Annotated in this window: 51 protein-coding genes and 1 tRNA gene (2 of these 52 cut by a window edge); 20 read left to right on the forward strand and 32 right to left on the reverse strand. The window is 70.7% G+C overall.

Annotated elements, in window-relative coordinates:
- From def to IG08_RS0100335, 8 genes are all read right to left on the reverse strand, one after another.
- Positions 1–250, reverse strand: partial view of a peptide deformylase gene (gene def / locus IG08_RS0100300; RefSeq protein ID WP_030594445.1) — the 5' end (the start) only. It extends 401 nt beyond the left edge of the window; the window shows 250 of its 651 coding nt (coding positions 1–250); it begins with the start codon at positions 248–250; the stop codon falls past the left edge of the window.
- 152 nt (positions 251–402) lie between these two features.
- Positions 403–1,383 carry a tetratricopeptide repeat protein gene (locus IG08_RS0100305; RefSeq protein ID WP_030594447.1) on the reverse strand — a complete coding sequence of 327 codons (981 nt, stop codon included), beginning with the start codon at positions 1,381–1,383 and terminating at the stop codon, positions 403–405.
- Positions 1,384–1,487: 104 nt separating this feature from the next.
- Positions 1,488–2,738 (reverse strand): HD-GYP domain-containing protein, encoded by a 1,251-nt coding sequence (locus IG08_RS0100310; RefSeq protein WP_030594449.1) that lies wholly within the window; start codon positions 2,736–2,738, stop codon positions 1,488–1,490.
- Positions 2,735–4,042, reverse strand: a complete 1,308-nt coding sequence (locus IG08_RS0100315; RefSeq protein WP_030594451.1) for an HD-GYP domain-containing protein — start codon at positions 4,040–4,042, stop codon at positions 2,735–2,737. Before IG08_RS0100315 ends, IG08_RS0100310 begins: the two co-directional genes overlap by 4 nt.
- Before the next feature lie 125 nt (positions 4,043–4,167).
- Positions 4,168–4,479: a mycothiol system anti-sigma-R factor gene (rsrA, locus tag IG08_RS0100320; protein WP_030594454.1), complete on the reverse strand. Its 312-nt coding sequence runs from the start codon at positions 4,477–4,479 to the stop codon at positions 4,168–4,170.
- Positions 4,476–5,171 carry an RNA polymerase sigma factor SigR gene (sigR, locus tag IG08_RS0100325; RefSeq protein ID WP_030594457.1) on the reverse strand — a complete coding sequence of 232 codons (696 nt, stop codon included), beginning with the start codon at positions 5,169–5,171 and terminating at the stop codon, positions 4,476–4,478. Before sigR ends, rsrA begins: the two co-directional genes overlap by 4 nt.
- A gap of 311 nt (positions 5,172–5,482) precedes the next feature.
- Positions 5,483–6,121, reverse strand: coding sequence for an alpha/beta hydrolase family protein (locus tag IG08_RS0100330; RefSeq protein WP_030594460.1), 639 nt, complete (start codon positions 6,119–6,121; stop codon positions 5,483–5,485).
- A gap of 1 nt (position 6,122) precedes the next feature.
- Positions 6,123–6,938 carry an SOS response-associated peptidase gene (locus tag IG08_RS0100335; RefSeq protein ID WP_078655366.1) on the reverse strand — a complete coding sequence of 272 codons (816 nt, stop codon included), beginning with the start codon at positions 6,936–6,938 and terminating at the stop codon, positions 6,123–6,125.
- Between the two features lie 50 nt (positions 6,939–6,988).
- Here IG08_RS0100335 and IG08_RS0100340 point away from each other — a divergent pair, with 50 nt between their 5' ends.
- From IG08_RS0100340 to IG08_RS0100360, 5 genes are all read left to right on the forward strand, one after another.
- Positions 6,989–7,711, forward strand: coding sequence for a M50 family metallopeptidase (locus IG08_RS0100340; protein WP_030594465.1), 723 nt, complete (start codon positions 6,989–6,991; stop codon positions 7,709–7,711).
- 124 nt (positions 7,712–7,835) lie between these two features.
- Positions 7,836–9,152 carry a 3-phosphoshikimate 1-carboxyvinyltransferase gene (gene aroA / locus IG08_RS0100345; protein WP_030594468.1) on the forward strand — a complete coding sequence of 439 codons (1,317 nt, stop codon included), beginning with the start codon at positions 7,836–7,838 and terminating at the stop codon, positions 9,150–9,152.
- A gap of 13 nt (positions 9,153–9,165) precedes the next feature.
- Complete coding sequence (gene rsgA, locus IG08_RS0100350; protein ID WP_030594470.1) at positions 9,166–10,176, forward strand: ribosome small subunit-dependent GTPase A; 1,011 nt, start codon at positions 9,166–9,168, stop codon at positions 10,174–10,176.
- A gap of 76 nt (positions 10,177–10,252) precedes the next feature.
- Positions 10,253–10,576, forward strand: a complete 324-nt coding sequence (locus tag IG08_RS0100355; protein WP_030594474.1) for a DMT family transporter — start codon at positions 10,253–10,255, stop codon at positions 10,574–10,576.
- 42 nt (positions 10,577–10,618) lie between these two features.
- The gene (locus IG08_RS0100360) at positions 10,619–11,215 is read left to right on the forward strand and encodes a periplasmic substrate-binding domain-containing protein (RefSeq protein ID WP_030594476.1); all 597 of its coding nucleotides are present in this window, start codon (positions 10,619–10,621) and stop codon (positions 11,213–11,215) included.
- Here the strand turns inward: IG08_RS0100360 and IG08_RS0100365 are convergent.
- The gene (locus IG08_RS0100365) at positions 11,172–11,780 is read right to left on the reverse strand and encodes a TetR/AcrR family transcriptional regulator (RefSeq protein WP_030594479.1); all 609 of its coding nucleotides are present in this window, start codon (positions 11,778–11,780) and stop codon (positions 11,172–11,174) included. The genes IG08_RS0100360 and IG08_RS0100365 overlap by 44 nt on opposite strands.
- A 178-nt stretch (positions 11,781–11,958) precedes the next feature.
- Here IG08_RS0100365 and hisN point away from each other — a divergent pair, with 178 nt between their 5' ends.
- The 6 genes from hisN to IG08_RS0100395 all read left to right on the forward strand — a co-directional run bounded on the left by hisN (position 11,959) and on the right by IG08_RS0100395 (position 16,853).
- Positions 11,959–12,759, forward strand: coding sequence for a histidinol-phosphatase (gene hisN / locus IG08_RS0100370; protein ID WP_030594482.1), 801 nt, complete (start codon positions 11,959–11,961; stop codon positions 12,757–12,759).
- Between the two features lie 194 nt (positions 12,760–12,953).
- Entirely contained in the window at positions 12,954–13,346 is a 393-nt protein-coding gene (locus IG08_RS0100375) for a CBS domain-containing protein (protein WP_030594485.1), read from the forward strand.
- Between the two features lie 130 nt (positions 13,347–13,476).
- Positions 13,477–13,893, forward strand: a complete 417-nt coding sequence (locus IG08_RS0100380) for a Fur family transcriptional regulator (RefSeq protein ID WP_030594487.1) — start codon at positions 13,477–13,479, stop codon at positions 13,891–13,893.
- 184 nt (positions 13,894–14,077) lie between these two features.
- Complete coding sequence (locus IG08_RS0100385; RefSeq protein ID WP_030594492.1) at positions 14,078–14,857, forward strand: ABC transporter ATP-binding protein; 780 nt, start codon at positions 14,078–14,080, stop codon at positions 14,855–14,857.
- Complete coding sequence (locus IG08_RS0100390) at positions 14,854–15,717, forward strand: ABC transporter permease (RefSeq protein ID WP_030594495.1); 864 nt, start codon at positions 14,854–14,856, stop codon at positions 15,715–15,717. Before IG08_RS0100385 ends, IG08_RS0100390 begins: the two co-directional genes overlap by 4 nt.
- Entirely contained in the window at positions 15,714–16,853 is a 1,140-nt protein-coding gene (locus tag IG08_RS0100395; RefSeq protein WP_030594498.1) for an ABC transporter substrate-binding protein, read from the forward strand. The genes IG08_RS0100390 and IG08_RS0100395 overlap by 4 nt, the downstream gene beginning before the upstream one ends.
- Before the next feature lie 158 nt (positions 16,854–17,011).
- On the opposite strand, the gene IG08_RS0100405 is transcribed toward IG08_RS0100395, so the two are convergent.
- The 3 genes from IG08_RS0100405 to IG08_RS0100415 form a co-directional block, all read right to left on the reverse strand.
- Complete coding sequence (locus IG08_RS0100405; protein ID WP_030594501.1) at positions 17,012–18,859, reverse strand: tetratricopeptide repeat protein; 1,848 nt, start codon at positions 18,857–18,859, stop codon at positions 17,012–17,014.
- A gap of 207 nt (positions 18,860–19,066) precedes the next feature.
- Positions 19,067–19,140, reverse strand: a tRNA-Met gene (locus tag IG08_RS0100410).
- Positions 19,141–19,200: 60 nt separating this feature from the next.
- On the reverse strand, positions 19,201–22,149 hold the full coding sequence (locus IG08_RS0100415) for a UPF0182 family membrane protein (protein WP_043452802.1): 2,949 nt from the start codon (positions 22,147–22,149) through the stop codon (positions 19,201–19,203).
- 163 nt (positions 22,150–22,312) lie between these two features.
- On the opposite strand from IG08_RS0100415, the gene IG08_RS0100420 reads away from it, so the two are divergent.
- The gene (locus IG08_RS0100420) at positions 22,313–22,855 is read left to right on the forward strand and encodes a PPA1309 family protein (RefSeq protein ID WP_030594508.1); all 543 of its coding nucleotides are present in this window, start codon (positions 22,313–22,315) and stop codon (positions 22,853–22,855) included.
- Between the two features lie 93 nt (positions 22,856–22,948).
- Here IG08_RS0100420 and IG08_RS0100425 read toward each other — a convergent pair whose 3' ends face one another.
- From IG08_RS0100425 to IG08_RS0100440, 4 genes are all read right to left on the reverse strand, one after another.
- Positions 22,949–24,046: a YlbL family protein gene (locus tag IG08_RS0100425; protein WP_030594511.1), complete on the reverse strand. Its 1,098-nt coding sequence runs from the start codon at positions 24,044–24,046 to the stop codon at positions 22,949–22,951.
- A 59-nt stretch (positions 24,047–24,105) separates the two neighbouring features.
- The gene (locus tag IG08_RS60540; protein WP_199820787.1) at positions 24,106–24,270 is read right to left on the reverse strand and encodes a hypothetical protein; all 165 of its coding nucleotides are present in this window, start codon (positions 24,268–24,270) and stop codon (positions 24,106–24,108) included.
- Positions 24,271–24,405: 135 nt separating this feature from the next.
- Entirely contained in the window at positions 24,406–24,867 is a 462-nt protein-coding gene (locus tag IG08_RS0100435) for a molybdenum cofactor biosynthesis protein MoaE (RefSeq protein WP_030594513.1), read from the reverse strand.
- Positions 24,868–25,181: 314 nt separating this feature from the next.
- Positions 25,182–26,294, reverse strand: a complete 1,113-nt coding sequence (locus IG08_RS0100440) for an SDR family oxidoreductase (RefSeq protein WP_030594515.1) — start codon at positions 26,292–26,294, stop codon at positions 25,182–25,184.
- Between the two features lie 191 nt (positions 26,295–26,485).
- Here IG08_RS0100440 and IG08_RS0100445 point away from each other — a divergent pair, with 191 nt between their 5' ends.
- Positions 26,486–27,904 carry a zinc-dependent metalloprotease gene (locus IG08_RS0100445; RefSeq protein WP_030594517.1) on the forward strand — a complete coding sequence of 473 codons (1,419 nt, stop codon included), beginning with the start codon at positions 26,486–26,488 and terminating at the stop codon, positions 27,902–27,904.
- Positions 27,901–28,416: an NUDIX hydrolase gene (locus IG08_RS0100450; protein ID WP_030594518.1), complete on the forward strand. Its 516-nt coding sequence runs from the start codon at positions 27,901–27,903 to the stop codon at positions 28,414–28,416. Before IG08_RS0100445 ends, IG08_RS0100450 begins: the two co-directional genes overlap by 4 nt.
- A 61-nt stretch (positions 28,417–28,477) precedes the next feature.
- Here IG08_RS0100450 and IG08_RS0100455 read toward each other — a convergent pair whose 3' ends face one another.
- The 4 genes from IG08_RS0100455 to IG08_RS0100470 form a co-directional block, all read right to left on the reverse strand.
- Positions 28,478–29,215, reverse strand: coding sequence for an AIM24 family protein (locus tag IG08_RS0100455; protein ID WP_030594526.1), 738 nt, complete (start codon positions 29,213–29,215; stop codon positions 28,478–28,480).
- A gap of 19 nt (positions 29,216–29,234) precedes the next feature.
- Positions 29,235–29,912: an AIM24 family protein gene (locus IG08_RS0100460; protein WP_030594529.1), complete on the reverse strand. Its 678-nt coding sequence runs from the start codon at positions 29,910–29,912 to the stop codon at positions 29,235–29,237.
- A gap of 4 nt (positions 29,913–29,916) precedes the next feature.
- Positions 29,917–31,440 carry a TerD family protein gene (locus tag IG08_RS0100465; protein WP_030594533.1) on the reverse strand — a complete coding sequence of 508 codons (1,524 nt, stop codon included), beginning with the start codon at positions 31,438–31,440 and terminating at the stop codon, positions 29,917–29,919.
- A gap of 125 nt (positions 31,441–31,565) precedes the next feature.
- Entirely contained in the window at positions 31,566–32,162 is a 597-nt protein-coding gene (locus IG08_RS0100470; RefSeq protein ID WP_078655368.1) for a M48 metallopeptidase family protein, read from the reverse strand.
- Positions 32,163–32,402: 240 nt separating this feature from the next.
- Between IG08_RS0100470 and IG08_RS0100475 the strand changes: the two genes are divergently transcribed.
- Complete coding sequence (locus tag IG08_RS0100475; RefSeq protein ID WP_030594536.1) at positions 32,403–33,626, forward strand: TOMM precursor leader peptide-binding protein; 1,224 nt, start codon at positions 32,403–32,405, stop codon at positions 33,624–33,626.
- Positions 33,619–34,986 carry an ABC1 kinase family protein gene (locus IG08_RS0100480; RefSeq protein ID WP_030594537.1) on the forward strand — a complete coding sequence of 456 codons (1,368 nt, stop codon included), beginning with the start codon at positions 33,619–33,621 and terminating at the stop codon, positions 34,984–34,986. Before IG08_RS0100475 ends, IG08_RS0100480 begins: the two co-directional genes overlap by 8 nt.
- Before the next feature lie 15 nt (positions 34,987–35,001).
- Here the strand turns inward: IG08_RS0100480 and IG08_RS59875 are convergent, their stop codons facing one another.
- The 5 genes from IG08_RS59875 to IG08_RS0100500 all read right to left on the reverse strand — a co-directional run bounded on the left by IG08_RS59875 (position 35,002) and on the right by IG08_RS0100500 (position 38,981).
- Positions 35,002–35,211 (reverse strand): hypothetical protein, encoded by a 210-nt coding sequence (locus IG08_RS59875; RefSeq protein ID WP_052424423.1) that lies wholly within the window; start codon positions 35,209–35,211, stop codon positions 35,002–35,004.
- Between the two features lie 138 nt (positions 35,212–35,349).
- Positions 35,350–35,673 carry a hypothetical protein gene (locus tag IG08_RS0100490; RefSeq protein WP_030594538.1) on the reverse strand — a complete coding sequence of 108 codons (324 nt, stop codon included), beginning with the start codon at positions 35,671–35,673 and terminating at the stop codon, positions 35,350–35,352.
- On the reverse strand, positions 35,670–36,038 hold the full coding sequence (locus IG08_RS0100495) for a WhiB family transcriptional regulator (protein ID WP_030594553.1): 369 nt from the start codon (positions 36,036–36,038) through the stop codon (positions 35,670–35,672). Before IG08_RS0100495 ends, IG08_RS0100490 begins: the two co-directional genes overlap by 4 nt.
- 158 nt (positions 36,039–36,196) lie before the next feature.
- Positions 36,197–36,517, reverse strand: a complete 321-nt coding sequence (locus tag IG08_RS56560; protein ID WP_078655369.1) for a hypothetical protein — start codon at positions 36,515–36,517, stop codon at positions 36,197–36,199.
- A gap of 169 nt (positions 36,518–36,686) precedes the next feature.
- Positions 36,687–38,981, reverse strand: a complete 2,295-nt coding sequence (locus IG08_RS0100500) for an ATP-dependent DNA helicase UvrD2 (protein WP_234342770.1) — start codon at positions 38,979–38,981, stop codon at positions 36,687–36,689.
- 85 nt (positions 38,982–39,066) lie between these two features.
- Between IG08_RS0100500 and IG08_RS0100505 the strand changes: the two genes are divergently transcribed.
- Positions 39,067–39,309 carry a mycoredoxin gene (locus IG08_RS0100505; RefSeq protein WP_030594559.1) on the forward strand — a complete coding sequence of 81 codons (243 nt, stop codon included), beginning with the start codon at positions 39,067–39,069 and terminating at the stop codon, positions 39,307–39,309.
- A gap of 267 nt (positions 39,310–39,576) precedes the next feature.
- Here IG08_RS0100505 and nudC read toward each other — a convergent pair whose 3' ends face one another.
- The 5 genes from nudC to IG08_RS0100530 all read right to left on the reverse strand — a co-directional run bounded on the left by nudC (position 39,577) and on the right by IG08_RS0100530 (position 49,725).
- Complete coding sequence (nudC, locus tag IG08_RS0100510; RefSeq protein WP_030594562.1) at positions 39,577–40,521, reverse strand: NAD(+) diphosphatase; 945 nt, start codon at positions 40,519–40,521, stop codon at positions 39,577–39,579.
- A 156-nt stretch (positions 40,522–40,677) separates the two neighbouring features.
- Positions 40,678–42,090 carry a dipeptidase gene (locus IG08_RS0100515; protein WP_030594564.1) on the reverse strand — a complete coding sequence of 471 codons (1,413 nt, stop codon included), beginning with the start codon at positions 42,088–42,090 and terminating at the stop codon, positions 40,678–40,680.
- 10 nt (positions 42,091–42,100) lie between these two features.
- On the reverse strand, positions 42,101–45,700 hold the full coding sequence (locus IG08_RS0100520) for an ATP-dependent DNA helicase (protein ID WP_030594566.1): 3,600 nt from the start codon (positions 45,698–45,700) through the stop codon (positions 42,101–42,103).
- A gap of 107 nt (positions 45,701–45,807) precedes the next feature.
- Positions 45,808–49,119 (reverse strand): ATP-dependent helicase, encoded by a 3,312-nt coding sequence (locus tag IG08_RS0100525; protein ID WP_030594569.1) that lies wholly within the window; start codon positions 49,117–49,119, stop codon positions 45,808–45,810.
- A gap of 219 nt (positions 49,120–49,338) precedes the next feature.
- A complete protein-coding gene (locus IG08_RS0100530; RefSeq protein ID WP_030594572.1) occupies positions 49,339–49,725 on the reverse strand; it encodes an MGMT family protein in 387 nt (128 codons plus the stop codon).
- A gap of 186 nt (positions 49,726–49,911) precedes the next feature.
- Here IG08_RS0100530 and IG08_RS0100535 point away from each other — a divergent pair, with 186 nt between their 5' ends.
- The 3 genes from IG08_RS0100535 (at position 49,912) to IG08_RS0100545 (ending at position 55,998) form a co-directional block, all read left to right on the forward strand.
- Positions 49,912–52,671 carry a lysylphosphatidylglycerol synthase transmembrane domain-containing protein gene (locus IG08_RS0100535; RefSeq protein ID WP_030594575.1) on the forward strand — a complete coding sequence of 920 codons (2,760 nt, stop codon included), beginning with the start codon at positions 49,912–49,914 and terminating at the stop codon, positions 52,669–52,671.
- Positions 52,672–52,749: 78 nt separating this feature from the next.
- On the forward strand, positions 52,750–54,297 hold the full coding sequence (locus tag IG08_RS0100540) for an alpha/beta hydrolase (protein ID WP_030594577.1): 1,548 nt from the start codon (positions 52,750–52,752) through the stop codon (positions 54,295–54,297).
- Between the two features lie 147 nt (positions 54,298–54,444).
- A complete protein-coding gene (locus IG08_RS0100545) occupies positions 54,445–55,998 on the forward strand; it encodes an alpha/beta hydrolase (protein ID WP_030594580.1) in 1,554 nt (517 codons plus the stop codon).
- An 80-nt stretch (positions 55,999–56,078) separates the two neighbouring features.
- Here IG08_RS0100545 and moeZ read toward each other — a convergent pair whose 3' ends face one another.
- Both moeZ and IG08_RS0100555 read right to left on the reverse strand, forming a co-directional pair.
- Positions 56,079–57,257 (reverse strand): adenylyltransferase/sulfurtransferase MoeZ, encoded by a 1,179-nt coding sequence (gene moeZ, locus IG08_RS0100550; RefSeq protein WP_030594583.1) that lies wholly within the window; start codon positions 57,255–57,257, stop codon positions 56,079–56,081.
- Positions 57,258–57,320: 63 nt separating this feature from the next.
- Positions 57,321–57,410: the 3' end of a spherulation-specific family 4 protein gene (locus IG08_RS0100555; protein ID WP_030594584.1), read on the reverse strand. 660 nt of this gene lie beyond the right edge of the window; the window shows 90 of its 750 coding nt (coding positions 661–750); its start codon lies beyond the right edge, outside the window; it ends in the stop codon at positions 57,321–57,323.

Genomic DNA, 57,410 nt, shown 5'->3' on the forward strand with positions numbered 1-57,410 from the left:
CCACGCCCTCGGCGGTGCGCTGCGAGGCGAACATGTCCGCGACCAGCTGGTCCAGCTCCGCGCCGAACTCGGTGACGTCCTTGCACTCCTTGTGCAGCACCGGGTTCCCGACGACCGTGATCGGCCGCGAGGTCCCGCGCTCACGCCAGGCGTTCTCGCGCTCCTCGGTCTCCTCGATGTCGATGACGAAGCCCTCGTCGTCCACGGGGAGCACGCCCACGTGCTGCTGATCGGTGTCCTGCTGCGCCATGACCGACGTACGCCTTCCTAAACAAAAACAGGGGGAAACTGCGGATACAGGGTACGGGGAGCGCGCCCTGAAGGGGCGCGGGGCTGTGTCCGATATGCGGCTCCGCCGCGTGGGCGCGACCAGCCACGACGGCGCCGCACCCGAAAGAAGACCTAACAGACCTCTTCCAAATCCCGCCAGTCCCGAGAATCCGGGCTGTCGGCAACCCACCCGTCCAACAACCCCCGCACCAGCGAGGCAGGCGCCGCAACGCCGCACTCCCGCTCCGGCACCCACAACTGCCCGTCAGTCCGATGCCCGAGCGGCCCGGGGTGACCCGGTTCACTGTGGTCGTGGGGATCCAAATGCTCCCCATCCCCCTCATCGGACGGCATCCGCGACTCGGAACACATCCGACAGAGCAGGCGTACAGAAGAAGACCAGTCCTCCGCGGCGAACCCGGCGTCACCCGCAAGCTGCTCCAGCGCATCCCGATCAGCCTCGGTGGCAGCCTCGAGCAGCACCACCCACGTCGGCACGGGAGACGGCGCCCACAGCTCGATCTCGTCGAACACCGGATACGCATGGCCCGACGCAGTCGTCCGCTCCCCGTGCGGCACCCCGTCGTGCAGCACGACCTCGCCCCAGCGCCGCCCGGACGAGGGCAGCGGGATGGACAGCACCTCGATCCGCGCGGGGTCCAGCCGCCGCCCCCACACGACCTCGGCCTCCCCTTCCGGAGACAGCCGTACGGCCGCACTGCCGAGGTCCATCCCCACAGTCTCGCCGGAGGCCGTCGCACCGCCCGGCACCCGCAGCCCGTACGCCTGCCAGGCCCGCCGGGCCAGCGGCCAGTCCTGGAGGGCGGTGGCCGCGATGCCGACGTTCCACCAGTCAGGTGCGCCGGTCTCCCGGTCGAGCAGGGCCACGGCGCGCAGACCCGCCGCCCGGGCCTGCTCCCAGTCGTGCCGGAACTTGTGCAGGAGGGCGAGGTTGAACCAGGACTCGGACAGCCACGGCTCCAGGTCCGCAGCACGTGTCAACAGGGCGCCCGCGTCCTCGTACCGACCGTCGCCGATCAGCGAAAACGCACGGTCGGTGGCCTGCCGCCAGGAGGCGGAGGGCCGGTGCCGTCCCTTGCCGAAGATCCTCACGATTCCCGCCTGCCAGTTCCGTTCAGTGGGCTGGCTGTGCCCCCGGACACCCTCTCATTCGCATCCAACCACGTGCGGCTGGAAGGGCGCTCATTACCCATGGGTTACCCAGCCGCGGGCAGGGTCAGACAGTCTCTTGTCAGCACCCTGGCCAGCGCCTCCACGACCTCGGGAGCGTAGTCGCCCGCGGTCGCCAGCCGCAGCTCCTCCAGCGCCGTGAGGGGCCCACCGGGCCCGGCTGCCCGCGCTTTCTCCTCGTATGCGTTGACGGCCCGCACGATCCGCGCGGCGACCGGCTGCTGCCGGCAGGGGTCGGCCTGCCGCTCCACGACCACGGCGACCGCCGCGTCGACGCCCGTCTGCCGTACGACGGCCCCGCCGAGCAGCGCGATCCGCCGCTGTTCGGCGACGGGCAGGACGGCGGTGGCCCCGGCGGGCACCGGGTCGATCAGGCTCAGCTGCCCGATGTCGTGCATGAGGGCGGCGTACTCCAGGACGGCCAGCTCGGGCCGGGTGAGCCCCAGGTCCCGCCCTACCGCCCTGCTGAGCGCGGCCACGCGATGGGCGTGCCCGGCGGGGGTGTACCCGGCGATCTCGGTGGCGCGGGCGAGGGAGGCGATGGTCTGCCGGTACGTGGTCCGCACGGCCGCGTACCGCCGGAAGGACATCTGGGTCAGCAGCAGCGGCAGCGAGAACACGGGCAGCGCCCACAGCCCGACGACGGCGACCGCGAGAGCCATCACCGCCCCCGTCGCGCACACGGCCGACCCGATGCCGAGCAGGGCGCGCAGCTCGTCCCGCAGCAGGGGGCCGAAGGGCCACCCGGTCCGGGAGTGCGCGAGGGCCGCGGCGAGCACGCAGTCGCACAGCGCGGTGAGGGCGAGCAGGGCCAGGAGCAGCAGCGCGTACGCGGGGCCGCCCCATTCCCCGAACACCCCCCGGTTGTACAGGGGTTGGTAGCACACGGCGGCGAACCCGACGGTGAGCACACGCCGCACGAGGTGGTCCAGCACCGGGCCCTGTCCGCGCGCTATGTGCGGCACGCTGCCGAGGAGCGACGCGGCGAGCACCACGGCGACGACCTGGGCGACGCCGTGGTGGGTGGGCTGTCCGGCGTCGGCACCGAGCAGCGCGTACGACAGGGCCCCGGCGGCGCCGAGCGGCGCGGCCTCCCGGACCCGGGCGGCGCCGGTCCAGCGGGTGAGCTCGCCGACGGTGACGAGCAGGCCGAAGGCGAGGGCGATACCGCGCTCCTCGATGCCGGTCCAGAGGATGACGGTCAGGGAGCCCAGGCCGAGGACCGCCGCACAGGTGTGGACGAGAGGAAGCAGGACGGGGCGCCGACGAGCGTTCATCGGTGTGCTCCCGGCCGTCCGGCGACCGCTCCGCGGGGCCGCGGCGGGCGGGCCTCGTCCGCGGTGACGGCGGGGTGCCAGCCGTGCCGGCCCAACGCGCGCACCAACGCCCGCACCATTGACGGGTCGAACTGCGAACCGGCACAGCGTTCCAGCTCCTCCAGCGCCGCACCCACCGGCCTGGCCCGCCGGTAGGACCGCGTGGACGTCATCGCGTCGAAGGCGTCGGCGACCGCCACCACCCGTGCGGACTCCGGGATCTGGCCTCCCACCAGCCCGTACGGATACCCGCTGCCGTCCAGCCGTTCATGGTGATGCAGTACGGCCGCCCGGGCCTCCCCCAGGAAGGAGATGCCCCGCACCATCTCGTGCCCGTACTCGGGATGCAGCTCGATCACGCGCCGCTCCTCGGGAGTCAGCGGCCCGTCCTTCCGCAGCAGCCGGGTGGGCACCCCCAGCTTCCCCACGTCGTGCAGGATCCCGGCGAACCGCAGCACCTCCACCCGGGCGTCGTCCATGCCGAGTTCGCGGGCGATCATCATCGACGCCTGCCCGACCCGCTCGCTGTGCCCACGGGTGTACTCGTCCTTGATGTCGACGGCCTGGACCAGCGCCCGGATCGTCGCCTGATGCGCGGCCCGCTCCCGGTGGTACTGGGCGAAGACCCACCACGACACACACATCGGCAACAGCACGAGCAGCGCGGCGACCGGGCCGTAGGGACTGCGCCACAGCACGGCCATCATCAGCCCGGCGAGTCCGTGCACGGCGATCGGGGCGAGCGAGCGCAGGAACAGGCCCCGCCAGGCCCGCCGTAGGGGCACCCGCTCGGCGAGCGCCAGGATGCCGCCGTCCAGCACGGTCAGCACCAGGCAGAACGCGAGCACCGCTGCCCCGGCGGGCACGAGCGCGTAGGGGAAGTCGGACGCCACGACCGCGTCCCGGCCGCCCATCGCCCAGTGCACGCGCGCGGCCACCCACACGCCGGCGACGAGTTGGGCGGCACGCCAGACCCGGCGCAGCAGACGCGGCCGCTGCTCCACGGGCGACAGCAGAGCCCCCGGCAGCGCCACCAGCGCGGCGGCGGGCGGGGGCAGCAGAAAGGCCCCGGCGAGCAGGACGGGATAGAAGGTGCCGACGAACCGCCACCGGGCGGCGACCTGTTCGCACCCGGCGTACAGCGCGGCGAGCAGCACGACCGCCCACCAGGGCGTGTGCACGGTCGACAGGGGAACGAGGCAGGTCAGCGCGCCGACGGCGACACAGGCGACGTACACCCGTGCCCGTGCCGGTATCGCCTCCATGAGCCCCTCCCGCCCCTGTCCGCACAGCTCTGACGGAGCCTAGGACGGCGAGAGGGGGGAGCGCGGGACTATGACCCGCCGATTAGCACGTTCGAGTGACGACAGCCCGTTCCCGGGGCGGGAGTTCAGGACTCCTGCGGAGTGACGGGGCTCGCGGTGATGTCGTGCTCCGGCACCGCCTGCCCGGAGCGGATCAGGTCGAGCCGCCCCAGGACCTTGGAGCGCAGGTCGCTCGGCACGTCGTCATGACCGCAGCACCGCTTGACCAGCTTCTTCACGGCCTCTTCCAGGCCGTACTTCTCCAGGCACGGCGAGCACTCGGTGAAGTGCTGCTTGAACTTGTCGCGGTCGACGTCCGGCATCTCACTGTCGAGGAACTCGTAGAGATGATCGAGTACCTCACTGCAGTCCGTCTCGTGCGGCTCTCCGCAGCTCATGAGCCCGAGCCTTTCGCTTCGTTCGACTCTCCGGCACCGGCCGGGACCAGCCCACGCTCACGGGCGTAGTCCTCGAGCATGCCGCGCAGTTGACGGCGGCCCCGGTGCAGCCGGGACATCACCGTACCGATGGGTGTCCCCATGATGTCCGCGATCTCCTTGTACGCAAAGCCCTCAACGTCCGCGAGATACACGGCGATGCGGAATTCCTCGGGGATCGCCTGGAGCGCTTCCTTCACGTCCGAGTCGGGCAGGTGGTCGAGCGCCTGCGACTCGGCGGAGCGCAGACCGGTCGACATGTGCGACTCGGCGCGCGCCAGCTGCCAGTCCTCGATCTCCTCGGCCGCGGAGCGCTGGGGTTCGCGCTGCTTCTTGCGGTACGAGTTGATGAAGGTGTTGGTGAGGATCCGGTACAGCCACGCCTTGAGGTTGGTGCCTTCACGGAACTGGTGGAAGGACGCGTATGCCTTCGCGTACGTCTCCTGCACCAGGTCCTCGGCGTCCGCCGGGTTGCGCGTCATGCGCAGGGCGGCCGAGTACATCTGGTCGAGGAACTCGAGCGCGTCCCGCTCGAAGCGCGCGGTGCGCTCGGCGGTCGACTCCCTGCTCGTTTCCGCACTGATGCCCTGGCCCTCGGGCTGCTCCGCCTGGCCGTGTTCGGTCCCTGCGTCGGTACCGGGAACCGCACCCACCTCCTCAAGATTCCGGGCAGCATCGAGACCGATGCCACCAGAATCGGAGGATAGACGACGATCCGGTCCGCCCGCCGCCCCAATAGGCGCGGTCTTGGCCGCGTGCAGCACTGTCCAGTCCAGGTCAGCGCGGCTGCTGCGACTCGAATCAGACTCTGCCGGGCGAAGCCCGTCCACGGGGTGGTGGCGGGAGACGGGCGGGCAGAAGGTCGAACCCATGCGGCGGACTTCCTCTCCTACGACGGTCAGTGCGAGTGCTCAGCACTTCTGTCCGCCTCAACAGAGCTCCACGGCTCAACATTCCCGAGCCTTTACCCCAGTGACCCGGCCCACGTCACCACAGCGTCCGTGATGATCGTCACGGCCGCCTCCTGTTCGAGGGGCGCCCGCTTCGGTACGACGAAGCCGTGATCGCCGTAAGGCACCTCGACCAGCTCGTACGCCCCGTCCGGGAACTCCTCCGGCTTCCCGAAGGGGTCGTTCCCGCCCTGGACGACCAGCGTGGGCACCCCCGCCCCGAGCAGCTCGTCGGCGCGGGACTTCTCCGGCTTGCCCGGCGGGTGCAGCGGGAAGCTGAGGGCGAGCACGGCGTGCGCGCCGAGTTCGACGGCCGTACGGCAGGCGACGCGGGCCCCGGCGCTACGGCCGCCGGAGATGACGGGGAGGCCGGGCTTCGTCACCGCGGGCCAGATCCCCCGCCAACCGATGTCGAGGGTCTTGGGCGCGGGCGCGACCTTCTTCCCGGCCACCCGCCAGGGCTGCTCGACGAGGGCGACGGTCACGCCGTGCCCAGGCATCACTGCGGCCAGCGCCTGCAGATCCCGCGTCTCGACACCGCCGCCGGCGCCGTGGCTGACGGCGAGGACGAGGCGGGGCTTCCTCGCCCGGTGCCAGGTGATGCGGGCGTCCCCCGCATCCGTGCCAATAACCTCAGTGGTCTCTTTCGTCACGTCAGAAGAGTGTGCCCTCTTCGGGCCCCTCGAGCTCCTTCAGCAGCTCCGGTCCGTTGTTGCGGACGTTGCTGACGGCGGTCGTCACCGGGTAGGCCCGCATCAGCCCCTCGGGGGGCGGGGCGAGGAGCGAGCGCAGGTCGTCGACGTCGGTGCGGGACGGGTCGAGCCAGGGGCCCCAGTGGTCCGGCGTCAGCATCAGCGGCATCCGGGGGTGGATCTCGGCGAGCGAGTGCGGCCCCTCCTCGGGCGCCACGGCGAGCGGGCTCGTCTCGGCCTCCGTGGTGATGACGGAGCAGGTCACCCACCAGGCCTGCGGGTGGTCGTCGGGGAGGGTCTTGTCCCGCCAGAACTCGTACAGCCCGGCCATCGCGAACACCGACCCGTCGGCGGGCAGCACGAAGTAGGGCTGCTTGCGCGGCCGCTTCTTCTTGCCCTCGACCTCCAGGTCCCGCTCCCCCTTGCCGGTGACCCACTCGTAGTAGCCGTCGGCGGGGATGATGCAGCGCCGGGTGGAGAAGGCACGGCGGTACGAGGGCTTCTCGTGCACGGTCTCGGCGCGGGCGTTGATCATCCGGGCCGCGCCCTCGGGGGTCTTCGACCAGCTCGGCACCAGTCCCCACTTCAGCTTGCGCAGCTGTCGAACCGGGCGCAGGTCCTCCACGTCCTTAAGAGGACGGTCGAGGACGGCATAGACCTCTTTGGTCGGGGCCACGTTGTAGTCAGGTGCCAGGGTCTCCTCAGGTTCCCACTGCTCGATCTCAAAGATTCCTGCGAGATCCTCGGGTCCACGACTGGCTGCATACCGTCCGCACATACGTGCCACACTGCCAGACTCCGTACGACGAGAGGGAGCCACCGGGAAACATGGACAGCACCGCATCCACCGCGCTGCCCGACCTCTGGGACCGGCTCATCGGCACACAGCCCGACCCCGATCTGTGGGTGGTTCTCGCCACCATGGTCGCGGCGCTCGCCGTAGTGGTCCCACACACTCTGTGGCGCGTCTCCCGCAACGCCATCACCATCGCCCACGAGGGCGGCCACGGCCTGATCGCCCTGTTCACCGGCCGTCAGCTCACCGGCATCCGCCTCCACTCCGACACCAGCGGCCTCACCGTCAGCCGAGGCAAACCGCACGGCATCGGCATGATCCTCACCGCGGCGGCCGGCTACACCGCTCCCCCGCTCCTGGGCCTGGGCGGCGCGGCACTCCTGGCGGCGGGCCGCCTCACGCTGCTGTTGTGGGTGGCCACAGCCCTGCTGATCGCCATGCTGATCATGATCCGCAACGCGTACGGGGCCCTGACGGTGCTCGTCACCGGCGGCACCTTCGTGGTGGTGTCCTGGCTGGCGGGACCTCAGGTCCAGGCGGCGTTCGCGTACGCGGTGGTGTGGTTCCTGCTGCTGGGCGGAGTGCGTCCCGCATTCGAGCTACAGGCGAAGCGGGCGCGAGGGGGCGCAGGGGACTCGGACGCGGACCAGCTGTCGCGCCTGACCCACGTCCCGGCGGGCCTGTGGCTGTTCCTGTTCCACGCGGTGAGCCTGTGCTCGCTCATAGGCGGGGGCAGGTGGTTGTTGGATGTGTGATGCAGCCCCGAAGGGGCGCATCACACAGGGGCGCGGGGCTGTGACGTCAGCGGCTTCGCCGCGGGGCGCGACCAGCCACAACGGCGCCGCACCCAACGCACGACCCCCCACTAAAGTGGACCCCATGGCTTTGAACCCCGCAGACACCGCCCTCTGGCCCGCCCCCTACGCAAGCGGAGCCGTCGAAGCGACGGTCCACGTACCGGGGTCCAAGTCAGTAACCAACCGCGCCCTCGTCCTGGCCGCACTGGCGTCAGAACCGGGCTGGATCCGCCGCCCCCTCCGCTCCCGGGACACCCTCCTCATGGCAGCCGCCCTCCGCGAGATGGGCGTAGGCATCGAAGAGGGCGTAGGCCCCGACGGCACGGGCGAGACCTGGCGCGTCCTGCCGGCCGGCCTCCGCGGCCCGGCCACGGTCAACGTCGGCAACGCCGGCACGGTCATGCGTTTCCTCCCCCCGGTCGCCGCCCTCGCCGACGGCGAGATCCGCTTCGACGGCGACCCGAGGTCGTACGAGCGCCCCCTGAACGGCGTGATCGACGCCCTCCGCCTCCTCGGCGCCCGCATCGACGACGACGGCCGCGGCGCACTCCCGCTGACGGTCCACGGCGGCGGCGCGCTGGACGGCGGCCCGGTGGAGATCGACGCGTCCTCGTCGTCCCAGTTCGTGAGCGCCCTGCTCCTCTCCGGCCCCCGCTTCAACCAGGGCGTGGAGGTCCGCCACATCGGCTCCTCGCTCCCCTCGCTCCCCCACATCCGCATGACCGTCGACATGCTGCGCGCGGTCGGTGCCCAGGTGGACACCCCGGAGTCGGGCGGCGAGCCGAACGTCTGGCGGGTCACGCCGGGCGCCCTGCTCGGCCGGGATCTCACCGTCGAACCCGACCTGTCCAACGCCCAGCCCTTCCTCGCGGCGGCCCTGGTGACCGGCGGCAAGGTCGTCATCCCGGACTGGCCGTCCCGCACCACCCAGCCCGGTGACCAGCTGCGTGCGATCTTCACCGAAATGGGCGGTTCCTGCGAACTCACCGAGTACGGCCTGGTGTTCACCGGCTCGGGCTCGATCCATGGCATCGATGTCGACCTGAGCGAGGTCGGCGAGCTGACCCCGGGCATCGCGGCGGTCGCGGCCCTGGCCGACTCCCCCTCCACGCTCCGCGGGGTGGCCCATCTGCGCCTGCACGAGACGGACCGCCTGGCCGCGCTCACCAAGGAGATCAACGAACTCGGCGGTGACGTGACCGAGACGGCCGACGGTCTGCACATCCGGCCGCGCCGCCTGCACGGCGGGATCTTCCACACGTACGAGGACCACCGCATGGCGACGGCCGGCGCGATCATCGGCCTCGCGGTGGAGGGCGTGCAGATCGAGAACGTGGCGACGACGGCGAAGACCCTCCCGGACTTCCCCGAACTCTGGACCGGGATGCTCGGGGCGTAGGGGTCTAGAGATCATGCGCCGCTACGGCAAGCACACCGACGAGGACGACATCCGTCAGCGCCCCAACCGCAAGGGCAACCGGCCGCGTACGAACATCCGCCCCAAGCACGAGGAAGCGGTCGAGGGCATGGTCCTCACCGTCGACCGGGGCCGTCTGACCTGTCTCGTCGAAGGCACGGTCGTCATGGCCATGAAGGCCCGCGAACTGGGCCGCAAGGCCGCGGTCGTCGGCGACCGGGTGGCCATCATCGGCGACCTCTCCGGCCAGAAGGACACCCTGGCCCGCATCGTCCGCATCGAGCCGCGCACCTCGGTCCTGCGCCGCACCGCGGACGACGACGACCCGTTCGAGCGCGTGGTCGTCGCCAACGCCGACCAGCTGGCGATCGTCACCGCCCTCGCCGACCCCGAGCCCCGCCCGCGCCTGATCGACCGTTGCCTGGTCGCCGCGTTCGACGGCGGTCTGACGCCCCTCCTGGTCCTGACGAAGTCGGACCTGGCCCAGCCCGACAAACTGCTGGAGCTGTACGGCCACCTGGACATCCCACACGTCGTCACCAGCCGCGAGGAACTGGAGAACGGCGCCGCGGCGGACCGGGTGCGCGAGGAACTCGACGGCAAGATCACGGCGTTCGTCGGCCACTCGGGCGTAGGCAAGACGACGCTGGTCAACGCGCTGGTCCCGGAGGACCGTCGACGGGTGACCGGCCATGTGAACGCGGTGACGGGCCGCGGCCGCCACACCACGACCTCGGCGCTGGCGCTCCCCCTGGCGGGCGACGCGGGCTGGGTGATCGACACTCCGGGCCTACGGTCGTTCGGCCTGCACCACGTGGACCCCTCCCGCGTGATCCTCGCCTTTCCGGACCTGGTACCGGGAACCGAAGGCTGCCCGCGCGCGTGCAGTCATGATGAGCCCGACTGCGCACTGGACCAGTGGGTAGCGGATGGTCATGCCGATCCGGCCCGCCTCTACTCGCTCCGCCGACTGCTCGCCACGAGGGAGCGGACGGAAGGCGACTGACCTCCGCGTTGTTTGTCTCCGTACAGGTTAGGTAAAGGCATAATCGCACCGAGCCGGACATACGGGAGGACAGCACATGGCGTGGCTGCTGGTGGTGGTCGCCGGGTTGTTGGAGACCGGTTTCGCCGTGTGTCTCAAGCTCTCGCACGGTTTCACGCGATTGTGGCCCACGGTCGCGTTCTGCATCTTCGCGCTCGGCAGCTTCGGTCTGCTGACCCTGGCGCTGAGGAAGCTCGACGTCGGCCCGGCGTACGCCGTGTGGACGGGCATCGGCGCGGCGGGCACCGCGATCTACGGAATGATCTTCCTCGGCGACCTGGTGTCGACGCTGAAGCTCGTGTCGATCAGCCTGGTCATCGTGGGCGTCATCGGCCTGCAACTGTCCGGCTCGGCCCACTAGACGCCCTCCCGCACCCGCGGGAGCGACAGGCCGCCCCACGGCGTGGAGGGACGCCTACCTCAACCGGCGGAGTACCAGGACAACTCCGGTACGTACGGCACCTACGACCTCGACGCGGCGGGCACGCTCAGCTCGGACAGCACCTCGGCGCAGGTCGACCAGGCGCAGCTCGCGGCCGCGGGCATCAAGCCGACCATCGACAAGGTCCCGGCCAACGACTGCTTCTCCAAGTACGTCACCATCGGCAACTTCGCGCAGACCAGCTTCCGCTGGGTCGACCAGACGTTCCGCTCGCAGGCGTACCCCATCCACCGCGAGCCCTCCGGCAGGAACCTCCACCAGAACTACGGCTCCGTCGGCGCCCCGGAGATCGACGCCCTCCTGGAGAAGGCGACCCGGACGAGGGACACGGCCGCCGCGAACAAGCTCTACGACGAGGCCCACGCCAAGATCTGGGAGCTGGACCACTCCATCCCGCTCCACCAGCGCCCGCAGGTCCTCGCGGTCCGCACCGACCTCGCCGACCTCGCCGACTTCGGGGCCGGCGGGCCGGCGGACGACGACTGCACGAAGGTGGGCCGGCTGAAGAAGCAGCTCACACCGGCTGCCGGTGCAGGGCGGTGCGCACCAGATCGGTGACGCCGCCCTCACCCGGCGGGGCCGCCACGCAGGACAGGGCGATACGGACGGCCAGTTCGCAGGAGCGGGCCAGGTCGGCGCTGTCCGACTTGGCCACTCCGGGCCCGGACAGGACGGTCACGGCACGGTCGCGGACGAGCGCCACGAAGTCACCGGGCGAGGGTAACGGGCCGTCCGCCCGGCGCTGCGCCGGTACGGCCGAGGAGGACGGCACCGCCGACAGGGTCGGCGAGGGCAGCCGCTCGCTCCAGCAGCCGGTGAGCATCGCCCGTACGAGCGCGTTCTCGCGGGCGGTGGAGGCGGTCCACTCGGCGGTCGCGGTCAGCCGCTCCCGGGCGTCGCCGTGCGCGGTGAGCGCGCGCTCGACCCCGACGAGATAGCCGTCCGCCTCTCTCCTGACGAGGGCGCGGGCCAGCCCCTCCTTGCTGCCGAACTCGTTGTACAGCGTCTGCCGGGACACCCCGGCGGCCGCCGCCACGTCCACCATCCGCACGGCGGACCACGGCCGGCGCGCCAGCGCCGTATATGCGGCGTCCAGCAGGGAATCCCGCGCTGCAGGCATCATCGCCTCCCGGGTGCGGAGCGGCTCTGCGCCCAGATTTGACGCGCACGGGGGCACTGTCAAGGGGTCGCGAGAGCGCGAAGGGGGCGCCCTTCGGTCACCGCGAGCCACTGGATCGTTCACCGTCCGCGCACTGGTCCCGTGTAGCCCCCGGTAACGCACGACAGATACCGTTCAGTACATGCCCGACTACCTCGACGACCTCCGCCTCGCCCACGTCCTCGCGGACGCCGCCGACGCGGCAACGATGTCCCGCTTCAAGGCACTCGACCTCAAGGTCGAGACGAAGCCGGACATGACCCCGGTGAGCGAGGCGGACAAGGCGGCGGAGGAACTCATCCGCGGTCACCTCCAGCGCGCCCGCCCGAGAGACGCGGTCCTCGGCGAGGAGTACGGCATCGAGGGCACCGGCCCCCGCCGCTGGGTCATCGACCCGATCGACGGCACCAAGAACTACGTACGCGGCGTCCCCGTATGGGCCACCCTGATCTCCCTCATGGAGGCTGCCGAGGGCGGCTACCAGCCCGTCGTCGGCGTCGTCTCCGCGCCCGCCCTCAGCCGCCGCTGGTGGGCCGCGAAGGGCCACGGCGCCTTCACCGGCCGCAGCCTCTCCTCCGCCTCGCGCCTGCACGTCTCCCAGGTCTCGAAGCTGTCGGACGCCTCCTTCTCGTACTCCTCGCTCACCGGCTGGGAGGACCAGGGCCGGCTGGGCGGCTTCCTGGACCTGACCCGCGAGGTGTGGCGCACGCGCGCGTACGGCGACTTCTGGCCGTACATGATGGTCGCCGAGGGCTCGATCGACATCTGCGCCGAACCCGAGCTCTCCCTCTGGGACATGGCCGCGAACGCGATCGTGGTGACGGAGGCCGGCGGCACCTTCACCGGCCTCGACGGCCGCCCCGGCCCGCACAGCGGCAACGCGGCCGCGTCGAACGGCCTGCTCCACGACGAGTTCCTGGGCTATCTCAACGAGCGGTACTGAGCGCTCGCCACTGACGCCCGCCACCGAGCGGCCACGAGCGCATCCGAAAAGCACAGATGAGCGCGCACGCCCTCAATCGGCCGCACGCGCCCTCTTGTTGACCCTCGCTTTGCCTGCGACTCTGAGAGCACCCTCATTTGTGAACTTGTGAATCCACGAACTAACCGTGGATTCGTAGGAGGTGGCTCCAGCCCATGCTCGTCCGCGACGCCATGAGCACGGTGGTCCTCACCATCGGCCCAGCCCACACCCTCCGCCAGGCCGCCGCCCTGATGTCCGCCCGCCGGGTCGGCGCAGCAGTGGTCCACGATCCGGATGCCGGCGGCATCGGCATCCTCACCGAACGCGACGTCCTCAACTCCGTGGGGCTCGGCCAGAGCCCGGACACGGAGTACGCCCACGCCCACACCACCACCGACGTCGTGTTCGCCGCCCCGACCTGGACCCTGGAGGAGGCCGCGCACGCCATGGCCCACGGCGGCTTCCGTCATCTCATCGTCCTCGACCGCGACGAGCCCGTCGGCATCGTCTCGGTCCGCGACATCATCCGCTGCTGGGCGCCGACACGGCAGCGCGTACCGGCCTGAGCGCAGGGATGGGCGGACCCCTGCCAAGGAGTCCACCCATCGATCCAGTATTGGATAAAGTCCAAGGTCATACTCGTTCGGAAACTGGTTCCCTTCGGGAACTGGTCACCTAGCTGTTAAGCTGGCCGCTATGAGCGACCTTCTGGAACGACTGCGCGGACGCGGATGGCGTATGACCGCGCAGCGACGCGTCGTGGCCGAGGTCCTCGACGGCGAACACGTCCATCTGACGGCCGACGAGGTCCACTCCCGGGCCGTCGCCAAGCTGCCCGAGATCTCCCGGGCGACCGTCTACAACACGCTGGGCGAGCTGGTCTCCCTCGGCGAGGTGCTCGAGGTCGCCACCGACAAGCGCGCCAAGCGGTACGACCCGAACGCGCACCGGCCGCACCACCACCTGGTCTGCGCCCAGTGCGGCGAGATCAAGGACGTCCACCCGGGCGGCAACCCGCTCGCCGACCTCCCCGACTCGGAGCGCTTCGGCTTCAAGGTCTCGGACGTCGAGGTGACGTACCGGGGCGTGTGCCCGAACTGCGCGGCGGCGTAGCAGTCCTCACCGAAGCCCCGGCATCCCGCGCGGACGCCGGGGCTTTGTGCTGCGTACGGAGTTCCCACCGCGTACAGAGTTCCCTCCACGTAGAGAGTTCCCGCCGCGTACGGGCTTCCTGAATCTGACGGACCGTCATATCGTCGTGCGGCACCCCCCATACCGAACTCCGCAAGGAGCAACCGTGGGAGATCCGCACCCAGAAATCCACGCCAAACTCCACGCCACCGATCTGACCCGCACCTTCGGCCGCCCACCCCGTGTCGTCGACGCCCTCGGCCCTCTCGACCTCACCGTCGCCCCCGGCGAGTTCGTCTGCCTGGTCGGCCCCTCGGGCTGCGGCAAGTCGACGCTCCTGCGTATCGCCGCGGGCCTGCTCCGCCCGAGCACGGGCACGCTGGAGATCCGCACGGTGAGCGCGCGCCCGGCGGCCATGATCTTCCAGGACTACGGCATCTACGACTGGAAGACCGTCCGCGCCAACGTCCGCTTCGGCCTCGACATCCAGCGCGTCCCGCGTCGCGAGGCGAACGCGCGCGCCGACGAGTGGCTGGCCCGCATGGGCCTCGCCGACTTCGCTCACGCCTACCCGGCGACCCTGTCCGGCGGCATGCGGCAGCGAGTGGCGATCGCCCGCGCACTCGCCGTGGAACCCGAACTCCTCCTGATGGACGAGCCGTTCGCCGCACTCGACGCCCAGCTGCGCATGATCCTCCAGGACGAACTGCTGGAGATCACCCAGGCATTGCGCACCACGACGCTCTTCATCACCCACAGCCTGGAGGAGGCGATCGTCCTCGGCGACCGCGTCCTGGTGATGTCCGCCCGTCCCGGCCGGATCATCGCCGAACACCACCCGCCCTTCCCGCGCCCGCGCACCGGCGACATCCGCTCCGACCCCGAATTCACGTCTCTGAAGCGCGAGTTGTGGGAACTGCTACGGAAGGAGGCGGCGCCGGCATGACGACGGTCGCTCCCGAGAAGTCAGGGGCGGTCCTGATCCGCCGCCCGGGCCCCCAGGAACTCCACCCGGCACGCACCCACCGCCGCCGACGCGCCCTGGAACTGTCCCTCGCGGTCGCCGTACCCCTCCTCCTGATCCTCCTCTGGCAACTGGCCGCCACCCAGGCCTGGATCGACGACCGCGTCTACCCGGCCCCGTCCACGATCCTCGCCGACGGCTGGGACCGGGCCGCCGCCGGCGACCTGTGGCCGGACGTGTGGGCGACGCTGAAGCGCGTCCTCGCGGGATACGCCATCGGCACGGCGGCGGGCTACGCGCTGGGCCTGCTGATGGGATCCCTCTCCCTGGTCCGAGCGGCCCTGGAACCGCTCCTGGACGCGCTGTACGTCGTACCGAAACTGGCCCTGCTGCCCATCTTCCTGAACATGTTCGGCCTGGGCGAGGGCCCGCAGGTGGCCCTGGTGGCGGCGACGGTCTTCTTCTTCGTCTGGATCTCGACGATGTCGGCCGTCATGTCCATCCCCTCCGGCCACCGGGACGCGGGCCGGGTCTTCGGCGCCTCGCCCTGGCAGATGTTCCGCCACGTCCTGCTGCCGGCATCCCTGCCGTCGGTCCTGGTGGGCGCGCGGATAGCGGCGGGCGTGGCGGTCCTGGTCATCGTCGCCTCGGAACAGATCGCCGCGACGAACGGCCTGGGCCACCTGATCTTCGACTCGCGCGCACTGTTCCAGAACGACGTGATGTTCGTGGGCATCGTCTGCGTGGCGGTCCTCGGCGTGGTCTTCTCCGAACTGGTGCGGATCCTGGGCCGGTTGCTCACCCCGTGGGCACCACGGGACCGCGGAAGGGGACAGTCATGAGGAGGCGTGTGTACGGCGCCGTACTCGCCGTAGGTGTGCTGCTGGCGTCGGCGGCCTGCTCGTCCGCGGACTCCGGCGAGGCGGAGTCGAAGGCGGGCACGGAAAGCCGCACGATCCGGCCGGTCGAGGGCTGCGGCGCCACGTCCTGGACGGACCCGTCCGACCTCTCCCCCACCCGCACCGCGGCCCGATGCAGCTCCGGAACACCCGCACCCCAGCCCCTCCCCAAGTCCCGCAAGCTGACCATCGCCACGGGGACACTGAGTGCCGAGTACGTGGCGCCACTCCAAGTCGCCCTGGACAAGGGCGAGTTCAAGAAGGAGGGCCTGGACGTCACTCTGAAGGTGCTGCCGACACCGGACTCGCTCCCGCTGCTGGCCAAGGGCGACATCGACGCGCTGTGGGCGGCCCCCGAGGCAGCCGTCATGAACGGCATCCGGGGCGGCTTCGACATCAAGTGGGTGGCGGCCAACTTCTCGCCCGACCCGAAGTCGAAGAGCGGCCTGTGGGTACGGCTGAAGGAGGGCGAGAGCGCGGAGCGGGTCGCCATGGCCGGCCGGAAGATGGGCACGATGATCGGCAAGGGCTCGGTGATCGCGTACCCCATGGAAAAGGCCCTGGAGAAGCACGGCGGCGGCCTCGACAGGATCCAGTACCAGCAACTGGGTTCGGCGGACGTGCTCACGGCCCTGCAGAACGGCGGCGTCGACTCCGCCTGGCTCCTCGACCCCGTCTGGCGCAAGGTCGACGGCGAGGCGGGCTACGCCTTCCTCGGCGGCCAGCCGCTCGGCGAGCCCCTGGGCGGCATGCTGTACGGCCGTACGCTGCTGCAGGACGACGTGGACGCGGGGGTGGCGCTGCTGCGGGCGTACATTCGCACGGTGAACACGTACTTCGCGGCCGACTACAAGACGGATGCGACCTACGTCACCTATCTGGCGAAACTCCTGCACACGGACCGGGCGATCCTCGAGTCCACCCCGTCCCTCCGCATGGACTGGGAGATCCGCGCCGGCACGACGGACCGCCTCCAGTCCGCCTACCGCGCCCAGGGCGTGGCCGAGGGCGACGCCCTCCCGGAATCCGAGACGGTCGACCGCTCCCTCTACGAGGAGGCGGTGGGCCATCGCCCCTGAACACACCGAGGGCCGGAACCCTTTCGGATTCCGGCCCTCGGCCTTCAGTAGCGGGGACAGGATTTGAACCTGCGACCTCTGGGTTATGAGCCCAGCGAGCTGAAGCAAATCGCTTAAGCCGCAGGTCGAGCCGGGGTGACTCACGTCTCGGCCGAGCCCTACGCCGACAGCTCTTCCCGCAGAGCGTCCCGCAACCGAGCCGCCCGCTCGGAGACCTCACCGGGGCCGAGAACAACGGCCCGATCGGCCCACCGCTGACCCTCCGCCAACTCGCCCCCACGCGCGTAGACCAGGGCCAGCCGCAACGCCGCCCGCCCGTGCCCCGCGTCCGCGGCCCGCGTCCACCAGACGGCCGCCTCCGGCTCGCTCCCTTCGCGAGCCAGCAGCAACCCCAGATTGAACGCGCCGTTACGGGACCCTGCCTCGGCGGCCGACCGGTACCACCGAGCCGCCTCGACGACATCTCCCCGAGCCGCGGCCAGCATCCCCACCCGCACCTGCGCCCGCCGATGCCCCTGGGACGCCGCCCGCTCGTACCACTCCTCGCACTCGGTCTTCTCGTGCACGGACTCACCCAGCTCATGCGCGGGCGCAGGCGGACGCCGGGCATCCAGCACGGTCGCCAGCCGATAAGCGGCCTCCGCACTGCCGCCCCCCGCCGCACACCGCAGATGCCGCTCGGCCGCGGGCTCGTCCCCGTCCCGCAGCCGGGCGATGCCCACCTGCAGCGCCGCCTCCGTGTGCCCGGCGGCAGCCGCCCGCTCGTACCACCGCAGCGCGACGACGTCACCCTCTCCGGTGCCCCGCCCGGCGAACAGGATCCCCAGGTTGAACGCGGCGTCCACGCTCCCGGCCTCCGCGGCCTTGGAGAACCACGGCTCGGCCCCGCCCGCGTCCCCGCCCTGCAGCAGCAGGATCGCCAGCGCGTTCGCCGCCTCGCGGTGCCCGGCGTACGCGGCCCGCCGGTACCACTGCTCGGCCTGCGCGGTACGCCCCTGCTCGGCGCAGAGGAGCCCGAGGTTGTACGCGCCGTTGTCGTCCCCGGCGTCCATCGCCGCCCGGTACCACCGCTCGGCGGTCTGCGGCTCCCCGCGCTCGGCGTGCAGCGCGCCCAGCGCATTGGCGGCGTTGCCGTCCCCGTCCTGGGCAGCCCTGAGCCACCACACGGCGGCACTCTCGGTGTCTCCGGCGTCCCGCAGCAGGAAGCCCAGCGCGCAGGCAGCCCGCGCCTCGCCCTCCTTGGCGGACGTCAGATACCAGCGCCCGGCCTCCTTGAGCTGACCGCGCTTCTCCAGGATCGCCCCGAGATGCAGCGCCGCCCGCCGGTGTCCGCGCGCGGCGGCCTGCCGGTACCACTGCTCGGCCTCCGCCATGACGGAGACACCGTTGTCGGACCCGCCGTCCCCCTCATCCACGGCCTTGCGATCAAGCGTCCGGGCCAGCCGGTACGCCGCCTCGCGGTGCCCCCGCTCGGCCGCGGCCCGCATCCACTGCTCGGCCTTGGCGTCGCCACGGTGCTCCAGCAGATCGGCGAGGGCGTACGCGCCCAGCGCGTGCCCCTGCTCGGCGGACTGGCGCAGCCAGTACTCGGCGGCGGGTTCGTCGCCCCGCTCACGGAAATGGCGCCCCAGCGCGTGCGCGGCCGCGGCGGACCCGGCGACGGCGGCGATCCGCCACCATCCGGCGGCATCGTCGGCGTACCCGCGCTGGTGCAGAAGGACACCCAGATTGTTGGCGGCGGCACGGTCGCCCACTGCTGTGGCCGCACGCAGATGGGGCTCGGCTCCGTCGAGATCACCGCGGCGCAGCAGCAGGGCCCCGAGGACGCTCATCGCCTCGACGTCACCGGCCTCGGCGGCGAGAAGGTGACGCGCCTCCTCGGCAGCCTCGCCGGCTTCGTCCCGGTCCATGGGCTGCGACAAGTCGCCCGCCGACTCCACAAAGTCGGCAGGCTGCACAAAACGCCCTGTCTCCAACAGAGTTGCCTTGTCCCCCATAACGTCCATCGTCGCACCACCTGCAACCTGGGTACACCTGGTATACCGCAGCCAGTGAGGTCACTTCAGCGTTTTGTCGACATGCCCACAGAGAGACAAGTCAAACACAGTTCCCGCCAACTCCCGGCGGCGGCACGGCCGTCCCGACCCTCGGCACATGCGTTCGCACATCACGAAGGCCCGGATCCTCGTAAGGATCCGGGCCTTCGTTTTCAGTAGCGGGGACAGGATTTGAACCTGCGACCTCTGGGTTATGAGCCCAGCGAGCTACCGAGCTGCTCCACCCCGCGCCGTTGTGTTGCAACCGTACCACGGTGCGGGGTGGGCTCTGACCAGCGGCTACTCAGCCGCTAACTACTGGGACTGCTGCTGGGACTGCTGCCGGCACTCTTGCTCGGACTCGCGCTCGGACTCGGACTGCTGCTCGCGGTCTTGTCCGCCGCAGCCTGCGCGTCCTCGGCCCGCTGCAGCGCGTCCTCCAGATCCTCCTGCGCCCGGCCGTACGCCTCCCAGTCGCCCTTCTTCAGGGCTTCCTGGCCGGCGTCGAAGGCCGTCTGGGCGTCGTTCAACGCCGCTTGGACGGTCGGATTACTGGATGTCGGCGGTGGGTTGGTCGTGTCCCCGCCGTCCTCGTCCGGTGGCTCGGTGGTCGAACCGTCCGCTTCGAAGACCTTGTTCAGGGCCTCGTCGAGGGTGTCCTCGAAGGCGGTGTTGCCTCCGTAGGTCACCAACACCTTCCGCAACAGTGGGTACTTGAGTCCACCACCGCGTACGTAGACCGGCTCCACGTACAGCAGTCCGCCGTCGAGTGGCACCGTCAGCAGGTTGCCGTACTCGACGTTGGAATCACCTCTGTTGAGGAGGCTGATGGTCTCGGCGATGTTCTGTTCGGAGTTGAACTGGCTCTGCACCTGTTTAGGCCCGTTGACGGTGGTGTTCGTCGGCAGTTTCAGGATTCTGATCTTGCCGTAGTCGGGGGTGCCCGCCTCGGCGTCGACCGACATGAACGCGCTGAGGTTGTCCCGGCCGTTGGGCGTGAACGTCGTCGTGAGCGAGAACGCCTGCGCCGACTGGTCGGGCATCTTCATGCTCAGGTAGTACGGCGGCACCGCGTCGCCCGACTTGTTGGTCGGGTCGTCCGGCACCTGCCACACCTCGCTGCCGCTGAGGAACGTGTCCGCGTCCTCGACGTGGTAGCGGGCGAGCAGCTCGCGCTGGACCTTGAACAGGTCCTGCGGGTACCGCAGATGGGCCATCAGCGCGGCGGGGATGTCCGTCTTGGACTCGACCGTGCCCGGGAACGCCTTCATCCAGGTCTTGAGGACCGGGTCCTGGGTGTCCCACTGGTAGAGCTTGACCTCGCCGGTGTAGGCATCGACGGTCGCCTTCACCGAGTTGCGGATGTAGTTGACCTGGTTCTGCTGGGCCACCACCGCACGCTGGTTGTTGGTCGCGGTCAACGAGTCGGCCGTCGTGTCACCGAGGGTCGTACGGGAGGCGTACGGGTATCCGTTCGTCGTCGTGTACGCGTCGACGATCCACTGGATCTTGCCGCCCACGACCGCCGGATAGGCGTCGCCGTCGATGGTCAGCCAGGGGGCCACCGCCTCGACGCGCTGCTTGGGCGTGCGGTTGTAGAGGATCCGGGAACCCTCGCCGATCGCTCCCGAGTAGAGGATCTGCGGCTCGCTGAACGCCACCGCGTACGCGGCCCGGTTGACCGGGTTGGAGAGGTTGACCCCGCTCTTGGCCTGGTAGCTGTAGGTCTTCTCGCCGGTGTCGTCGGAGTAGTCGATCTCCTTCTGGGGACCGCCGACGATCGAGTACTCGGTGGTCTTCTCGCCGTAGTAGACCCGCTGTTGGTACGTCCCGAGGTCGCCCTGCGAGGGCAGGTTGGACTCGGTGAAGACCGGGCGGCCCTCGCTGTCGGCGGCGGTGCCCTTGGCGGCGACCACGCCGTACCCGTGGGTGTAGCGGAAGTGGTCGTTGATCCAGTTGTTCTTCGGAATGCCGTTGAGGTTCAGCTCGCGCAGACCGATGACCGTGTCCTGGTCCGTGCCGTCCTTGCTGTAGCGGTCGACGTCCAGGTTGGTCGGGAAGGCGTAGTAGTTCCGCATCTGCTGGAGCTGCTGGAACGTCGGCGAGACGATGTTCGGGTCCACGACACGGATACTCGCCGTGGCGTCGACGTCGTCGCGCAGCTTGGTCTTGTCCGTGGTGGTGGCCTTGCCGCCGTACTCCGTGACCTTGGCGTCGTCGATGCCGTACGCCTCACGCGTCGCCTTGAGGTTCTTGTTGACGTACGGCGCTTCCTTGGCCTGCTCGTTGGGCTGGACCTGGAACTTCTGGACGATCGCCGGGTACAGGCCGCCGATGAGGATCGCGGAGAGCACCATCAGGCCGAAGCCGATCACGGGCAGCTGCCAGGTCCGCCGCCACAGGGTGGCGAAGAACAGCAGCGCGCAGATGACGGCGATGCAGAACAGGATCGTCTTGGCCGGCAGATAGGCGTTCGCGTCGACGTACCTCAGGCCGGTCCAGCTGTCGGTCGCCTTGAAGTCGCTGGACTTGACCGCGAGGCCGTACCGGTCGAGCCAGTAGGCGACCGCCTTGAGGGCGACGAAGACACCCATGAGCACCGACAGATGCCCGGTCGCGGCGGCCGTGGCCCGCGCGCCCGGAGAGGTGATCCTGAGCCCGCCGTACAGGTAGTGGGTGAGCGCGGCGGCGATCACGGAGAGGATCGCGGTGGCGAAGCCGAAGCCGAGCAGGAACCGGTACCAGGGCAGGTCGAAGGCGTAGAAGGCGACGTCGAGGTGGAACTGCGGGTCCTTCTGGTTGAAGGGCACGCCGTTGACCCACATCAGCCAGGTCCGCCACTGGCTCGACGCCGAGGCGCCGGCGATCAGCCCCACCAGGGAGGTGATCCCGAGCAGCAGCCACTTCTTGTACGGCGCGATCCCCATCCGGTAGCGGTCGAGGTTCTGCTGCTCCATCGACATGGCGCTCAGCGGCGGACGCAGCCGGTGCGCCAGCCAGATGTTGAAGCCGACCGCGAGGGCCATGAGCAGACCGAAGACGAAGAAGAGCCCGATCTTGGTCCACAGGGTGGTCGTGAACACGGACGAGTAGTTCACCGACCGGTACCAGAGCCAGTCCGTCCAGAAGCCCGCGAACATGGTGAACGCCATGCCGAGGACGGCAAGGACGCCCAGTGTCATGAGCAGGGTCCGGACACGCCGGGACGGGCGGCCCACTCTCATCCGCGGCCCTGTCGGGCCTCCGCCGCGGTCCGGCATCTGGAAAGCCAAGGTGCGCACCTCGAAGTTCGCTGTTGGTCCGTCAGACCCGCGTCTTCACGGGCCGTCCGTGGGCCCCGTGATCGTAGGCCCACACCTATGCAACTTACTCACGCTTTACTCGGTTCCCGATTCCGGCCATGAACGAGGCAGGATTGTGACCATGTCCAACACTCCCATGGCGGCGAGCCCGCTGACCCGGGCCGTACTCGAGATCGACGAGTACGCCTCCGGCCTCGGCTGGGACCAGCCCGCTCGCCTCTTCGCCCTCGTAGACACCGCGCGACTGCGAGCTCAGGAACCCGGCCTCGCGGCCCAGCTCGGCCTGCAGGACGAGCCCGAGACCACCGGTCTCACCCCGATCGAGCAGGACGAGATTCCCGCGGGCAAGCCGCTCGACGAGTTCCTCGGCACCATCGCCTGGCCCGACGCGGTGGTCGGCTGCGCGCTCACCGTGGAGCGCCTGATGCTGCCCCCGTCCGCCGAGGCCTCCGTACCGGAGGGCCTGAGCGGGAAGAAGCTGACCCAGTGGGTGGCCGGCCACCCGGACCGCCAGGAGGTCCGCATGACGGTCGGGGTGCTGCGCGACGGCACCCGCGACTCGGCGCTGCGCCTGCGCGAGAAGGACTCCCCGACGGAGGTCCTCACGGGCGGCGCCCTGGTGCCGGGACTGGCGGAGGCACTGGCGGCGACGTTCGAGGACTGAGTTCTTCCGGTACGACGTCCGGTACAGCTTCCTGTACGGCGATGGGGGCGCCCTCTGTCACGGGGGCGCCCCCATCGCCGTACTGAAGCGGCGTCAGCTCTTCGTCGTGCACTTCGGCAGGTCGGCGGTGTCGCCGCTGCGGATGTCCTTGAGGGCGCCGAGGGCGTCGTCGATGGTCTTCACCTTGACCAGGGTGAGCCCGCTCGGGGTGTCCTGGGCGGCGGCCGCGCAGTTGTCCGCGGGGGTCAGGAAGTACTGGGCGCCCTTGTCGCGCGCACCGACCGTCTTCATCTCGATGCCGCCGATCGGGCCGACCGTGCCGTCGTCGTCGATCGTGCCGGTGCCGGCCACGAACTTGCCGCCGGTCAGGCTGCCGGGGGTGAGCTTGTCGTAGATGCCGAGCGCGAACATCAGTCCGGCGCTCGGACCGCCGACGTCGGCGAGCTTGATGTCGATGGTGAACGGGAAGGTGTGGTCGGTCCCCGCGGAGATCCCGACGATGGCGCGCTTCTCGCCGGCGTCGTCGGAGGTCCTGGTCGTGATGGTGATGTCCTCGGTCTTGGTCGCCGTCTTGTTCTCCTTCTCCGCGGCGGCCTGTTCCTTGGCGGGCACGATCGTGAAGACGACGTCCTCACCGGGCTTGTGCTTGGTCACCAGCTTGGCGACGTCGTCGGGCGCCTTCACCGTCGTACCGTCGACGGCCTTGATCACGTCACCGGCGTGCAGCTCGCCCTCGGCCGGGGTGTCCTTGACGACGGTCGAGACGATCACCCAGGACTTCACCGGGACGTCCAGCTCCTTCAGGGCGGCGACCTTGGCGCTCTCCTGGGACTGGCTGAACTCCTCGGCGTTCTCCTGCGTCGACTGCTCCTCGGTCTTGCCGTCCGGGTAGAGGGTGTCGTGCGGCACGACCTTGTTGTCGTGCGCGAGCCACCCATAGACGGCTTCAACAAGATTCATCTTGTAGTCGGCGCTGGTGACGCGGACGGTGGTCATGTTCAGGTGACCGCTCGTCGCATAGGTCTTCCGGCCCGAGATCTGCAGCACCGGCTCGCCGCCGTGCTCTCCGAGCGTGTTCACCGTCGGGCCCGGTGACATCTCGGCGTACGGCACATTGATGAAGACTCCCGCGCACAGGAGCGCGATCAGCATCAGGGTGGAGGCGAGCATCGTCGCGGTGCGGCGTGGCATGGAACGACAGTACGGGACGGTCCTGTCAGTGCCTCGTCAGGGCGCCGATCAGTGCCTCGTCAGGGCGCCGAGTGCGACTTCTCCATGGCGTCACGGAAGCGGGCGTACCCGTCCAGCTCGGGACCGTCGCTGCGCACCCTGCGGGTGCGGTTGGCCCAACTGCCCCACAGCCCGGCGGCGATCGCCGCCACAAGCGGAATCAACAACCAGACGAGCGCCCCCATGACGACCTCCCGACCCCAAGCTGAGCGACCGCGCCGATGGTGGCTCAAAAACTGACTGATCAGCAGATTAACCATCCGCACTGACAACGCTCATGCCAGGGGTGCGGTTACGCAACCGGAGGGTGAAGGAAGGGTTCAGCAGGCGCCGACCCACTCCTCGGTTCCGTCGGAGAACTTCTGGTGCTTCCAGATGGGCACCTCGTGCTTGAGGTCGTCGATCAGCTTCCGGCAGGCCTCGAAGGCCTCACCACGATGCGGACACGACACGGCCACGACAACAGCGAGGTCTCCGACCTTCAGATCCCCCACTCGATGCACCGCCGCGAGAGCCCGCACCGGATAGTCGGCGACGACCTTCTCGGCGATCCGCCGCATCTCGGCCTCGGCACTGGGATGACACGAGTACCCGAGCTCGTCGACGTCAACTCCCCCGTCATGATTCCGCACGGTCCCCACGAACAACGCGGTCCCCCCGGCCGCGTCGTCCCCGACGGCCCGGAAGACCTCGTCGAGCGAGAGCGCGGTCTCACGGATGGCAAGGAGCTTGACGGGATCCTGCGCGGCCTGCTCGCCGGGATGATCAGAGGTGACTGCCATACCTCCATCGTGCCGCACGCGCGGGACCACGGGGAATAGCGTTATCGCCCGGCACGCGCGTGTGGGGTTTGGAGCGTCCTACAGAGCAGGACGATGTTCTCGGCGTGCACATCGCCTTCTTGAGCGGGGCCGGCACCACTCAGCCCGTCCGGCGTCTGAGGACGAGGCCCCTTCAGGGCCGAACGGAGGTCCAGGGGGCGGAGCCCCCTGGGAGCGGGGTCGAAGGGGCAGCAGCCCCTGGGGGATGGGACGGGTAGGGGCGGCGGGGGCGAGCTGCATCCATCAGGCAACGCCCCCACCGGCACACGGCGCCCTCAGATCCGCCGCCGAGCCTTCCGAGCCCGCCGCACCACAGCCGCCGCACCCAACAACGCGACCGTCGCCCCCGCAGCCCCCGCCGCCGTCGCGTCCTTCCGCCCCAGCCGCCGCCCCACGACGGTGTGCCGACCGGAGACCTCCTCCAGCAGCTCCCCCAACACCTCTTCGTTGGTCCACTGCGGCCGCCACCCCGCGTCATGCAGCCGGCTCCCACTCACGACCCACGGATACATCGTGTACGCCAGATCCCCGGCCGGAGACGGCGTGAGCCCGATCCGATGCAACCGAGCCGCCGCACCAAGAGCGACGGCCGACGGCAGCTCCATCCGCCGGATCCCGCTGAGCTCCTCGACCTCCTCCTGCTCCAGCCACCCGTCACACCCGACGGCCAGCTCCCCCTCGACCTTCTCCACGACGGCGTACTCGAGGGCACTGCACAGATCCTCGACATGGCAGAACTGCCAAGCAGGCCGCGACCCGGCCACCACCAACAGCCGAGGCGACTCGAAATACCTGGTCAGCGCGGTATCCGTACCGCCCACGAGCACGGCCGGCCGCACGACGGTGACATTGAGTCCCGGATGAGCCCGCGGAGCCCGCCGCGCGAGGCGCTCGATCTCCAGCAGATCCCCCACCCCGGTGGCCTCCGCCGTGGCCCGAAGCTCGGCGTCCTCCGACAGGGGCAGCTCGTTGTCCGGCAGCGCCCCGTAGACCATCGCGGACGTACACAGCACGACCCGATGGACCCCGGCCGCGGCGGCAGCGGTCAGAACGGTCTGTGTCCCCCGTACGTTGTACGCCGTTCGGGCGGCGCCATCCGTCTCCAGATCCAGATCGAGGGCCAGATGCACCACCACATCGGCACCCCGCAGCTTCTCCGCGATGGCCGGATCCCGCACATCGAGGATGTGCCACAGCGCCGCCGCGCACTCGCCACGCCGCTCGTCGATGGCGATGACCTGCTTGATCTCCTCCGAAGCGGCGAGCCGCTCGGTGAGCAGCGCACCGATGCCGGACGCGGCACCGGTGACCGCGACGACGGGCCCGCGTGTCGCGGGATTGGTTGACTCGTTTCGCGCTGCGCGAACCTGAGGATCTGGGGAACTCACCGGGCGTCTCCAGCGGTTGTCTTCAGTACGAACGCGAGTGACGCGTACGTACCAGGTGGCATCCATCCTGCCGCAGGCCGAGAGTCGGCGAAGCACCGAGGCCCGAAGCGCCCATGGTGTCTACGCTGGGTGGTGTTATCGGGCAGTCGTGCCGTCGGGATGACCGGCGGCCTTACCAGCCGAGGTTTCCCGTGAGTGACACCCCATTCGGATTCGGCCTTCCGCCGGAGGAGCCGGACGACGGCGACGAGGGCAAGAAGAAGGACCAGGAGAGCGGTGGTGGTCAGGGACCGGCCAACCCGTTCGGTTTCGGCGGGCTGCCCGGTGCCGGAGGCTTTGGCGGCCCCGGTGCCGACAATCCGCTCGCTGCCATGTTCGGTTCGCTGAACCCCAACGACCTGGGCGCCGCCTTCCAGCAGCTGGGCCAGATGCTCTCGTACGAGGGCGGCCCGGTGAACTGGGACATGGCCAAGCAGATCGCCCGCCAGACGGTCTCCCAGGGCACCCCTGACGGCACCAAGGACTCGAGCATCGGCCCCGCCGAACGCACCGCGGTCGAGGAGGCCGTCCGCCTCGCCGACCTGTGGCTCGACGACGCGACGTCCCTGCCGTCCGGCGCGGGCTCCGCCATCGCGTGGTCCCGCGCGGAGTGGGTCGAGGCGACCCTGCCCGCGTGGAAGGAGCTCGTGGACCCGGTCGCCGAGCGCGTCGGCACCGCCATGGGCGACGTCCTGCCGGAGGAGATGCAGGCCATGGCGGGCCCGCTGATCGGCATGATGCGCTCGATGGGCGGCGCCATGTTCGGCACGCAGATCGGGCAGGCCGTCGGCGTGCTCGCGGGCGAGGTCGTCGGTTCCACCGACATCGGCCTGCCGCTCGGCCCGGCCGGCAAGGCCGCGCTGCTGCCGGTGAACATCGAGGCGTTCGGCAAGGATCTGGGCGTGCCCAAGGAGGAGGTGCGGCTGTATCTCGCCCTGCGCGAGGCCGCCCACCAGCGCCTCTTCGCACACGTGCCGTGGCTGCGCTCGCACCTGTACGGCGCGGTCGACGGGTACGCGCGCGGGATCAAGGTCGACACCGCCAAGCTGGAGGACGTGGTCGGCCAGTTCGACCCGCAGAACCCCGAGCAGCTGCAGGACGCCCTCCAGCAGGGCATGTTCCAGCCGGAGGACACGCCCGAGCAGAAGGCCGCCCTGGCCCGTCTGGAGACGGCTCTGGCGCTTGTCGAGGGCTGGGTGGACGCGGTGGTCCACGCGGCCGCGAAGCCGCGTCTGTCGTCCGCCGACGCGCTGCGCGAGACCCTGCGCCGCCGGCGCGCCTCGGGCGGCCCGGCGGAGCAGACCTTCGCCACGCTGATCGGCCTGGAGCTGCGCCCGCGCCGGCTGCGCGACGCCTCCCGTCTGTGGGCCTCGCTCACGGACGCACGCGGTGTCGACGGCCGGGACGGCCTGTGGGCCCACCCGGACATGCTGCCGACCGCCTCCGACCTGGACGACCCGGACGGCTTCGTGCACCGCGAGCAGCTGGACTTCTCCGAGCTGGACAAGATGCTCGGCGAGGCGGCCGAGAAGCCCGACCTCAAGAAGAAGAAGGACGACGACACCGAGTGAGCCTGTATGACGACGCCGTCCTGGTCCTGAAGGGCTACGAGGACCAGGCGGAGCTTCGCGAGGCCTACCTGGACCATCTCGAGGCTCACTCGGACGGCATGTGGAAGGCCTGCGAGGCGGGGCACATCACGGCGAGTGCCCTGGTCATCGACCCGGAGCAGGGGCGGGTGCTGCTCACGCTCCACAAGAAGATCCGCATGTGGCTGCAGATGGGCGGCCACTGCGAGCCGGTCGACGACACGCTGACGGCCGCCGCCCTGCGCGAGGCGACGGAGGAGTCGGGCATCTCCGGGCTGCGTCTGCTGCCCGGCGGCCCGGCGCGTCTGGACCGCCATCACACACCCTGCGCGTGGCACCTCGACGTCCAGTACGCGGCGCTCGCGCCCTCGGGGGCCGTCGAGGCGATCAGCGAGGAGTCCCTGGACCTGCGCTGGTTCGCCTACGACGAGGTCGCCGACGTAGCCGACGAGTCCGTCGTACGACTGCTGGAAGCGACCCGCGCGCGCCTCTGAACGCGCATGTGTAAGGGGCGCCCGCTGTGGCGGGCGCCCCTTACGTCTGCTGTCCGGACGGTCAGCTGTTGCTGCTCCCGAGGGAGTTCCCGCGCATGCCGAACTGGCCGAGCATCCCGCCGTTGCGCATGCCCTGCGGCGGCAGCAGCTCGCTGGGCTGGACCAGGACGTGGCCCGTGCCGGAGAAGTGCATCTCCCAGCCCTCACCGGTGGTGCCCCTGCGGCGCCACACGGACGAGGTGGAGGTGGGCGCCTGGAGCTGGGTGCGCAGGGACGTGGACCAGGCGATGACGGCGTCGGAGTCGACGCAGACGTTCTTGTCCGGTCCCACGTCCAGCACCAGCGGCTCGCCCGAGGTCATGAGGACGACCTGCCCGGAGCCGGACAGCTCCAGGTTGTAGGCGCCCGCGGAGGCCACCTCGACGGCGCTGTCCACCGCGACGATGCCGACCCCGAGGGAGCCGTCGAAGGCGAGGACTGCGGAGCTGTCGACGGTGATGCCGCGGCCGACCTCCATCACGTGCAGGTACTGGGCGAAGTTGGCCAGGTAGACGACGCCGTTGCCCTTGCAGCGCATGAGTTCCAGGCGCTCGCCGGTCATCCGCTCGACATTGCGCCAGCTGCGGTTGCGGTACTGGCTGTCGAACTCCACCTGCCCCTCGAAGGCCACCATGGCGCCCTGGCGTGCCAGCACGGCGCTGCTGCCCTGGGTGACGTCGGTCTTCAGGAGCTGCGGGTTCTGCAGGGTGTAGCGGCCGGTGGATTCCACCGGAACGTGTGCGAAGAGTGTGCTGTGCATGATGTGCCTGGTGCTCCCCTCAGCCCCGGATCTTGAATCGGTCGCCGGTGTCCTCGCTCGGCTGGACGACCACGAAGCCCTGCCCCTTGAAGCCGATCTGGAAGGCCTCACCGCTGCCCCGGCCGATGAGGGCGCTCGCCTTGATGGTGCGGCGGGCCTTCATCTCCAATCCGGTCGTCCAGGCGATGAGCGCGTCCGGGTCGACGTACGTCTCACGTTCGGCGCAGTCCAGGGCCATCGGGATGCCGCGGCTGACGAGCGCGACCCAGCCGGTGCCCTTCACCACAAGGTTGGTCAGGCCCGAGCCGGACAGCTTGGCGAGCCCCTTGACCGGTTCGATGGTCAGTTCCAGCGAGGCGTCGCAGGCCAGCAGCGTGGCGCCGTTGACCGACAGGGCCTCGCCGTTGAGATGCAGGACGACGACGTCGCCGCCGTAGTCGGCGAGGTAGAGGTCGCCGTCACCGCGACAGAGCATCAGCCTGCCGCCCTCTCCGGTGACCATCGCCTCCGCCGACCTGCGCAGGCTGGCGGGCGCCCCGTCGAACTGCACAAAGCCGTCGTAGGCGATCATCGAGCCGGCCTTGGCCAGCAGGTCCTGTCCGCCGACCATGGTGACCTTGAGCGTCTTGGAGCTGTGCACGCTCATGCGGACACCGGTCGAAGCGGCCCGGTGCGCGTTCAGAGTCTGGGTGTCCATGGCCTCACACCTCGAAGGGCTGTACGACGACGAAGTTGCCGGGGGCGCCGCGGAACTGGAGGTTCACGGCCTCGGCGTTCTGCCGGGCGTACCCGGAGCGGCGCAGCCTGAGCGAGGCCGTGGTGACCGCCTGCGCACCGGCGGACCATGCGATGACGGCGTTGCCGTCGACGTAGGTGGCCGGGCCCACGGGGATGACGACCGGCACGCCGCGTGTCTTCACGGCGACCGCTCCGGTACCGGAGAAGAGCATGCTGAACAGGCCGCCGCCCTCCAGCCCCGCGCCCTCGATCCGGCGGATCTCGGTGTCCAGGGACTCGTCGAAGGCCAGCACGCCGCGTGCGCTCGTGTAGAGCTGCTCGCCCTGGAGGCGGATGACGAACACCCGGCTGGCCTCGTCGGCGAGGAACACCTCGCCGTTGCCGCTACAGCGCATGAGGGACATGCCCTGCCCTGTGAGCGCGCCGGTGAGCTTGCCGAGCAGCCCGGAACCCTTGTGGGCGAAGTCGATGTCGCCCTGGTAGGCGACCATGCTGCCCTGCTTGGCGAGGATGGGCGTGTCCTTGGTGAGGGTGGCCCGCACCAGGTTCGCGTTCTGCTCCGTCCAGCGGTCGCCCACGGGAGCTTCCGCGTACTTCGTCAGGACGACGCGGACGTTCGCCTCGGGCGGCACGGGAGCGAGCTGCGTGCCGCCGAAGGGCTGCGCCTGACCGGGGAAGGCCGTGGGGGCGCCGGGGGGCGCGAACTGGCCGGCGGTGGCTCCCGGAGGCGAGAACTGGCCGGCGGGTGCTCCGGGGGGCGTGAACATCTGCGGGCTCGGCGGCGCGGCGGGTGCGGGCGGCGGGGTGCCGACGACCGTCGGGGCGGTGTGGACGGACGGGGCGGCAGCGGGCGGCGCGCCGAACGTGGGGGCCGGCGCCGGTGCGGGGGCCTGCGGCGGCGGCGCGAACGCCGGGGCCTGGGACTGGGCCGGGACGGCCGGCTCGGCGACGGGCTCCTCCTCGGCGACCTCTCCGCCGAAGTTCTTCAGCAGCGCGTCGAGGCCACCGTCGAAGCCCTGTCCGACCGCGGCGAACCGCCACACGTCCTTCAGGTAGAGATCACCCAGCATCACGGCCCGCTCGGTGGAGAACTCCGAGCCGTCGAAGGCGTACCGCGCCACTTCCTCGCCGCCGGCGACGATACGGACGTATCCGGGGGCGATCTGCGACATCTGACCGGCGCCGTCGAGCGTCGCGGTGAACGACAGCTTCTGGATCTGCGACGGGATCTGATCGAGCGTGACCCGGAAGGACTCCGTGTCGCCCGACTGAGCGCCCAGGAGCTGAATGGCGTCCTCGGGGGACTTCGGCTGGTTGAAGAAGATGAAGTACCGGTCGTCCGAGAGCTGTTCGTCGGCGTCGAGCCCGAAGCAGCTGATGTCGAAGGTCAGCCCGGGTCCGGAGATCTGCACGCCTACGTACAGATCCGTGCCCGCGGTGAGATCACTGATCTTGGCCTTGTGGCCGCGTTGGAATTCCCTGGCCATGCGTAACGACCGTCCCCCATCCCGATGCAAGTACGTCGCGACAGGCTAACGGCAAACGAACGGCAAACTCGGACACGGGTGGAGGTCGGTACAGATCCGGTACGAAATCCCGCTCGGAGCGGCGGTCAATCCCCGCGGGCATCCGGCAGGTGCGGCAGCCGGTCGGCGGCGACTACGCCTTCGAGGTAGCCGCGGGCCCGCTCGGTGCGCGGATACGCCTCCAGCAACCGCCAGAAACGCGGCCCGTGTCCGGGCACGAGCAGATGCGCGAGCTCGTGGAGAAGGACGTAGTCGACGACGTATTCGGGCATGCCCTGCAGCCGGTGCGACAGGCGGATGCTGCCCTCGGAGGGGGTGCACGAGCCCCAGCGCGTGTTCTGGTTGGTGACCCAGCGTACCGAGTTCGGCCGGGCGCGGCCGTCGAAGTACTGGGCGGACAACCGCTCGGCGCGCTCGGCCAGCTCGTCGTCGCCGAGGACCCGTTTGCTCTCCTGGGCGGCCAGTTTGTCGAGCATGACGCTCACCCAGCGTTGCTCCTCCGCCTCGGACATCCGGGCAGGGATGAGTACGACGGTGCGATCGCCCTCGCGGTATGCGGAGACCGTCCTGCGTCGACGGGCGCTCCTGCGGACCTCGATCGCGCTCGTCCCCGAGCCGCTGGGCGGCTGGCTCGTCGTGCTGCGCTGTGGCGTTCCGGCGCGGTGCAGTGGGTCGGCGGACACGCCCCGACGTTACCCGCTGCACACGGGGGAAGTCCCGACTCCGGGACGGTTCGCTTCCGATCCCCCACCATGCGTTTGATTTGTACGACGAATACCCCCCACCTGTGGACAACTTTCGGCACGCAGTGACGAAGTCCGGGCATGCTGGCAGCGCCGGCGAAGCTGCGACCGACCATCGCCCTGGCTCCACCGGCGGACGGGGATGTTCTACGAGGGCTACGGGGGCCTGTCATGCAAGCAATGGTTCCGCTCGTGAAGCCCGCGCTGCGGCGCGGCTGGCGCGATCTCAACACCGTGCAGTTCGGGATGACTCCGGCGCACGCGATGACACTGGGTCCGATGGACACGGCGACGGGCAGTTTCCTCGACCTGCTCAACGGCACACGCGGGGTCGAACTCCTGCGGCAAGAGGGCCACCGTATGGACCTGCCGGAGGGGCATGTCGACGCGCTGGTGCAGCGACTGGCCCGGGCCGGGCTCGTCGACGACGCCAGGGGCGGTGGTCCGGACGCCGACGCGCTGCGTGGAAAGAAGGAGGTGCTCGACCGGCTGCGCCCCGATCTGGCCTCGCTGTCCCTGATCACGTCCGAACCGGGTGACGCGCTCGGACTCCTGGCCGCCCGCCGCTCACTGCGCGTGCAGATCAGAGGCGCCGGCCGGGTGGGCGCGGTCCTGGCCTCGCTGCTGTCGGGGGCGGGAGTCGGCGAGGTCGACGTGTGCGACGGCGGCCGCGTCGAGCCGTGGGATGTCACCCCGGGCGGGTTGCCCGCCGAGTCCGTCGGCGACCGCAGGGACGAGGCCGCCCGACGGGCCGTACGCCGGGCGGCACCGGACCGCCCGCCGCGCCGCGGCAGCCGGGCATCGTCCGAGGAGGACGACTCCGGCTTCTCCCTGGTGATCCTCACCCCACGGGACGACGTCGACGTGTACGCACCCGCCCCGTCCACCGCCGAACCCCTCGTCCACTCCGGCACACCTCATCTGTACGCCGGCGTCGTGGAGGCGACCGGAGTGGTCGGTCCCCTTGTACTGCCCGGCGAGACGGCCTGTGCCGGTTGTCTGCACGAGGCGCGCACCGACCGGGACCAGGCCTGGCCGCGGCTCGTCGCCCAGTGGCGCTCGGGCAGGCCGCGCCCGGTCCGGGCCTGCGACCTCACACTGGCCACGACCGTCGCAGGGCTGGCGGCCGCACATGCGCTCGCCTTCCTGGACGGCCAGGTCCCGTCGAGCGCCGGCGCCCGCTGGGAGGTCTCCCTGCCCGGCCTCCACTGGCACGCGCGGCCGGTCTGGGCGCATCCCGCATGCGCGTGCGGCGCCGCGGAGAAAGGTGTGGAAAAAGGTAAGGAGGAACACACCTCCAAGGACGAGGAGTCGCACGAGACAATGGCAGAGCAACGGCCGTCGGAGTTACGCCGTAAGGCGGACGCGGCACGGCCGGCAGGGACCAGGAGGGCGCATGTCTGATCTTCCCCGCAAGGCGGTCACCCGCACCGCCAAGCTCGCCGCGCTTCCGCTCGGTTTCGCCGGGCGGGCCACTTGGGGACTGGGCAAGCGGATCGTGGGCGAGTCCGCGGAGATCGTCGGGCGCGAGTTGCAACAGCGCACGGCGGAGCAGCTCTTCAAGGTGCTCGGCGAGCTCAAGGGCGGCGCCATGAAGTTCGGCCAGGCCCTGTCCGTCTTCGAGTCGGCGCTCCCCGAGGAGGTCGCCGGCCCCTACCGGGCGGCGCTGACGAAACTGCAGGAGGCGGCGCCCCCGATGCCGACCCGCACCGTGCACACGGTGCTGGAGCAGCGCCTCGGCGCGGACTGGCAGGACCTGTTCCTCGAGTTCGAGGACAAACCCTCCGCGGCCGCGTCGATCGGCCAGGTGCACCGGGGCGTGTGGCACGACGGTCGTGAGGTGGCGGTCAAGGTCCAGTACCCGGGTGCCGGCGAGGCCCTGCTGTCCGACCTGACCCAATTGGGGCGTTTCGCCCGCCTGTTGGGGCCTCTCGTTCCCGGCATCGACATCAAGCCCCTCATCGCGGAGCTGCGCGACCGGGTCTCGGAGGAACTCGACTACGGCCTGGAGGCGCAGGCGCAGCGGGCTCACGCCGAGGAGTTCACGGACGACCCGGACGTCGTGGTGCCGGACGTGGTTCACCAGTGCGACCAGGTCCTGGTCTCGGAATGGATGGACGGCGTCCCGCTGTCGGAGGTGATCTCCGACGGGACCCAGGAGCAGCGCGACCGCGCCGGCCAACTCCTCGCCCGCTTCCTCTTCTCCGGGCCCGCCCGCACCGGTCTCCTGCACGCCGACCCGCACCCGGGCAACTTCCGGCTGCTGCCCGGCAGCCCGGACGGCAAGGACGACTGGCGTCTGGGCGTCCTGGACTTCGGCACGGTCGACCGGCTCCCGGGGGGCCTGCCGACCCCCATCGGCACCTCCCTGCGCATGACCCTCGACGGCGAGGCGGAGGCCGTCTACGAACTCCTCTGCGTGGAGGGCTTCGTCAAGGAGTCCATAGCACTGGACCCCGACGCCGTCCTCGACTACCTCCTGCCGATCATCGAACCGGCGCAGGTCGAGGAGTTCACCTTCACCCGCGGCTGGATGCGCAGTCAGGCCGCCCGCATCGGCGACCCCCGCGGCCCCGCCTACCAACTGGGCAAACAGCTCAACCTGCCCCCGGCGTACCTGCTCATCCACCGGGTGACCCTGAGCACGATCGGGGTCCTGTGTCAGCTGGGCTCGACGGTGCGCCTGCGTGAGGAGCTGGAGGAGTGGCTGCCGGGATTCATACCGGAGGAGGACTTGGAGGAGGAACCGGCGGCCCAGGCCTGAGGTTCCTCGCGCGTCTCACCACCAGGCCGAGTCCAACCGCCCCTCGATCGCCCTGAGGTTCTCCCGGGAGCAGGTGTCGCAGAAGTACTGACGGACGCCGTTCTCCAGGGAGCAGGTCCAGGTGGGCTGCGGGTCCTCGCCCTGCGTGCCGCAGCGGGCGCACACGAGGGGCCGGTGCTCCTTTGCGGAGCCGCCGTTGTCACTGCCTCCGGGAAGACTCGTCACCCGGCGACGATATCGCCATGGCCGGGGCATCTGTGGGCACAACGCACCGCGGGGGCCGGTCCGTTCGGACGGACCGGCCCCCGCGGGGAGAGCTACCGCCTCCCTGATCGGGAGGCCACCGCTTCTGGTGTGGTCGGGTTACTGCATGACCGCCATGGCGAGCGCCCGGCGAGCACGCATCGACGCGCGCTCGGCACGGCGCTGCATCCGGCGAGCGGTCACCAGGCGCACGGCCCGGCGTTCCTGCTCGGCCTCATGCAGTCGGTCGTGCATATGCGCACGAGCCAGGGCTTCTGGTTGGAGTTGCATCTCTCGGGTCCTGTTCTGACGCGAGTCGTTCGCGCCGGTGGTGGTGAAGTCTGGGATCGCGGAGCCTGCGGGCTCGCTGGTGGACGGCTTCATCGGGGCCTGCTTCTTGGGGTCGTTCGTGAGGGGGCGGTCGATCGTTCCTAGGGTGTTCATGCCATGACCGGGTTCTTGCGCGGGCGGCCACGCGGCCGCTTCCGGGCGACGACGACACCCTGGACGAACAGCTCGCCACCCCAGACGCCCCAGGGCTCACGCCGCTCCTTGGCGCCGGCGAGGCAGGCCTCGACCAGCGGGCAGGTGCGGCAGAGGGACTTGGCGTACTCGACGTCCGCCGGCGTCTCGGCGAAGAAGACCTCCGGGTCGTACGAACGGCAGGGGACGGGTACGCCGAGGTTCTCGATGGCGTCGTCGAGCGCGGTGAGCGCAGTCAGCGGGGTCAAGGTGGAGTCCTCCGTGAGGCCGGGCGGGGGGATCGTTTCGGAAGGCGGTACGGACGTGGCGTGCGCTTCGAGTTGCACGGTTTCGTCTTCCTCGTCTGGTCGGTCCGGCCCTGTTGGGCCGGGTGTCGGCTGTTGTCCCGAGGCCCCTTCGCTCCGTCGTCCCCGTTTTGGGGAAAACAGAAGGGCCGCGGATCCCGGATGGGGTTCCGCGGCCCTGAAGGCGCCGGCCTGATCAATCAGGCTGGATCACTCCAGGGTTCTGGCCCACGGAAGGCCCACATCTGGTGGTGCTGCGTCGTCTGCTTCCGGCTACCGGCACCGGCCGCCGCAAAGGCATAGGTCTGCGCCTGTGCCGCTACTGCTTCCAGTGCCTTCGTCGGTCGCTCATTGCGCTCACGGTTGGGAAGACCCGCGAGAGACACGGAGGACGCCGGACGCACGGCAGGAATGCCGGACAGACCGGTGCCCAGGTTCGAAACGCCGAGCATGCACGCGGAGACGACCGAGCGATCGGTCAATTTGACGGAGCTGACAGAGCTGGTGTTGATGCTGATCACTGGAATCGCCTCCTCTCGGCGTCTCGGGGGACCGCGGGGTGAGCCGCAGTCCGACGGGTATGCAAGTACAGCACGGAATCGGGGCCTTCGAGAAGGCCTCCGTCCCCGTGGCTAAGAACCTATGGGGATTGCTGGGGCATGCGCAAACTATTTTTTCGACGAGTTCGCCTCAGTCCTCAACTTCTTCGCCCACTCCCTCCTGGCCTGCGCAGATGGCCAGAACATCGGCTCCGTAGCGGTTGAGCTTGCGGACCCCGACCCCGGGGATCCGCGCGAGCTCTCCCTCGTCGTCGGGGACGGCCTCGGCGATCGCCATCAGCGTCTTGTCGGTGAAGACACAGAAGGCGGGCTGTCCGCTGCGCTGCGCCTGGACCGCGCGCCAGTCGCGCAGCCGCTCGTACAGCCCCTCGTCCATGTCGGAGGGACAGTCCTCGCAGCGCATGAGTTTCATCTCGCCTGCGTCGGTGAGCGTGCGCCCGCAGACCCGGCAGCGGGCCGGCGTGCGCTGCGTCCGTCTGGGCACGGCGCCCACCGGGGTCGTGAAGCCCCGCTCGACGCCCCCGGGGCCGCCCGCGGCGGCACGTCCGGCCGTCGCGGTCGAGCCGGGGCGCAGTCCGTCGAGGAAGCGGCTGGGGCGACGGTTCGGGCGGCCGCCGGGCGAGCGGGAGAGCGACCAGGAGACATGAAGGTGTTGCCGGGCCCGGGTGACACCGACGTAGAGGAGACGGCGCTCCTCCTCGATCTGCTCGTCGGTCTTTGCGTAGGTGATCGGCATCATGCCCTCGGCGACACCGACCAGGAAGACGACGTCCCACTCCAGGCCCTTGGCCGAGTGCAGGGAGGCGAGGGTGACGCCCTCGACGGTCGGGGCGTGCTGGGCGTTCGCCCGCTCGTCGAGTTCGGCGACGAGGTCGCTCAGGGTGGCGCCGGATCTGGCGGCGGCGAAGTCCTGCGCGAGGTTCACCAGAGCGGCGAGCGACTCCCAGCGTTCTCTGACGGCGCCGGAACCGGCCGGGGGCACGGAGGTCCAGCCCTCCCCCGACAGCACGGCACGCACCTGGGAGGGCAGGTCGACGACATCGTCGAGGAGAGAGTCGTTGCCGCCGAAACGGGCTGCGGCGCGCAGGGCGATGCCGGCCTTGCGCACCTCCGGACGGTCGAAGAACCGCTCGGCGCCACGCAGCTGGTAGGACACTCCCACGTCGGCGAGGGCCTGTTCGTAGGTCTCGGACTGGGAGTTCGTGCGGAACAGGATGGCGATCTCGCTGGCCCGGACGCCGGAGGCGATGAGCTCACGGATGCGGCGGGCGGCGCCCTCGGCCTCGGCGGGTTCGTCGCTGTATTCGGTGTAGACGGGCTCGGGCCCCGGCCGGCGCTGCGAGATCAGCTCCAGTCGGTGGTCGGCGGCGCGGCCCCGGGCCTGGGCGAGCAGGCCGTTGGCGAGGTGGACGACCTGAGGGGTGGAGCGGTAGTCGCGGACCAGCTTGACGACGGTGGCACCGGGGTGGCGGGTGCGGAAGTCGAGCAGGTGGTCGGGAGTTGCTCCCGTGAAGGAGTAGATCGTCTGGCTGGCGTCGCCGACGACACACAGGTTTTCCCGCTCGCCGAGCCACAGCTCCAGCAGGCGCTGCTGGAGGGGGCTGACGTCCTGGTACTCGTCAACCACGAAGTGCTGGTACTGGGAGCGGACCTGCTCGGCGATGTCGCGCCGGTCCTGGAGGACGGCGACGGTCAGCAGCAGGACGTCCTCGAAGTCGATGACGGCACGATCGCGCTTGAGGTCCTCGTAGGCGGCGTAGAGCTGGGCGATCTCGGCCGGGGCCCGGGGGGTCTCGCGGCCGGCCTTGGCGGCCGCGAGGGCGTAGTCGGAGGGGACGGTCTGGGTGACCTTGGACCATTCGATCTCGCCGGTGACGTCCCGCAGCTCGCCCCGGTCGAGGCGGATGCGGCAGGCGGCGGCCGCGTCGGAGACGAGCTGGATCTTGCGGTCGACGAGCCGGGGCATGGAGCCGCCGACCGCTTTCGGCCAGAAGTACTGGAGCTGGCGCAGGGCGGCCGAGTGGAAGGTGCGGGCCTGGACGCCGCCCGCGCCGAGCTGGCGCAGCCGGCCGCGCATCTCGCCCGCGGCACGGTTGGTGAAGGTGACGGCCAGCACGGTGGAGGGCTGCAGGATGCCGGCCCGCACGCCGTAGGCGATGCGGTGGGTGATCGCCCGGGTCTTGCCCGTGCCGGCGCCCGCCAGCACGCACACCGGACCGTGCAGGGCGGTGGCCACCTCGCGCTGCTCGGGGTCGAGCCCTTCGAGTACCGCGTCGGGCGAGGCCGGTGTCTGCGGGAAGAGCGTGGAGTGCGTTGCTGCTGTCACATGGCCATGCTGCCAGGTCGGCGGAGACGGGTGAGGCCGTTGTCCACAGGCAGGCCATCGCAGTCGTACTAATGCGGCAGGCGTCACGTCCGACCGCATACCCCCCGCGGGAATGGCGGCCGTGTCGCGTACGTTCCTCTCACTGCGAGAACAATCCGCCGAGCTGCCGAGGAGCGCGCGAGACATGCAGGGCACCGTGACGATGTACAGCACCACGTGGTGCGGTTACTGCCAGCGGCTGAAGAAGCAGCTGGACCGCGAGGGCATCGCGTACACCGAGATCAACATCGAGCAGGACCCCGCGTCCGCGGCGTTCGTCGAGAAGGCGAACGGCGGAAACCAGACGGTTCCGACCGTGCTGTTCCCCGACGGCTCGACGCTCACGAACCCTTCGCTGGCTCAGGTCAAACAGAAGGTCGGCGCCTAAGCGCTCCGCTGGTCCACGGAAGGCGGTCCCCGAGATGCACTCAGGGACCGCTTTCGTATGAGTCGCCCCACACCATCGAGTAGCGCCACGGCAACCGGCGCCGGAAGCGGCAGCCGGGCAACAGTCGGTGGGCAGCCCGCCGGACCTCGCAGCAGCGCCGGCAGTCGGACCGTGCGGCCGGCCGCGTCCCGAGCGGTCCACACCCGTCACGGACGCGGCCTTATGCGCAAGGCAGGCACGGATCGGTCATGTGCGCCCCGGGTCGGCTCAGACGAAGGTCCTCGTCGGCAGCGGCTTGCCGTACCAGAGCTCGATCAGGCGGGCCGCGATCGAGATGCCGTAGGGCGGGAGCACCTCACCGGATTCGAACGCGGCGCCCAGTTCGTCGCGGGAGAACCAGCGGGCCTCGTGGATCTCGTCGCCGTCGACGTTGACCTCGGTGGAGGTGGCGCGGGCCATGAAGCCGAGCATGAGGCTGGACGGGAACGGCCAGGGCTGGCTGGCGACGTACTCGACCTGGCCGACGGTGATACCGGCCTCCTCGAAGACCTCGCGGCGCACCGTCTGCTCGATGGACTCGCCGGGCTCGACGAAGCCGGCGAGCGTCGAGAAGCGTCCCTCGGGCCAGTGGACCTGCCGGCCGAGCAGGATGCGGTCGTCGTCGTCGGTGACGGCCATGATCACGGCGGGGTCGGTACGCGGGTAGTGCTCTCCGCCACAGGCCGAGCAGCGGCGGATGTGACCGGCCGCGGCGATGACCGTGCGCTCGCCGCAGCGGGAGCAGAAGCGGTGGGTGCGCTGCCAGTTCTCCAGGCCTACGGCGTGCACCATCAGGCCCACGTCTCGGGGTGACAGCAGCAGACCGGCCTCGCGCAGGCCGGCCGGGCGCGCGGACTGGTCGATACGGCCGGGCAGCGCGTCCTTCTGGAGGGCGAAGTAGCTGACGCCGTCCTCGTCGGTCCCCAGGAAGTAGCGGTGTGCCTCGGTCAGCGGGGCCTCGAAGGAGGGGGTCATGACGAGTTCGGTGCTGCCGTCCGCCGTCTCGTCGATGAGGACCTGGCCGCCGGAGACCACGAAGCAGCGGGTCGTGGGGTGGCTCCACGCCGCCGCCAGCCAGGCCTCGTCGAGCCGGTGGTGGGCGGCGCGGTCGATGCCGCTCGGGGCGGTGAGCGAGATCGGTCGGTCGGCGGTGTGGTCGGTCCAGGTGGTCACGAGTGCTTCCAACTCCCCCGGTGCAGCGGATTGTTTCGGCGGGCGGTTCGGTGGGACGTACGGCGGGAGACGACGGGGTCCGGTGGAGGTTCGCAGTGCGGGACGGCCTTTCCAGTGTGCCCCGCGCGCGATGGCGCTCCGGACGACACGGGTCGATCAGGGCTCATGGCGCCAGTGCTCGGCCAGGTCGCCCCACAGGTACGCGGTGGTCTCGACGCCCTTGAGGAGCAGATCGAGCTCGACCTTCTCGTTCGGAGCGTGCCAGCCGTCGGACGGGACGGAGATGCCGAGGAACAGCACGGGTGCGCCGAGGACTTCCTGGAGGTCAGCGGCCGGTCCCGAGCCGCCCTCACGTGTGAAGCGGACCGGCTTGTCGAAGGCGCGGCCCATGGCGCGGGCGACGGACTGCAGGGCCGGGTGGTCCAGCGGTGTCAGGCAAGGGCGCGTGGCCGCGCCGAACGTGATCTCCTGCCGGATCCCCGCGGGCACCTGCTCGGCGGCCCAGGCCCGCACGGCCTTCTCGATGTGGCCGGGCTCCTGGCCCGCGACCAGCCGGAAGGAGAGCTTCACCATGGCGGAGGACGGGATGATCGTCTTGCTGCCCGGGCCCTGGTAACCGCCGCCGATGCCGTTCACCTCGGCGGTGGGGCGGGCCCAGATGCGCTCCAGGGTGGTGTGCCCGTCCTCGCCCTGGGTGGCGTGCGACTTGGCGGTGTGCAGCCACTGCTGCTCGTCGAAGGGCAGCTCGGCGAAGAGTTCGCGCTCGCGGTCGGTGAGCTCGACGATGCCGTCGTAGAAGCCCGGGACCGCCACGCGTGCGTGCTCGTCGTGCAGGGCGGCGACGAGGCGGGCGGCGGCCGTGGCCGGGTTGGGGACGGCGCCGCCGAAGGAGCCGGAGTGGATGTCCTGGTCGGGGCCGTACAGCCGGATCTCGCACTCGGCGAGGCCACGCATGCCGGTGCACACGGTGGGGATGTCCTCGGACCACATGCCGGTGTCGGAGACGATCACGGCGTCGGCGGCGAGCCTGTTCGCGTGTTCCTCGACGAGGGCACGGAAGTGCGGAGAGCCGGACTCCTCCTCGCCCTCGATCAACAGCTTCAAGTTGACGGCGGGCGCGGTCCGGCCGGTGGCGGCGAGGTGGGCGCGGACGCCGAGTGTGTGGAAGAAGACCTGGCCCTTGTCGTCGGCCGCCCCGCGCGCGTAGAGGCGGTTGTCGCGGACGACGGGCTCGAAGGGCTCACTGTCCCAGCCGTCCTCGCGGGCGGCGGGCTGCACGTCGTGGTGGCCGTAGACGAGAACCGTGGGCGCCTCGGGGTCCTCGGCGGGCCACTCGGCGAAGACGGCGGGTGCGCCCGGTGTCTCCCAGACCTCGGTCGTGGGAAAGCCGGTCTCCCTGAGCTTGGCGGCGAGCCAGTCCGCGCTGCGTCTCACGTCGGGGCCGTGGTCGGGCTGGGCCGAGACGGACGGGATGCGCAGCCACTCGGCGAGATCGTCCAGGAAGGCGGCGCGGTGCTGTTCGACGTACGTACGGACGGCGCTGACGGCACTGTCAACGGTATGGCTCATGGTCAAGAGCCTATCGGCCCGCACCGACATCCTCGTTGGGCGGTTCCTCACAGTTTGCTTGCACGGAACCGTTTGCCTGCCCGGTCGGCTCCTCCATCAACAGCCGCTCCAGCGCCGCCCGGTCCGGCAGGGCGTCGGGCCGTACGACTTCGCCACTGCGGACGAACACGAACGCGGCAGTGACCGATTCCACAGGCACACCCTGCTGCTCGGCCCAGGCCAGCCGGTAGACGGCGAGCTGGAGCGGGTCGGCGCTGCGGGTACGGCTGGTCTTCCAGTCGACGATCTCGTAGGTCGCCGCGCCCCCGTCGGTCGCCTTGTAGACGGCGTCGATACGGCCCCGGACCACTCGGCCGGCGATCGCGAGCTGGAAGGGGGCCTCCACGCGGTGGGGCGTGCGGTGGGCGTACTCGGTGCGCTCGAAGGCGTCCTTGAGGGCTTCGAGGTCGCGTTCGTCGGCGATCTCGGCCTCGCTGCCGGGCAGCTCCTCCGGTTCCAGCATGGGCAGCGTCAGCTCTTCGAAGCGGGCCTCGACCCAGGCGTGGAAGCGGGTGCCCCGGCGGGCGGCGGGTTGTGGGGGGCGCGGCATGGGGCGCGCGAGTTCCTGCGCGAATCCGTCCGGGTCGGCGGCCAGGTGCAGCAGTTGGGTGGCGGTGAGCGACGCGGGCAGGGGTACGTCCGTGACGGCCTCCCGGGCGCGCAGGAGCTCCCCGGTGAGGGCGTCGAGGTCGCGGTCCCAGGAGGCGATGGCGCGGGCCTCCTCCGGGGTGAGGCGGGTGTGGGAGGGCTCGGGCTCCGGGGCGTGGGGGTGCGCGCCCGCCGGCTCCGGCTCCGTGGGATGGGTGCGCGGGCCCTCTGCCGTGTCGGGGTGCCCGTCGGTGTCCGGGGCGGTCGCCTGGTGCGGGACGGCCGCCTGGTGCGGGACGGTCGGGCGGTCCGCTGTCCAGGCGTCCCAGTCGTCGGAGTCCTCCGGGAAGGCCTCGTCCTCCTCAGAGGGTTCTTCGTCGAAGTCGAAGGGGGGCTCTTCGTCGTCCGGCGGCGCGGGCCAGTCCGGGTCGTCGTAGGTGTCCGGGTCGTGCGTGGCCGCGGGGTGGCCGTCCGTGTGGGAGGCGAGGTCCTCCAGGTGGGCGAGGACCGTCTCGGCGGCCGCTCGGCGGCGGGCCACGGCCGTGTCGTCCAGGGGCAGGGGCCACACCTGGTCGGCGGTCGCCCGGTTCAGGGCCGGGTTCTCCTCGCCCTCGGCGGGCTCGTCCGCCCAGGCCTCGATCTCGCCGTGCCCGGCTGCGGAGTGGTCGTACAGGGCCTGCAGGAAGTCGGACGGTCCGCGGGGCTTCTTCTGGCTGGGGCCCCACCAGTGGCCGGAGCCGAGGAGCAGGGAGCGGGGGCGGGTGAAGGTGACGTAGCCGAGGCGGAGTTCCTCGGTGTGCTGGTGGTCCTTCATGGCTTCCTGGAAGGACCTCAGGCCGCGCGAGTCCCAGGATTCGACGTCGGGGAGGGTGTCGGTGTCGCCGCGCAGTTCGTGCGGCAGCACCTTGCCCTGGGCGGTCCACTTCTCGCGGCCCTGGGTACTGGGGAAGGTGCCGGTGACCAGTCCGGGGACGGCCACGACGTCCCACTCCAGGCCCTTGGACTTGTGCGCGGTGAGCACCTTGACGGTGTTCTCGCCGCCGGGGAGGGCATTGTCGAGGCCCTTCTCGTACTGGGCGGCGGTGCGCAGGAAGCCGAGGAAGGCGAGCAGGGTCGCCTCGCCGTCGCCGGCGGCGAACGAGGCGGCGATGTCCAGGAAGTTGGACAGGGTTTCGCGGCGGCGGGCGGCCAGGGCGTGCGGGGACGCCGACAGTTCGACCTCCAGGCCGGTGACGGCCAGGACGCGGTGCAGGACGTCCATCAGCGGGTCGGCCAGCGAACGGCGCAGGTCGCGCAGTTCGGTGGCCAGGCGCGCGAACCGCACGCGCGCGTCCGGCGAGAAGGGCAGCCCGTCGTCGTCCCCGCCGCCGTCCAGCGGGGTCTCGAGAAACGTGTCGAGGGCGTCCGCGAGCGATATCACCTCGGACGGGTCGACCCCCTCGACGGCCTCGGCGAGCCGGCGGTCCGGGTCGTCGTCGCCGTCCACGCGCGCGTAGGTCACGAGGCGCCGGGCGCGCCGCCCCAGGAGAGCGAGGTCGCGCGGGCCGATACGCCAGCGGGGGCCGGTCAGCAGCCGGACGAGGGAGGCGTTGGCGCCGGGGTCCTGGAGGACCTCGCAGACGGCGACGAGGTCGGCCACCTCGGGGAGGTGCAGCAGGCCGGAGAGGCCCACCACCTCCACCGGTACGTCCCGTGCGACGAGCGCGCCCTGGATCTCGGCGAAGTCGGTGGCCGTACGGCACAGGACGGCGATCTCACCGGGCGCCTTGCCCGTGTTCACCAGATGCGCGATCGAGTCGGCGAGCCAGTCGATCTCCTCGGCGTGCGTGTACAGAAGCGCGCAGCGGACCATGCCGTCGCGTTCGGCGCCGGGAGCCGGGCGGAGGGCCTCCACGCCCGCGTGCATGGCGCGCAGGGGCTCCGCGAGACCGTTGGCGAGGTCGAGGAGGCGGCCGCCGCTGCGGCGGTTCTCGCTGAGCGCCTGGCGGGTGGCGGGGCGGCCGTCGGGGTGGGCGAAGTGCTCGGGGAAGTCGTCGAGGTTGGCCACGGAGGCGCCGCGCCAGCCGTAGATCGCCTGGCAGGGGTCACCGACCGCGGTGACCGGATGCGCCGTGCCGCCGCCGAACAGGCCCGCCAGAAGGACCCGCTGGGCCACGGAGGTGTCCTGGTACTCGTCGAGGAGCACCACCCGGAACTCGTCGCGCAGGATGCCGCCCACTTCGGGGATCCGGGCGAGCTGGGCGGACAGGGCGATCTGGTCGCCGAAGTCGAGCAGATCACGGTCGCGCTTGGCGGCGCGGTAGCGGACGACCAGTTCGGCGAGTTCGCGGCGGGCGGCCGCCGCCTCGGGGACCTTGCGCAGGGCGTCGTTGGTGAGCTTGGCGCCCTCCAGGGTGCGCAACAGCTCGGCGTCGTACGCGCGCAGCTCCTCCGGCCGTACAAGGTGTTCGGCGAGCTCGGCGTCGAGGGTCAGGAGGTCGCTGACGAGGTCCGCGAAGGAGCGGGTCAGCGCCGGGTACGGGCCGGGGGCTTCGCGCAGCACGCGCGCGGCGAGCTGGTAGCGGGTGGCGTCGGCGAGCAGGCGGGAGGTCGGCTCCAGGCCGATGCGCAGGCCGTGGTCGGTCAGCAGGCGGCCCGCGAAGGCGTGGTACGTCGAGATCACCGGCTCGCCCGGCGGGTTGTCCGGGTCGATGACGTCGGGGTCGGTGACGCCCGCCTTGATCAGCGCCTTGCGGACGCGCTCGGCGAGTTCACCGGCGGCCTTGTTGGTGAAGGTGAGGCCGAGCACCTGTTCGGGAGCGACCTGGCCGGTGCCGACCAGCCACACCACGCGGGCCGCCATCACCGTCGTCTTGCCCGACCCGGCACCGGCCACGATCACCTGCGGGGCGGGCGGCGCGATGATGCAGGCCGTCTGCTCCGGGGTGAAGGGGATGCCGAGTAGCTCCTTGAGCTGATCGGGATCGGTGATACGGGCGGGCATGTCGGAGAGGCTAGCGGCGCGCACTGACAGTGGAGGACGAATCGCCCCTCGGGCCGGGAGAAGCACAGGTCAGCACGCGTGGTGCGACCGATCACACCAGTGCGCTCTCACTCCACCACATGACGTCCCTCGGGCTGCGCGCCGCACGAGGCCCGGAACGCGCAGTGGGTGCAGTGCTGGCCCGCGCTCGGCGTGAACCGTTCGTCGAGGACCTTGCCCGCCGCCGTGGCCAGCAGGTCGCCGACCCACTCCCCTGCCGCCCCTTCAAGGGCTTCCTGGGCCTGCACCTTGGGCAGCGTCTCGCCGCCGTCGCGCTTGGGGGCGCCCTGGCGCAGCTGGACGAGTTCGGCGCCGCCCGGTTCGGGGCGTACGCCGTCGAAGGCCTCGTCGACGGCGCCCTCGCGGACGGCGAGCTGGTAGACGGCGAGCTGCGGGTGGTGCTCCACCTCGGCAGCGCTCACGGCCTGCTTGCCGGTCTTGAAGTCGACGACGTAGGCGCGCCCCTCGACGTCGGCCTCCACGCGGTCCATCTGGCCGCGGATGCGCACCTCGACGTCGCCCGCTTCGAGGGTGACGTCGAAGTCGTGCTCGCTGGCCACCGGAGTTCGCCCCGTGCGGTCCATGACGTGCCACTTCAGGAAGCGTTCGAGCGCCGCGCGCGCGTTCTCCTTCTCCTGCGCCGACTTCCACGGCGCGTCGAAGGCGAGCGCGTTCCACACGGAGTCGAGGCGCTCCATGAGGACGGCGAGGTCGGCCGGGGTGTGTCCGGAGGCGACCTCGTCGGCGAGGACGTGGACGACGTTCCCGAAGCCCTGGGCGACCGTGGCGGGTGCGTCGGCTTTCACCTCGCGGCCCAGGAACCACTGCAGGGCGCAGGTGTTGGCGAGCTGGTCGAGGGCGCTGCCGGAGAGCACGACGGGCTGGTCGCGGTCTCGCAGCGGCACCTTGCTCTCGGTCGGCTCGAACATGCCCCACCAGCGGTAGGGGTGTGCGGACGGCACCAGCGGGCGGCCGTCCTCGTCGGCGAGCGCGGCGAGCCGGGCCAGTCGGCGGGCAGCGGCCTCCCTGAGCGTGTCGGAGACGCGCGGGTCGACCGTCGTGGCGCGGAGTTCGGCGACCAGGGCGGCGACGGACAGCGGGCGGCGCGGGCGGCCCGTGACGTCCCTGGGTTCGACGCCGAGTTCGGTGAGGAAGCGGGAGGGCTGGTCGCCGTCGTCCGCGGGCGCCTTGACCGCTGTGACGACGAGACGTTCACGCGCACGCGTGGCGGCCACGTAGAACAGCCGGCGCTCCTCGGCGAGCAGGGCTCCCGGGGTGAGCGGTTCGGCGAGTCCGTCGCGGCCGATGCGGTCGGCCTCCAGGAGGGAGCCACGGCGGCGCAGGTCCGGCCACAGGCCCTCCTGAACGCCCGCGACGACGACCAGGCGCCACTCCAGACCCTTGGAACGGTGCACTGTCATCAGGCGGACGGCGTCGGGGCGGACGGCACGCCGCGTGAGGGTGTCGGCGGCGATGTCCTCGGCGTCGACCTCCTCCAGGAAGTTGAGCGTGCCGCGGCCGCCGGTGCGCTCCTCCGCGCGGGCGGCGGTGGCGAACAGCGCGCACACGGCGTCGAGGTCGCGGTCCGCGTTGCGCCCCGCCGCGCCGCCGCGCCGGGCGGCCCGCTCCAGGCGCGCGGGCCACGGCGTGCCCTCCCACAGGTCCCAGAGCGCCTCCTCGGCGCTGCCGCCGCCCGCGAGGCGCTCACGAGCCTTCCTGAGCAGCGCGCCGAGGCGCTGGGCGCCACGCGCGTACGTGGGGTCGTGCGCGACCAGGCGCTCGGGCTCGGCCAACGCCCGCGCGAGCAACTCGTCCGAGGGCGGCGGCAGGGCGTTGCCCGCGGCCCGTTCCTCGTCGCGCAGGGCGCGGCCCAGGCGACGGAGATCCGCGGCGTCCATGCTCGCGAGGGGGGAGGCGAGGAGGGTGAGGGCGGTTTCGGTGTCGAGCCAGGCGGTGTCCGCCCCCGGTTCCGCAGCGGGAGCCGCCGCCTCCGCCATGGCCACCGCCCGCAGCGCCGACAGCAGTGGCGCCACCGCCGGTTCGTGTCGCAGCGGCAGGTCGTCGCCGTCGATGTCGAGGGGCACCCCCGCCGCCGTAAGAGCTCGACGGACCGTCGGGATCGTGCGCGACCCGGCACGCACCAGGACAGCCATCTCGCCCCATGGAACACCGTCCTCCAGATGCGCCCGGCGCAGGATGTCGGCGATGTTGTCCAGCTCGGTGCCGGGCGTCGGGTACGTGTACGCCTCGACGCGCCCCCCGTCCCGCACCGGGGCAAGTTCGCGATGGGCGCGCACCTTCTCCGCCGGCAGGCGGGTCAGCGGCATGCGCTGGGTGACCAGCCGCGTGGCGGCCAGCAGGGCGGCACCGGAGCGGCGGGAGGTCCGCAGCACGTCGACGGGTGCCGGGCGGCCGTCCGCGCGCGGGAAGGCGTACGGGAAGTCGAGGATGCCGTTCACGTCCGCGCCGCGGAACGCGTAGATCGACTGGTCGGGGTCACCGAAGGCGACGAGCGTGCGGCCTCCGCCGGCGAGGGCGTGCAGCAGCCGCACCTGGGCCGGATCGGTGTCCTGGTACTCGTCGACGAACACGGCGTCGTACTGCGCGGCCAGCCGCCGGGCGACCTCGGGGCGGCGGGCGAGGAGCACCGCGCGGTGGACCAGTTCGGCGTAGTCGAGCACGCCCTGCATGTCGAGCACGTCGAGGTACTCGGCGAGGAAGGCCGCCGCGGCACGCCAGTCGGGGCGGCCGATCCGGCGGGCGAAGGCGTCCAGGGCGCCGGGGGCAAGGCCCAGTTCACGGCTGCGGGCGAGGACCGCGCGGACCTCGTCGGCGAAACCGCGGGTGGTCAGGCAGGCGCGCAGTTCGTCCGGCCAGCGCACATGCGCGAGACCGAGCCGCTCCAGGTCGGGCTGGCCCGCGAGCAGTTCGCGTACGGCGACGTCCTGCTCCGGGCCGGACAGCAGCCGCAGCGGCTCCACGAACAGGTCGCTGTCCTGGTGGGCGCGGACCAGGGCGTAGCAGAACGAGTGGAAGGTGGTCGCCTGTGGCGCGCGGGCGGCCCCTATGCGCAGCGCCATGCGGTCGCGCAGTTCCACGGCCGCCTTGCGGCTGAACGTCAGCACCAGCACGCGCGCGGGGTCACCGTCCCGGGCGATCCTGGCCGCCACGGACTCGACGAGCGTGGTGGTCTTTCCGGTGCCCGGACCTGCGAGGACGAGCAGCGGCCCGGTCCCGTGCTCAACCACGGCGCGCTGTGCGGCGTCCAAACGAGGGGGATCCACGCGGGCCGGCGGGGTACGCACCAGTCGGTAAGCGCCACGGTTCCCCTGCCGTACCTGAGGGTGCGACAGGCGCCTGGTGGAGGAAGAGGAGCTCACGTGGTTCGCCGGTCCTGGTGGGTGTGCGGGGTGAGGGGGACGCCTGCAGCCGACGCTACGCCGACGGGTGGAGCGGAAGCAGGGCTTCCCCTTCTTCCCTCATGGAACTCGCGACTCGTGCGTCTCTCGCTCCACGAACGTACGGCATGCCTCGGGCGTGCCCCGTTTCCCCCGTACGGGCCTCAGGGCGCCCCTGGACCCGTGCGATGGCGGAAGCTGTCAGGTGTGACCTTCCGCGCGTTCGCCGCCGTCCCATCGCGCCCGTTTCATGTCGAGGCGCGGCAGATGGTTCTCGGCGGCCCTGCTCGCCTCCTTCAGGGGCGTGCCTTCCGTGCGGTAGTGGCCGAGGGCCTCCAGTTCGTGGCCCGGGAGCAGCACTCCGTCCGCGCGGACGACACGCCACCACGAAACGGCTCCGCCGTACAGGGCCATGACCCGGCCGACCTGACGGGGGCCACCGTCCTCCAGCCACTCGGCGACGTCGCCGTACGTCATGACACGCCCCGGCGGAACGCGTTCGGCCACGTCGAGGACCCGCTCGGCGTACTCCGGCAGCGCGTCCGCGTACTCCGGGTGGGCGTCCTCCGGCAGGCTCTGCTCGCTCATCCGCCCCATCCTGCCCCACCCCACCGACAATGTGACGGGCTCGCGACCGTGCGTATCCCTCGCCCAGGGGCGGCGCTTCCGGCAGACTGTGCGCCCCCGCATGTGCACCCTGACGCCCCCGCGTGTCAGTGGGGCATGCCACCATCGTGCGGGCGGTGACTGGTGATACGAGATCAAGAAGAGACGATGAAGCAACAGGGTGCGCACCCGGAGGACGCGGAGAGCACCTCTGACGCTTCGTCGCGCCCGGACACCGCCGGCGCGGACGACACGACCGACGCCAAGACCGCCGGAGACACCGCGCAGACGCCCACGACGGGCATCGAGGACACCGACGCCGACGAGGTGCACATCGACGAGGTCGAGGGCGACGAACCGCTGCTCCCCGCGCGCGTGCACCGGCCCTCCGACCTGATGCGGCTGCTGGTCGGTGTGCTGGCCGTCGTCATACTGCTCGCGATCGCCGCGTTCGCGCACGGCACCACCTCGGGCCTCGAACAGGACATCAACAAGGGCACCGGTCAGGCGCCCGACCTGCTCATCAAGATCGCGGGACTGGCCTCCAGCATCGCGATTCTCCTGGTCCCGGTCGCGTTCGCGATCGAGCGGCTGATCAAGCGCGACGGGCTGCGCATCGCCGACGGTGTGCTCGCGGCCGTGTTGGCACACGGTGTGACGCTCGCCACCGACCTGTGGGTCGCCAAGGCCGCTCCGAACTCGATCCAGGAGGCGCTCACCCAGCCCTCCCCCGGTGACATCCACGCCCTCACCGACCCGGTGCACGGCTATCTGGCCCCTGTCATCGCGTACATGACTGCCGTCGGCATGTCGCGCAGGCCGCGTTGGCGCGCGGTGCTGTGGATCGTGCTGATGCTCGACGCGTTCTCGATGCTCGTCACCGGCTACACCACACCGTTCTCGATCATCCTCACGGTCCTGATCGGCTGGACGGTGGCCTACGGGACGCTCTACGCGGTCGGCTCACCCAACGTCCGTCCCACCGGGCGGAACCTGATGGCGGGCCTCAGGACCGTCGGTTTCCACCCGGTGAGCGCGGCCCGCGAGGAGGCGTCGGAGACCTCGGAGAACGGCGATCGCGGCCGGCGCTACTTCGTCACGCTGGAGGACGGTCCCCCGCTGGACGTGACGGTGGTCGACCGGGAACAGCAGGCACAGGGCTTCTTCTACCGTGCGTGGCGCAATCTGACGTTGCGCGGCTTCGCCACCCGCAGCAGTCTCCAGTCGCTGCGGCAGGCGCTGGAGCAGGAGGCGCTGCTCGCGTACGCGGCCATCGCGGCCGGCGCCAACGCGCCCAAGCTGATCGCGACCTCCGAGCTCGGCCCGGACGCCGTCATGCTCGTCTACGAGCACACCGGCGGGCGCACGCTGGACTCGCTGGCCGAGGGCGAGATCACGGACGAGCTGCTGCGCAACACCTGGCGCCAGGTGCAGTCACTGCAGTCGCGACGCATCGCGCACCGCAGGCTCGCCGGTGACGCGATCCTGGTGGATCGTTCCGGCATGGTGATCCTCACTGATCTGCGCGGCGGTGAGATCGCGGCCAGCCCACTGCTGCTGCGCATGGACGTCGCTCAGCTGGTGACCACACTGGGGCTGCGGGTGGGCGCCGAGCGCACGGTGGCCTCGGCGGTCAGCGTCCTCGGCCCCGACGCCGTGGCCGACTGTCTGCCGATGCTCCAGCCCATCGCGCTGACGCGCTCCACGCGCGCGACGCTGCGCAGACTCGCCCGGGAGCGGGCCCAGCGTGAGCGCGAGGCGGTCCTGGAGGCGTCCCGGCTGGCCAAGCAGGCCCGGCTGGAGGCCGCCGAGGAGGCCGCCGGTCCCGTCGTACTCGAAAAGCCGGACAAGAAGGCCGTACGCGCGGAGGCCAGGGCCGAGAAGCGGGCCATCGACGAGGCCATCGAGGAGGCGCGCGAGGAGGACCTGCTCACGCAGATCCGCCACGAGGTGCTGCTGATCCGGCCGCAGGCCCCGGTGGAGCCGGCCCGGCTGGAGCGGGTGCGGCCGCGCACGCTGTTGAGCTTCATCGCCGGCGCGATCGGCGCGTACTTCCTGCTGACGCAGCTCACGCACATCGAGTTCGGCCCGCTCATCGAGAACGCCGAGTGGGGCTGGGTCGCCGCCGCCGTGGCCTTCTCCGCGCTGAGCTATGTGGCGGCGGCGATGGCCCTGCTGGGCTTCGTCCCCGAGCGGGTGCCCTTCGTGCGGACGGTGGCGGCCCAGGTCGCCGGGTCGTTCGTGAAGATCGTCGCGCCGGCCGCGGTGGGTGGGGTCGCCCTCAACACGCGCTTCCTGCAGCGCGCGGGGGTGCGGCCCGGGCTCGCCGTGGCGAGTGTCGGCGCGTCGCAGCTGTTCGGCCTGGGCTGCCACATCCTGATGCTGCTGTCCTTCGGCTATCTGACCGGCACCGAGAAGACGCCGTCGCTGTCGCCGTCCCGGACGGTCATCGCCGGTCTGCTGACGGTCGCGGTACTCGTGCTCGTGGTGACCTCGGTGCCGTTCCTCAGGAAGTTCGTCGTCACGCGCGTGCGGTCGCTGTTCGCGGGTGTCGTGCCGCGCATGCTGGACGTGCTGCAGCGGCCGCAGAAGCTCGTCACCGGCATCGGCGGCATGCTGCTGCTGACCGCCTGCTTCGTGATGTGCCTGGACGCCTCGATCCGCGCGTTCGGCGACGAGACGACCTCGCTCAGCATCGCCAGCGTCGCCGTCGTCTTCCTCGCCGGCAACGCCCTGGGGTCCGCGGCCCCGACGCCGGGCGGTGTGGGCGCGGTGGAGGCGACTTTGACGGTCGGTCTGATCGCCGTGGGCCTGCCCAAGGAGGTCGCCGCGCCGGCCGTCCTGCTGTTCCGACTGCTGACGCTCTGGCTGCCGGTGCTGCCGGGCTGGCTGGCCTTCAACCACCTGTCCCGCAAGGGCGCGCTGTAGTACGACGCCCGTACGCGCGCGTACCTCGTACGGCTCGCGCCCCGAGCGCCCCACTGTGCGCCACCGCAGGATGGGATCATGCCGAACGCTCCTCGTCTGCGCGCCGCTGCCCTGACCGCCTCCGCCGCCCTTCTGCTGTCCTCCATGCTGGCGGGCTGCGGCGACGACGCCCAGGACGAGGACGTGTCGGCCCAGAAGCTGAGCTGGAAGGACTGTCCGGCACCGTCCCAGGCGGAGGGCGGCGGTGACGCCCCGTCACCCCTGCCGAACGGCGACGAGTGGCAGTGCGCCACCCTGAAGGCCCCCCTCGACTGGGACAAGCCCAAGGGCGACACGATCGGCCTCGCGCTGATCCGGGCGAAGGCGAGCGGCGACGAGAGCACGCGCATCGGTTCGCTCGTCTTCAACTTCGGCGGCCCCGGCGGATCGGGCGTCACCACGCTGCCCGCCTTCGGCGAGGACTACGCGAAACTGCGCACCCGCTACGACCTGGTGAGCTTCGACCCGCGCGGGGTCGGCCGCAGCGCCCCCGTCGAGTGCCTGAACGACCCGCAGCTCGACGCCTACTTCCAGCAGGACGCGACCCCCGACGACACGGCCGAGCGCACCGAGCTGCTGGACAACACCAAGGAGTTCAACGCGGCCTGCGAGGAGAACTCCAAGAAGATCCTGCCGCAGGTGCGCACCACCGACGCGGCTCGCGACATGGACCTGATGCGCCAGGTCCTCGGCGACGACAAACTGCACTACTTCGGTATCTCGTACGGCACCGAACTCGGCGGCGTGTACGCCCACTTGTTCCCCAAGAACGTGGGACGCGCGGTGTTCGACGCGGTCGTCGACCCGACGCAGACCTCGGAGCAGGGCTCGCTCGGGCAGGCCAAGGGCTTCCAGCTCGCGCTCGACAACTTCGCCGCGGACTGCACCTCGAAGACCGAGGACTGCCCGGTCGGCGACAGCGCGCAGGACGTCAAGGACCGCATCGCCAAGCTGCTCGCGGACCTCGACAAGAACCCGATCCCCGGCATCGGCCTGCGCAAGCTGACCCAGACCGCCGCGACCAACGGCATCGCGCAGTCGCTGTACTCGCAGGACTTCTGGGAGTACCTCACCGAGGGCCTGGAGCAGGCCTACGACGGTGACGGCAGGGTCCTGATGCTGCTGTCCGACTCGATGAACGGACGTGCCGAGAACGGCGAGTACAGCAACATCAGCGCGGCGAACATCTCCATCAACTGCGCCGACGACAAGCCCCGGTACACCGCCGCCGACGTCGAGCAGAAGCTGCCCGAGTTCCGCGCCGCCTCCCCCCTCTTCGGCGACTTCCTGGCCTGGTCCATGGTCGGCTGCACCGACTGGGCCGTGGCGGGCGCCGCCGACCATCCCGAAGTGAGCGCCTCCGGGGCGGCGCCGATCCTCGTCGTGGGCAACACCGGCGACCCCGCCACCCCGTACGAGGGCGCGCAGAAGATGGTGGACGCGCTGGGCAAGGGCGTCGGCGTCGAGCTGACGTACAAGGGGCAGGGGCACGGGGCGTACGACAGCAAGAACAAGTGCGTACAGGACGCGGTGAACGGCTATCTGCTGGACGGGAAGGTGCCTGCGGCGGGGACCGTCTGCTCGTAGCCCGCCCTCCACGGCAGCGAAAACCCGCAGGAAAACTCGCAGGTCACAGGGTTATCCACAGGCCCCGACGGGTGTCGCTTGATCGGCCTACCATGGCCAGACCGCCATCCGCTGCTCCGTGCGGACGGCTTGCGAGGGGGGAATGCTATGGCGCGTTTCGTACGGCGGACGGCACTGGCCGTCGCCGCCGCGCTGCTGGCGGCTGGCTGCAGCGGCGGCTCGTCCGGCGACGGCAAGGGCGGCGAGGCGAGCGGCACGGCGCGGCCCTCGGCAGGCTCTTCCACCACGACCGACGCGAAGGCGCTGCCCTCCTCCCTGACCTCGCAGAAGCTCGACTGGGGACGCTGCAAGGCCGCCCCGGACGCCTCCCCGCCCGGCAGCGACTGGCAGTGCGCGACGCTGAAGGTGCCGCTGGACTGGTCGAAGCCCGACGGAAGGACGATCGGCCTGGCACTGATCCGTTCCAAGGCCCGCGGCGACAACCGCATCGGCTCGCTCCTGTTCAACTTCGGCGGCCCCGGCGGCTCGGGCATCGCCACCATGCCCTCGTACGCGGCCAACACCTCCCTCCTGCGGGAGCGGTACGACCTGGTGAGCTGGGACCCGCGCGGGGTCGGCGCCAGCGAGGGTGTCCGCTGCCGCAGCGACAAGGCGCTCCAGACCGCCGAGGCGGTGGACGCCACCCCGGACACCCCCGCCGAGGAGCGGGCGTATCTCCAGGACGCGGCGTCCTTCGCGCGGGGCTGCGAGAAGGACGCCGGCGAGCTGCTGGCGCACGTCTCCACCACCGACACCGCACGCGACATGGACCTGATGCGCCAGGTCCTCGGCGACACCGAGCTGCACTACTTCGGCATCTCGTACGGCACCCAACTCGGCGGCGTCTACGCCCACTTGTTCCCGAAGAACGTGGGGCGGCTGGTCCTCGACGCGGTCGTCGACCCGAGTGCCGACGCGGTGGGCCACGCGGAGAACCAGGCCCGGGGTTTCCAACGTGCGCTGGACAACTACCTGAGCGCCACCGGCCAGGACCCCGAGCAGGGCTCGCAGAGGATCGCGGACCTGCTGGAACGGATGGACTCCGATCCGCTGCCCACGTCGTCCGGGCGGAAGCTGACCCAGGCGCTCGCGTTCACCGGCATCGTCCTGCCGCTGTACGGCGAGGACAGCTGGCCCACCCTCACCAGCGCCCTGAAGACGGCGGAGCAGGGGGACGGTTCGGAGCTGCTGGCGCTCGCCGACGGCTACAACGACCGCGACGCCTCGGGGCACTACGGCACGGCAGCCCACTCGCGACGGGTCATATCGTGCTTGGACAACAAGCCGCGGCCGACCCTCGCCCGCGCGAAGAAGCTGCTGCCGGAGTTCGAGAAGATCTCGCCCGTGTTCGGCCCCTTCCTCGGCTGGGACACAGTCGGCTGGTGCCACGACTGGCCGGTGGCCGGACAGTCGGACACCCCGGAGGTGAGCGCGCCCGGCGCGGCACCGGTGCTGGTGGTCGGCAACACCGGCGATCCGGCGACACCGTACGAGGGCGCCCGGAAGATGGCGGACGAGCTGGGCAAGGGCGTCGGCGTGGAACTCACCTGGAAGGGCGAGGGGCACGGGGCGTACGCGAGCGGGAGCGACTGTGTGACCTCGACCGTGAACGCGTATCTGCTGAGGGGGACCGTGCCGAGGGACGGCAAGGTCTGCGCCTAGGCCGACAGGAGCTCGTGGCCCGGGCAGCGGAAAGGGGCCCGGCACGCGTGGTGCCGAGCCCCTTCCGGGAAGGCGTGTGCCTAGTAGACCGGCTTGCTCGGCTCGATCTGGTGGACCCAGCCGATCACGCCGCCGCCGACGTGCACGGCGTCGGAGAAGCCCGCGGACTTCAGGACCGCGAGGACTTCCGCACTGCGGACACCCGTCTTGCAGTGCAGGACGATCTTCTTGTCCTGCGGCAGGCTCTCCAGGGCGGTGCCCATGAGGAACTCGTTCTTCGGGATCAGCTTCGCGCCGGGGATCGAGACGATCTCGTACTCGTTGATCTCGCGGACGTCGATGATCTCGATGTTCTCGCCGTCGTCGATCCACTCCTTGAGCTGCTTGGGAGTGATCGTCGAGCCGGCGGCCGCCTCCTGGGCCTCCTCGGACACGACGCCGCAGAAGGCCTCGTAGTCGATGAGCTCGGTGACGGTCGGGTTCTCGCCGCAGACCGCGCAGTTGGGGTCCTTGCGGACCTTGACCTGGCGGTACTGCATCTCCAGGGCGTCGTAGATCATCAGGCGGCCGACCAGCGGCTCGCCGATGCCCGCGAGGAGCTTGATGGCCTCGTTGACCTGGATGGAGCCGATGGACGCGCACAGCACGCCCAGGACGCCGCCCTCGGCGCAGGAGGGGACCATGCCCGGCGGCGGGGGCTCCGGGTAGAGGCAGCGGTAGCAGGGGCCGTGCTCGGACCAGAAGACGGAGGCCTGGCCGTCGAAGCGGTAGATCGAGCCCCACACGTACGGCTTGTTCAGCAGCACGGCCGCGTCGTTGACCAGGTAGCGGGTCGCGAAGTTGTCGGTGCCGTCGACGATCAGGTCGTACTGGCTGAAGATGTCCATCACGTTGTCGGCCTCGAGCCGCTCCTGGTGAAGGACCACGTTCACGTACGGGTTGATGCCGAGGACGGAGTCGCGCGCGGACTCGGCCTTGGAGCGGCCGATGTCGGCCTGGCTGTGGATGATCTGACGCTGCAGGTTCGACTCGTCGACCTCGTCGAACTCCACGATGCCGAGCGTGCCCACGCCGGCCGCGGCCAGGTACATCAGCGCCGGCGAGCCCAGGCCGCCGGCGCCCACACAGAGCACCTTGGCGTTCTTCAGCCGCTTCTGCCCGTCCATCCCGACGTCGGGGATGATCAGGTGGCGGGAGTACCTGCGAACCTCGTCTACGGTGAGCTCGGATGCGGGCTCGACCAGGGGTGGCAACGACACGGGGACTCCGTTGGTCGGTCAATCACTACAGTTGTTCTCCCCGTAACACTGCCACGGCCTTCTTCATTCCGAGACACCCGTTCCGATCCGCGAGACGATTTCGTCCCAGTAACCGGGCATGGTCTCCCAGGGGTCGGTGCGGCCGCCGCGGTC

It is taken from the genome of Streptomyces fulvoviolaceus (assembly GCF_000718165.1).
GTDB classification, from domain to species: domain Bacteria; phylum Actinomycetota; class Actinomycetes; order Streptomycetales; family Streptomycetaceae; genus Streptomyces; species Streptomyces fulvoviolaceus.

Coding starts and splice junctions, on each gene's coding strand:
- IG08_RS0100355 (WP_030594474.1), top strand. CDS start 10,253: ATGGCGTGGCTGCTGGTGGTGGTCGCCGGGTTGTTGGAGACCGGTTTC.
- IG08_RS0100500 (WP_234342770.1), bottom strand. CDS start 38,981: ATGCGGTCGGACGTGACGCCTGCCGCATTAGTACGACTGCGATGGCCT.
- rsrA (WP_030594454.1), bottom strand. CDS start 4,479: ATGAGCTGCGGAGAGCCGCACGAGACGGACTGCAGTGAGGTACTCGAT.
- IG08_RS0100480 (WP_030594537.1), top strand. CDS start 33,619: ATGTCTGATCTTCCCCGCAAGGCGGTCACCCGCACCGCCAAGCTCGCC.
- IG08_RS60540 (WP_199820787.1), bottom strand. CDS start 24,270: ATGGGGGCGCTCGTCTGGTTGTTGATTCCGCTTGTGGCGGCGATCGCC.
- IG08_RS0100515 (WP_030594564.1), bottom strand. CDS start 42,090: ATGAGCCATACCGTTGACAGTGCCGTCAGCGCCGTCCGTACGTACGTC.
- IG08_RS0100395 (WP_030594498.1), top strand. CDS start 15,714: ATGAGGAGGCGTGTGTACGGCGCCGTACTCGCCGTAGGTGTGCTGCTG.
- IG08_RS0100540 (WP_030594577.1), top strand. CDS start 52,750: ATGCCGAACGCTCCTCGTCTGCGCGCCGCTGCCCTGACCGCCTCCGCC.
- IG08_RS0100415 (WP_043452802.1), bottom strand. CDS start 22,149: ATGCCGGACCGCGGCGGAGGCCCGACAGGGCCGCGGATGAGAGTGGGC.
- IG08_RS0100465 (WP_030594533.1), bottom strand. CDS start 31,440: ATGGCCAGGGAATTCCAACGCGGCCACAAGGCCAAGATCAGTGATCTC.
- IG08_RS0100505 (WP_030594559.1), top strand. CDS start 39,067: ATGCAGGGCACCGTGACGATGTACAGCACCACGTGGTGCGGTTACTGC.
- IG08_RS0100315 (WP_030594451.1), bottom strand. CDS start 4,042: ATGGAGGCGATACCGGCACGGGCACGGGTGTACGTCGCCTGTGTCGCC.
- IG08_RS0100425 (WP_030594511.1), bottom strand. CDS start 24,046: ATGCCACGCCGCACCGCGACGATGCTCGCCTCCACCCTGATGCTGATC.
- IG08_RS0100380 (WP_030594487.1), top strand. CDS start 13,477: ATGAGCGACCTTCTGGAACGACTGCGCGGACGCGGATGGCGTATGACC.
- IG08_RS0100520 (WP_030594566.1), bottom strand. CDS start 45,700: ATGCCCGCCCGTATCACCGATCCCGATCAGCTCAAGGAGCTACTCGGC.
- IG08_RS0100545 (WP_030594580.1), top strand. CDS start 54,445: ATGGCGCGTTTCGTACGGCGGACGGCACTGGCCGTCGCCGCCGCGCTG.
- IG08_RS0100435 (WP_030594513.1), bottom strand. CDS start 24,867: ATGGCAGTCACCTCTGATCATCCCGGCGAGCAGGCCGCGCAGGATCCC.
- IG08_RS0100475 (WP_030594536.1), top strand. CDS start 32,403: ATGGTTCCGCTCGTGAAGCCCGCGCTGCGGCGCGGCTGGCGCGATCTC.
- IG08_RS0100460 (WP_030594529.1), bottom strand. CDS start 29,912: ATGGACACCCAGACTCTGAACGCGCACCGGGCCGCTTCGACCGGTGTC.
- IG08_RS0100420 (WP_030594508.1), top strand. CDS start 22,313: ATGTCCAACACTCCCATGGCGGCGAGCCCGCTGACCCGGGCCGTACTC.
- IG08_RS0100375 (WP_030594485.1), top strand. CDS start 12,954: ATGCTCGTCCGCGACGCCATGAGCACGGTGGTCCTCACCATCGGCCCA.
- IG08_RS0100490 (WP_030594538.1), bottom strand. CDS start 35,673: ATGAACACCCTAGGAACGATCGACCGCCCCCTCACGAACGACCCCAAG.
- IG08_RS0100365 (WP_030594479.1), bottom strand. CDS start 11,780: ATGATGCCTGCAGCGCGGGATTCCCTGCTGGACGCCGCATATACGGCG.
- IG08_RS0100455 (WP_030594526.1), bottom strand. CDS start 29,215: ATGCACAGCACACTCTTCGCACACGTTCCGGTGGAATCCACCGGCCGC.
- IG08_RS0100405 (WP_030594501.1), bottom strand. CDS start 18,859: ATGGACGTTATGGGGGACAAGGCAACTCTGTTGGAGACAGGGCGTTTT.
- IG08_RS0100340 (WP_030594465.1), top strand. CDS start 6,989: ATGGACAGCACCGCATCCACCGCGCTGCCCGACCTCTGGGACCGGCTC.
- IG08_RS0100535 (WP_030594575.1), top strand. CDS start 49,912: ATGAAGCAACAGGGTGCGCACCCGGAGGACGCGGAGAGCACCTCTGAC.
- IG08_RS0100335 (WP_078655366.1), bottom strand. CDS start 6,938: ATGTGCGGACGGTATGCAGCCAGTCGTGGACCCGAGGATCTCGCAGGA.
- aroA (WP_030594468.1), top strand. CDS start 7,836: ATGGCTTTGAACCCCGCAGACACCGCCCTCTGGCCCGCCCCCTACGCA.
- IG08_RS0100310 (WP_030594449.1), bottom strand. CDS start 2,738: ATGAACGCTCGTCGGCGCCCCGTCCTGCTTCCTCTCGTCCACACCTGT.
- IG08_RS0100390 (WP_030594495.1), top strand. CDS start 14,854: ATGACGACGGTCGCTCCCGAGAAGTCAGGGGCGGTCCTGATCCGCCGC.
- rsgA (WP_030594470.1), top strand. CDS start 9,166: ATGCGCCGCTACGGCAAGCACACCGACGAGGACGACATCCGTCAGCGC.
- hisN (WP_030594482.1), top strand. CDS start 11,959: ATGCCCGACTACCTCGACGACCTCCGCCTCGCCCACGTCCTCGCGGAC.
- IG08_RS0100530 (WP_030594572.1), bottom strand. CDS start 49,725: ATGAGCGAGCAGAGCCTGCCGGAGGACGCCCACCCGGAGTACGCGGAC.